This window comes from Streptomyces sp. NPDC058685 (assembly GCF_042714725.1).
Classification (GTDB): Bacteria; Actinomycetota; Actinomycetes; order Streptomycetales; family Streptomycetaceae; genus Streptomyces.
This window is the reverse complement of the sequence record NZ_JBHXSL010000050.1, coordinates 1-40,752: the sequence shown is the minus strand read 5'-3', so window position 1 is coordinate 40,752 and position 40,752 is coordinate 1. Positions and strand designations below refer to the sequence as shown.

37 protein-coding genes and 2 pseudogenes are annotated in these 40,752 nt (G+C 69.5%); 23 read left to right on the top strand and 16 right to left on the bottom strand.

Features of this window, described 5'->3' with window-relative positions:
* Positions 1–506: 506 nt before the first annotated feature.
* Positions 507–697: pseudogene (locus ACFWU3_RS29640) on the top strand (elongation factor Tu); the annotation flags it as partial.
* A gap of 139 nt (positions 698–836) precedes the next feature.
* Here the strand turns inward: ACFWU3_RS29640 and ACFWU3_RS29635 are convergent.
* On the bottom strand, positions 837–1,424 hold the full coding sequence (locus ACFWU3_RS29635) for a hypothetical protein (RefSeq protein WP_384443821.1): 588 nt from the start codon (positions 1,422–1,424) through the stop codon (positions 837–839).
* 97 nt (positions 1,425–1,521) lie between these two features.
* On the opposite strand from ACFWU3_RS29635, the gene ACFWU3_RS29630 reads away from it, so the two are divergent.
* Positions 1,522–1,965, top strand: a complete 444-nt coding sequence (locus ACFWU3_RS29630; protein WP_384443819.1) for a hypothetical protein — start codon at positions 1,522–1,524, stop codon at positions 1,963–1,965.
* 399 nt (positions 1,966–2,364) lie between these two features.
* Here the strand turns inward: ACFWU3_RS29630 and ACFWU3_RS29625 are convergent, their stop codons facing one another.
* The 3 genes from ACFWU3_RS29625 to ACFWU3_RS29615 all read right to left on the bottom strand — a co-directional run bounded on the left by ACFWU3_RS29625 (position 2,365) and on the right by ACFWU3_RS29615 (position 4,657).
* Positions 2,365–2,805, bottom strand: coding sequence for a hypothetical protein (locus tag ACFWU3_RS29625; protein WP_384443817.1), 441 nt, complete (start codon positions 2,803–2,805; stop codon positions 2,365–2,367).
* Positions 2,806–3,048: 243 nt separating this feature from the next.
* On the bottom strand, positions 3,049–3,450 hold the full coding sequence (locus ACFWU3_RS29620; protein ID WP_384443815.1) for an STAS domain-containing protein: 402 nt from the start codon (positions 3,448–3,450) through the stop codon (positions 3,049–3,051).
* A 322-nt stretch (positions 3,451–3,772) separates the two neighbouring features.
* Positions 3,773–4,657 (bottom strand): DUF4394 domain-containing protein, encoded by an 885-nt coding sequence (locus ACFWU3_RS29615; RefSeq protein WP_384443813.1) that lies wholly within the window; start codon positions 4,655–4,657, stop codon positions 3,773–3,775.
* A gap of 520 nt (positions 4,658–5,177) precedes the next feature.
* Here ACFWU3_RS29615 and ACFWU3_RS29610 point away from each other — a divergent pair.
* A complete protein-coding gene (locus tag ACFWU3_RS29610) occupies positions 5,178–5,315 on the top strand; it encodes a DUF6131 family protein (protein WP_384443858.1) in 138 nt (45 codons plus the stop codon).
* Between the two features lie 548 nt (positions 5,316–5,863).
* Here the strand turns inward: ACFWU3_RS29610 and ACFWU3_RS29605 are convergent.
* Positions 5,864–6,625 carry an isocitrate lyase/phosphoenolpyruvate mutase family protein gene (locus ACFWU3_RS29605; protein ID WP_384443810.1) on the bottom strand — a complete coding sequence of 254 codons (762 nt, stop codon included), beginning with the start codon at positions 6,623–6,625 and terminating at the stop codon, positions 5,864–5,866.
* 297 nt (positions 6,626–6,922) lie between these two features.
* On the opposite strand from ACFWU3_RS29605, the gene ACFWU3_RS29600 reads away from it, so the two are divergent.
* The 6 genes from ACFWU3_RS29600 to ACFWU3_RS29575 all read left to right on the top strand — a co-directional run bounded on the left by ACFWU3_RS29600 (position 6,923) and on the right by ACFWU3_RS29575 (position 13,085).
* Positions 6,923–8,185 (top strand): NAD(P)/FAD-dependent oxidoreductase, encoded by a 1,263-nt coding sequence (locus ACFWU3_RS29600; protein WP_384443808.1) that lies wholly within the window; start codon positions 6,923–6,925, stop codon positions 8,183–8,185.
* Positions 8,182–8,928 carry a DUF1365 domain-containing protein gene (locus tag ACFWU3_RS29595; protein WP_384443806.1) on the top strand — a complete coding sequence of 249 codons (747 nt, stop codon included), beginning with the start codon at positions 8,182–8,184 and terminating at the stop codon, positions 8,926–8,928. Before ACFWU3_RS29600 ends, ACFWU3_RS29595 begins: the two co-directional genes overlap by 4 nt.
* A gap of 71 nt (positions 8,929–8,999) precedes the next feature.
* Positions 9,000–10,247 (top strand): class I SAM-dependent methyltransferase, encoded by a 1,248-nt coding sequence (locus tag ACFWU3_RS29590; protein WP_384443804.1) that lies wholly within the window; start codon positions 9,000–9,002, stop codon positions 10,245–10,247.
* Complete coding sequence (locus ACFWU3_RS29585) at positions 10,244–11,530, top strand: class I SAM-dependent methyltransferase (protein ID WP_384443802.1); 1,287 nt, start codon at positions 10,244–10,246, stop codon at positions 11,528–11,530. The genes ACFWU3_RS29590 and ACFWU3_RS29585 overlap by 4 nt, the downstream gene beginning before the upstream one ends.
* On the top strand, positions 11,527–12,354 hold the full coding sequence (locus tag ACFWU3_RS29580; protein WP_384443800.1) for a DUF1295 domain-containing protein: 828 nt from the start codon (positions 11,527–11,529) through the stop codon (positions 12,352–12,354). Before ACFWU3_RS29585 ends, ACFWU3_RS29580 begins: the two co-directional genes overlap by 4 nt.
* Positions 12,351–13,085 (top strand): alpha/beta fold hydrolase, encoded by a 735-nt coding sequence (locus tag ACFWU3_RS29575; protein WP_384443798.1) that lies wholly within the window; start codon positions 12,351–12,353, stop codon positions 13,083–13,085. Before ACFWU3_RS29580 ends, ACFWU3_RS29575 begins: the two co-directional genes overlap by 4 nt.
* Positions 13,086–13,160: 75 nt before the next feature.
* Here ACFWU3_RS29575 and ACFWU3_RS29570 read toward each other — a convergent pair whose 3' ends face one another.
* The 4 genes from ACFWU3_RS29570 to ACFWU3_RS29555 all read right to left on the bottom strand — a co-directional run bounded on the left by ACFWU3_RS29570 (position 13,161) and on the right by ACFWU3_RS29555 (position 16,923).
* Positions 13,161–15,050: an ATP-binding cassette domain-containing protein gene (locus ACFWU3_RS29570; RefSeq protein ID WP_384443796.1), complete on the bottom strand. Its 1,890-nt coding sequence runs from the start codon at positions 15,048–15,050 to the stop codon at positions 13,161–13,163.
* A 67-nt stretch (positions 15,051–15,117) separates the two neighbouring features.
* The gene (locus ACFWU3_RS29565; protein WP_384443794.1) at positions 15,118–15,348 is read right to left on the bottom strand and encodes a hypothetical protein; all 231 of its coding nucleotides are present in this window, start codon (positions 15,346–15,348) and stop codon (positions 15,118–15,120) included.
* 87 nt (positions 15,349–15,435) lie between these two features.
* Positions 15,436–16,698, bottom strand: a complete 1,263-nt coding sequence (locus ACFWU3_RS29560) for a hypothetical protein (protein WP_384443792.1) — start codon at positions 16,696–16,698, stop codon at positions 15,436–15,438.
* A gap of 96 nt (positions 16,699–16,794) precedes the next feature.
* A complete protein-coding gene (locus ACFWU3_RS29555; RefSeq protein ID WP_328689944.1) occupies positions 16,795–16,923 on the bottom strand; it encodes a hypothetical protein in 129 nt (42 codons plus the stop codon).
* Between the two features lie 138 nt (positions 16,924–17,061).
* On the opposite strand from ACFWU3_RS29555, the gene ACFWU3_RS29550 reads away from it, so the two are divergent.
* Positions 17,062–18,438, top strand: coding sequence for a hypothetical protein (locus ACFWU3_RS29550; protein ID WP_384443789.1), 1,377 nt, complete (start codon positions 17,062–17,064; stop codon positions 18,436–18,438).
* An 18-nt stretch (positions 18,439–18,456) separates the two neighbouring features.
* Here ACFWU3_RS29550 and ACFWU3_RS29545 read toward each other — a convergent pair whose 3' ends face one another.
* The gene (locus tag ACFWU3_RS29545; RefSeq protein WP_384443787.1) at positions 18,457–18,627 is read right to left on the bottom strand and encodes a hypothetical protein; all 171 of its coding nucleotides are present in this window, start codon (positions 18,625–18,627) and stop codon (positions 18,457–18,459) included.
* Positions 18,628–18,948: 321 nt separating this feature from the next.
* Here ACFWU3_RS29545 and ACFWU3_RS29540 point away from each other — a divergent pair, with 321 nt between their 5' ends.
* The 9 genes from ACFWU3_RS29540 (at position 18,949) to ACFWU3_RS29500 (ending at position 28,849) form a co-directional block, all read left to right on the top strand.
* Positions 18,949–19,170 (top strand): hypothetical protein, encoded by a 222-nt coding sequence (locus ACFWU3_RS29540; protein WP_384443785.1) that lies wholly within the window; start codon positions 18,949–18,951, stop codon positions 19,168–19,170.
* A 459-nt stretch (positions 19,171–19,629) separates the two neighbouring features.
* Positions 19,630–19,866, top strand: coding sequence for a hypothetical protein (locus tag ACFWU3_RS29535; protein ID WP_384443783.1), 237 nt, complete (start codon positions 19,630–19,632; stop codon positions 19,864–19,866).
* Positions 19,867–20,786: 920 nt separating this feature from the next.
* On the top strand, positions 20,787–22,409 hold the full coding sequence (locus ACFWU3_RS29530) for a DUF4331 domain-containing protein (protein ID WP_384443856.1): 1,623 nt from the start codon (positions 20,787–20,789) through the stop codon (positions 22,407–22,409).
* Between the two features lie 89 nt (positions 22,410–22,498).
* On the top strand, positions 22,499–23,839 hold the full coding sequence (locus ACFWU3_RS29525) for a tetratricopeptide repeat protein (protein ID WP_384443781.1): 1,341 nt from the start codon (positions 22,499–22,501) through the stop codon (positions 23,837–23,839).
* Positions 23,836–25,455, top strand: coding sequence for a nickel transporter (locus ACFWU3_RS29520; protein WP_384443779.1), 1,620 nt, complete (start codon positions 23,836–23,838; stop codon positions 25,453–25,455). Before ACFWU3_RS29525 ends, ACFWU3_RS29520 begins: the two co-directional genes overlap by 4 nt.
* A gap of 275 nt (positions 25,456–25,730) precedes the next feature.
* Entirely contained in the window at positions 25,731–26,789 is a 1,059-nt protein-coding gene (locus ACFWU3_RS29515; protein ID WP_384443777.1) for an NAD-dependent epimerase/dehydratase family protein, read from the top strand.
* Positions 26,786–27,460 carry a glycosyltransferase family 2 protein gene (locus ACFWU3_RS29510; RefSeq protein WP_384443775.1) on the top strand — a complete coding sequence of 225 codons (675 nt, stop codon included), beginning with the start codon at positions 26,786–26,788 and terminating at the stop codon, positions 27,458–27,460. The genes ACFWU3_RS29515 and ACFWU3_RS29510 overlap by 4 nt, the downstream gene beginning before the upstream one ends.
* Complete coding sequence (locus ACFWU3_RS29505) at positions 27,457–28,077, top strand: DUF2064 domain-containing protein (protein WP_384443773.1); 621 nt, start codon at positions 27,457–27,459, stop codon at positions 28,075–28,077. The genes ACFWU3_RS29510 and ACFWU3_RS29505 overlap by 4 nt, the downstream gene beginning before the upstream one ends.
* 109 nt (positions 28,078–28,186) lie before the next feature.
* Positions 28,187–28,849, top strand: a complete 663-nt coding sequence (locus tag ACFWU3_RS29500) for a class I SAM-dependent methyltransferase (RefSeq protein WP_384443771.1) — start codon at positions 28,187–28,189, stop codon at positions 28,847–28,849.
* Positions 28,850–28,879: 30 nt separating this feature from the next.
* On the opposite strand, the gene ACFWU3_RS29495 is transcribed toward ACFWU3_RS29500, so the two are convergent.
* Positions 28,880–30,208, bottom strand: coding sequence for a hypothetical protein (locus tag ACFWU3_RS29495; RefSeq protein ID WP_384443769.1), 1,329 nt, complete (start codon positions 30,206–30,208; stop codon positions 28,880–28,882).
* Between the two features lie 752 nt (positions 30,209–30,960).
* Here ACFWU3_RS29495 and ACFWU3_RS29490 point away from each other — a divergent pair.
* Both ACFWU3_RS29490 and ACFWU3_RS29485 read left to right on the top strand, forming a co-directional pair.
* A complete protein-coding gene (locus tag ACFWU3_RS29490) occupies positions 30,961–32,262 on the top strand; it encodes a molybdopterin-dependent oxidoreductase (RefSeq protein WP_384443767.1) in 1,302 nt (433 codons plus the stop codon).
* Complete coding sequence (locus ACFWU3_RS29485; protein WP_384443765.1) at positions 32,259–32,729, top strand: hypothetical protein; 471 nt, start codon at positions 32,259–32,261, stop codon at positions 32,727–32,729. The genes ACFWU3_RS29490 and ACFWU3_RS29485 overlap by 4 nt, the downstream gene beginning before the upstream one ends.
* A 493-nt stretch (positions 32,730–33,222) precedes the next feature.
* Here ACFWU3_RS29485 and ACFWU3_RS29480 read toward each other — a convergent pair whose 3' ends face one another.
* The 3 genes from ACFWU3_RS29480 to ACFWU3_RS29470 form a co-directional block, all read right to left on the bottom strand.
* The gene (locus ACFWU3_RS29480; RefSeq protein ID WP_384443854.1) at positions 33,223–33,681 is read right to left on the bottom strand and encodes a pyridoxamine 5'-phosphate oxidase family protein; all 459 of its coding nucleotides are present in this window, start codon (positions 33,679–33,681) and stop codon (positions 33,223–33,225) included.
* A 188-nt stretch (positions 33,682–33,869) separates the two neighbouring features.
* Positions 33,870–35,738, bottom strand: coding sequence for a hypothetical protein (locus tag ACFWU3_RS29475; RefSeq protein WP_384443763.1), 1,869 nt, complete (start codon positions 35,736–35,738; stop codon positions 33,870–33,872).
* A gap of 129 nt (positions 35,739–35,867) precedes the next feature.
* The gene (locus tag ACFWU3_RS29470) at positions 35,868–36,488 is read right to left on the bottom strand and encodes a hypothetical protein (RefSeq protein WP_384443761.1); all 621 of its coding nucleotides are present in this window, start codon (positions 36,486–36,488) and stop codon (positions 35,868–35,870) included.
* 1,085 nt (positions 36,489–37,573) lie between these two features.
* On the opposite strand from ACFWU3_RS29470, the gene ACFWU3_RS29465 reads away from it, so the two are divergent.
* Positions 37,574–37,900 carry a TfoX/Sxy family protein gene (locus ACFWU3_RS29465; protein WP_384443759.1) on the top strand — a complete coding sequence of 109 codons (327 nt, stop codon included), beginning with the start codon at positions 37,574–37,576 and terminating at the stop codon, positions 37,898–37,900.
* Positions 37,901–38,772: 872 nt separating this feature from the next.
* Here the strand turns inward: ACFWU3_RS29465 and ACFWU3_RS29460 are convergent.
* Together ACFWU3_RS29460 and ACFWU3_RS29455 are read right to left on the bottom strand one after the other, a co-directional pair.
* Positions 38,773–38,988: a hypothetical protein gene (locus ACFWU3_RS29460; protein WP_384443757.1), complete on the bottom strand. Its 216-nt coding sequence runs from the start codon at positions 38,986–38,988 to the stop codon at positions 38,773–38,775.
* Positions 38,989–39,479: 491 nt separating this feature from the next.
* Positions 39,480–39,761 carry a hypothetical protein gene (locus tag ACFWU3_RS29455; RefSeq protein ID WP_384443755.1) on the bottom strand — a complete coding sequence of 94 codons (282 nt, stop codon included), beginning with the start codon at positions 39,759–39,761 and terminating at the stop codon, positions 39,480–39,482.
* Positions 39,762–40,261: 500 nt separating this feature from the next.
* On the opposite strand from ACFWU3_RS29455, the pseudogene ACFWU3_RS29450 reads away from it, so the two are divergent.
* Positions 40,262–40,752 (top strand): annotated as a pseudogene (locus ACFWU3_RS29450) (hypothetical protein); the annotation flags it as partial.

Genomic DNA, 40,752 nt, shown 5'->3' with positions numbered 1-40,752 from the left:
GCCATTTACCAGAACCCCCCGGAAATCCCCTAAACATGGGTCGGGGGGTGCTGTGATTGTTTTTACCTCGCGGGGGGCGCCCCCGGGGGCGCTTCCCCCACGCCTGTTGCGTGGGGAAGCCTCCTCGTCTCCGGCACGTTTGCCTCAGCGGGCCAGGCGGTTCGGGGTGCCGGGCGCGGCGCCGATCTCGTAGCAGGGCTCGGCGCGCTTCAGCCGGGGCAGGGTGTTCACCCACACCGCGGATGGCGACCTGAACGTCGGCGGTCAGCGCCTGGCGGCGGTTGTCGAGCAGGCGCTCCGCCTTGCCCGCCAGGACAACATGCAGCCGCGGGAAGCGCTCCGAGCGGGTGTAGCGGTGGCGCTGCCAGAACGGGAACGTGCGGCCGTTGGTGCCGCAGGTTCCCTCCCAGACGCGGTGCCCGGCGTAATGGGCCGTGATGCGCTTACCGACCGGTTCCCGTTCGATGATCAGTTCCTCGGTGATGGCCTGGACGATCTCCAGTCCGAAGCACGAGGGTGGCCGTCACACCCCCTTCTTCAACAATTGCCGCCCGCTGTTCCACTTCCTTACCACGGACGTGACCGCCGTTGTGACCCTCCCCGAGGGCGCACCGAGATGGTCATGCCGGGCAACAACACCGTCATGACGGTCAAGCTGATCCGGCCCGTCGCCATGGAGGAGGGCCTGAAGTTCGCAGGATGGCCATCGGGCGATCCAGCCGCCCGCGACGTCGGGCAGTGCATCGTGCTCGTCGTACCGGCCCATGAGTTCGGGGTGCAGTGCCCGGGCCTCGGTGGGCCAGTCCTCTCGCGGGTCGACCAGGCCGGTACCAACCTCAGAGCGTGGGCGAAGCTGCAGTTCGGTCACCACGATCCCCCCACGACACCTTTCGGGAGTACGACCGCTCCCAGACCTCGCCAAGCCGGGACCGGCACTCAAGCTCAAGGGTGATCAGTGCTGTCTCATTTGGAAAGAACAGCAGAACTCCGACCACTGCTTCGCCACCTGTGGCCATGGGACCGATGTCGAGCTCCTCTTCTTGGTCATATCCGGAACGAGTGGTGAGGTTGAGACCACCTCGCATCCCTTCAACCGCTCCGTCGGCACTGGATGCGCTAACAAGGACGGTGTCGAGCGCCGGCCCCGCCGTCTGCCGCAACGTCAGGGACACGTACGGCGGATCAGAGGCAGTGTGGACGGATACGTCCTCGATGGCGAACTGCGGCCCGCGAGCCTCGAAGCGCTCGCCCTCCTCGCCCTCGATCTGGCGGCGCATCAGGGCCACCTGCTCCTTGGCCGCCGTCGCCTGCTCCTCGGCCAAGCGGGCGGCACTCTTGGCGATGTGCGCCTGCCACGCTGCATAGCTCGTCCCGACGACACCGACGCCGACCGCCGCTATGGCGGCGATGAGTTCTCCGTCCACGCTTCCCCTCCTGCCGCGCCGTTGGCGCAGAGCGCGGGCAGCCTATCGGGCATTATCCTTCCGCCTGTTTACGCTTCGGCCGGTACGCTCAACCGACGTGACGACCACCCCGCGCCAGCGCTTCTCCGTCCGCGCCGGCCTGTCGGCCGCCATCGACGACGGCCCGTATGACGACGTCCCGAACCACCTTCGTGAACCCCTGCAGCAATGGGTGCGCGAGGAGCTGTACTCCGGCGGCTATGCGGAGGACGGGAAGGCGCGGCTCATCTGCCTGCGTCTGCGTTTCACTGCCACAGCCCGGGGTTCGTACGTCGACACCCTCAGCGCGAAGACAGGGGCTGATCTGCTCGATGTGGTAGACGCCCTGCTGGCCTATCGGTTCGAACAGAGGGCGGTCCACCCCACTCAGCTGACGGCTCTCAGCGAGATCTTGAACGAGGGCGGCTCGTCGTACCGGATCAACGAGAACCTGGACGGCTCCCGCTTCTGGCTCCGAATCCTCCACGGACACAGGACTGGTCGCGCCTGGGTCCGCCCGTGACGAAAGGGTGCCGGAAGCCCCGTCGGTACGGAACCGCCTTGTCTCCTCCACGGGAAGGGGAGACAAGGACAAGGACCGCAGGAAGCAGCCCCCTCCCCTCTGATCGCTTCCTGCGGTCCTCAATCGCCCGCCGACCAACCGCACACCGGGGCGTGCACGTTCGCGTGATCTGCAGGCACAACGCCAATCCACCCAGGCACCTGGGACGGATCATTCATGACGGCGACACGCTCACCACGTTGCTGTCGCTGCCTGCACGGTGGACCTGGGACGCGCTGCCGGTGCAGGAGCTGCCTGGCGCCGGCCCCGGAACAGCCGGCGCCAGGCAGTAGTGCCGAACCTGCCATGGTTGAGCACTTCTGGGTGGCAGGATCTGCCGCTGCCTGTCAGGGGCGAAGGTCACGCAGCCGAATCGCCGCCGGGCGGCCCCGTGTTCGTTGCACCAGGCTGTGGGCGGTGGCGCTGGACGTGCTCGTTCTGCCACAGCGCTCCGAGGTCGACCTGGCTCACGGTGAGGCCGGTCTCGTATGCCAGTTCCTCGACAGACAGGCAGGTGGGATGTGTCGCGATCACCCGAGCGATTTTCCCCGCCCACAGCTCGGCATTCTCGAACGGACGGCGCCCGTACCGGTCGACCAGCTCCTCCAGATGCTCCGGCGAACATGCCACCACTCTGTGTCTGCCGTCCAGCCACGGATCGTGAACATGGATCGCGGACGAATCACGCACCACGGCGCTGGGCACCGACTCCCCCGGCATCAGCACCCCGCACAGACCACAACGCTCAGGCAGAACCTCCCCACCGCCATCGCCACCGGCGTCCGCGTCACTGAACCTCACCCCTCCTGTCTAACTCTCGGAGCCCACAACCGCCTCCCGTGAGCCTCTAGGCGAAATGAAGCCCCCTGGGCTGCTAGCGGCTGCCCTGCGTGGCACCATCGCGCCCAGTTCAGCTGTACGGCCGCCGTGCACAGGCCGACAGGCTGGAGCACGGAGCCTTCGCGACTCCCGAGCCCGAGTCACGTCCGTGCCTCGTAGTGCTCCCGCAGGCACGCGGGGTAACGAAGCCGGGGCGCACGGGAGCTAGGTGACGCCCTCGTCCCCGTTGCACGACGGCCCGACCGGCTGCCGAGCGGGAGGTATCCAGGCCCTATCGGCCTCCTGCGCGGAGGTGCAGGTGAAAAAGACCTGCTCGAGCCCAGTGATGCGGAAAATCCGATCGACGCGTTCGGGTACCGCAGTGAGGACGAAGATGACGTCGGCCGCCAAGGCGCGGTTGCGGGCGGCGACGAGGACCGAGATGCCTCTGGAGTCGCAGAATGTGAGCTGGGCCAGATCGACGACGAGTTGCTGCCCAGGACGCAGAGCGAGGCCTGGCAGCAGGGTGAGAACGTCAGGCGCGGTGTCGTGGTCCAGGCGTCCCTTGAGTTCGATGACTGGTCCGGCGCGGGTCGTGCGGATGTTCACGTTCAGGCCGGTGATCACTTTTACTCCTCACAGGTGAGCCACGACAGTTGAGTGCGAGACGGTGGCTCCATCGCTCACACTCGTGCAGAAGGAAGACGAAACAGGTCCCGTTCGGCAATGTCGGCAACGCAGATCGTTCAGCTTCTCCACGTAAGTGATTCGGAGCCGATGACCTGTCGGATCGCTGTCGTGGCCGCTGAGTCGCCGAACGAAACACGGCGGAGCCCTGCCGACAGCGCGCGGTGAGGAACTGCGCCGGACGACCGTCTTGCGGCCCTTCTTCCGTCAGGGTGATGCGGACGGCGGCCTCCGCACCGGTGAGGCCGCCGTCCGTCTCGCGTCAGCCCTGGTTCAGCGGCAGCGCGAGGTCGACGACCTGGTGGCCAGCCGGGAAGGCGCCGTAGCCGCTGGCCCGGCCGCTCAGCACATTGACTGTGAACATGCGGTACGAGCCGGACGTCCACAGGGCAGCAAAGCCCTGATTGGTTCCGGTCCGGGGCGAGTAGTAGATGTCGAATCCGGCGGACGGCCCGGCGGTGACTCCAAGGTTGCCGGTGGGGGCGAGGGTGCCGGCATTGGCCGGGGACTGCAGGGAGACACGGTCGTTCACCGTGTCAATGTCGAACAGGCTGGTGGCGGTGGCGGCGTTGAGGTCGTTGTTGGTGTACGCGGCGCCGGTGACCCCCATCGCCGTCGACGGAGGCATGGTCGGGTTGGTCAGCATCCCGTCCACCGTCGTCGTCAACGGTGCGGCCGCGTCGTCGATGTTGTGCCGCAGGTTCTGTCCGGTGTCGCTAATGATCCGCAGGCGGTTCGCCGCAGGGTTGAAGTCCACCCCGAAACGCATCCCCGACAGGGCGACGGTCAGCTGCGAGACCTTCATGGCCTTCGCATTGCGCGTGTTCAGGGTGTAGACGCCGCCCCTGTTCCCGACGCCGTACAGCCGCTCGTTCTGGACACGGAAGTCGATACCGACCAGCTTGGTGTCGCCGGCCAGGCCGGTCACCCTGCCCAGCGACCACGCCCTCGAAGGAGCATGGACGGGGAACTCCACCAGATGCTGATCGGTCGTCAGGCCGATGGCCGACAGGTGACTGCCCGACGCGGCCACAGTGGACTGCCCCGCGCGTTGCGGTGAGATGTCAGCAGAAGCCAGCGCCGGAGCCATCAGCGTGGCAGCGACGGCAGCAGTCGCCACCGCGGCGACAAGACGAGGGGTAGACACAGGTGCCCTCCACAATCAGACGGCCCGCCTCCCATGAGACGAGTCCGCAACGTGGTTCGACACCACAAGAGGAAAGGATGGGTCACATCGCCACTTAACGCCCGAATAGCTCAATACTTCGGCGGTCGCCTTCCGTGGCCGCCGAACCCGCAGACACCAGCCAGGCGAAGGCTTCGGCTGGTCCGTTCAGGAACGCGCCACACTCCGGCCAGGACATCGCGTCCATTCGAGTGATCCGCGGACGGCGCGGCAAGCCATCGAGGCCCCCGAACCGAATCACTCATGGCGGCGGAGGATCCCCCCGGTCTTCTGCCCCCCTGTGCAGGGTAGAAGTGAGACGCTGCCTGCGCAGGCTGCCTGGCGCCGGCCTGGAACCCGGCGTCAGGCAACTCAGTCCCAGAACCCTCAATGGGGTGGTCGACGATCTCCAGAATGCCTGGCAGGCCGCTGCCAGCGGGCGTGCCTACACTGAAATTGAGGTACCCGCGAGGCTGGAGGTCGTCATGATTATTATCGGGTCATCCTGCTGATCATCGGCTTCGTGGCCAGCATCTCCATCTTGACGACCATCGGGATCGTCCTGGTCGTCATCGGACTCATTCTGTGGATCCTCGGGGCAGTCGGGCACGCGGTCGGCGGACGCCGCCACTACTGGTAGACAGTTCTCCACCGCCCTTCGCGCGCCGCACCAGCCCGCTGATCCAACCCACAAGAACGTCGCATGTCTTCCCGCCTGTGACGGCGCGAGGATCGCAGCCGTGCCGGGGTCCCGGGTGTTCCTACCGCCGCTACCACTCCCCTGCCGAACGCGAACGGAACGCTCCCGGCGCGGCCGTGAACGTCGCTGCCGTCACAGCTCCTACCGGGCGGCTGGGAGTGCGTCGCGGGCGAGTTGGGCGATCAGGAGCGCGCCGAAGGCGCGAACGTTGCGCCATACATCACCGCGTGCCGGCTATCCATCGCAATGGAAGGTTTCCGACGCCGCTGCACAGCGACAGCGAGACGCGCATGCTGGAAAGGAAGGGCTTGCCCCCTGGCGCATGTGGGCTTGCCCCGCCGGGTGTGGGCCAATACCTCCGCTGGCACTGCCGACCAGTCCTGCACAGCCATCCGCCTGGGGCCGCAGAGCCCCCGGACAGCCATACCACCGTGCGCTGGCAGGCGACGTGCAGGACGGGGCGGCCCCGCCAATACGGCACGCGTTCGTCAGGGTGCCCAAGGCCCGAGCGTGCCCTTCATCGCATCCGCCATCGCGAACTGCAGCAGCGGGCCGTAGGTGATCCGTCCGACGCCGAGACGGCGAAAGCGCTCAAGATCGTGCTTGGCGGGATGGGCTGTGGAGTTCACGGGAATGGCGACGGCGCCGGTCACCGCCATGAGCAGGTCGTCGTCGTCCTGGATGTTCACCGGGTAGACGCTGTCCGCGCCCGCCTGCTCCAGGGCCCGCAACCGCGTGATCGCCTCGTCGAGGACGCTGGAGGCGTCTTTCGCGTGGAGGAAGAGGTCGGTGCGCCCGTTGACCCAGACCGGGACCCCCGCGTCGTCGGACGCCGCGCGCAGGCCGGCGATGTAGCTCGCGTGCTCCTGTGTGCTGCGCACGCGCCCGTCTTCCGAGTGGACGGTGTCCTCGACGTTGAGACCGGCGCCGCCGATTTCGATGAGTCCGGCGATGAGATCCGCGGGATCCTGCCCGTACCCGGCTTCTAGGTCCACGGACACGGGGACATCGACCGCCGCGATGATCGGCCTAACGGCGGCGAGCACCTCCTCGAAGGTCTGCCCCTCGTGGTCGTCGGCTCCCCGGGAATCGGCGAGCGGATGGCTGCCGATGGTCAGCGCGGGGAATCCGGCGTCGGCTACTGTCCGCGCGGACCAGACGTCCCAGACGGTCGGCAGCACCAGCGGCTTGTGCTCGGCGTGCAGTTGCTTGAGGCGCTCGGCGCGCTCAACGGTCGTACGAAGGTCCATGTCGTGGACGCTACCCCCCGGATCGCCACAAACAACGTGCCGGCGGGGCCTGTCACGGAGTCGCCTATGCGGGCCGTTGTTGCCCAGGGCAACCGGTCCTGCTCGTCGACTAGCTCAACCAGTTCACCGCGCACCAAGCGCAGAGCTGATCACGGTCCGGTAAGTGCAGGACTCAGTCAGAACGAGTGCCTGCTTCTTGATCTCGGTCCACGTCATCGCCAATCCGCCCGGCCTTTGGCTGCGAAGTACAGGTGAAAGAGCCGCATACCTGCGGCGTGTCGAGTGGCGGGAGCGGTTGTGGTGGAGCAGCGAAAGGTGGCGGTCATCGGCGCCGGTGTAGCGGGCCTGACGGCCGCCCACATCCTGGCGTCCTCGTGCGAGGTGACCTTGTACGAGGCCGACGGGCGCCTCGGCGGCCACGCCCACACCCGTGAACTCCCCAGAGCCGACGGGCAGACGGTGGCGGTGGACTCGGGGTTCATCGTCCACAACGAACGCACCTACCCCACCCTGCTGCGCCTGTTCCACGAGCTCGGGGTCACTACGCAGAACGCTGAGATGAGCATGTCGGTGCGCTGCGACGGCTGCGGGCTGGAATACGCGGGCGCGCGCGGCCCGGCGGCACTGTTCACCGGGCGGGCTGCGCTGCGCGGCCGCTACCTCCGGCTGCTGGCCGAGATTCCTGCGTTCCACCGCGCGGCCCGCCGCCTCCTGGCCGGACACCCGTCCTCACATGTCACGCTGGGGGATTTTCTGCGTCAGGGCCGTTTCTCGCCCTACTTCGTCAGCCATTTCGCTCTCCCCCTGGTGTCGGCGGTGTGGTCCTGCCCGGCACGAACCGCCCTGTCGTACCCGGCTGCCTACCTGTTCACCTTTCTGCAGCACCACGGCCTGCTGTCGATCACCCGGTCCCCGCAGTGGAAGACCGTCACCGGCGGCTCGGCAGCATACGTGACGGCGGCCGCCAAACAGGTGCAACGGGTCTACACCGACAGTCCGGTCCACGCCGTCCAGCGCACCGGACGAGGCGCCCAGGTCACCACCCGCGACGGTGCCACCGACGCCTACGACGCCCTTGTCATCGCCACCCATCCCGACCAGGCACTACACATGCTCGCCGACCCCACCACCGAAGAGAAGCGGCTCCTGGGCGCCTTCACCTATTCCCACAACCCCACGCTCCTGCACACCGACACCAGCATCCTGCCTCGCTCACACCGGGCGCGGGCCTGCTGGAACTACCACCTCACCGACTGCGATCCGTCAACGAAGCCGGCCCGGGTCAGCTACGACATGCGGCGCTTGCAGCAACTGCCCCCGGGAGCCGACTACGTCGTGTCCCTCGGCGGCGAGGACCGCATTGCACCCGACCAGGTCGTGGAACGAATGGTCTACGAACACCCGGTGTACACGCCCACCTCGGTCGCCGCCCAGACGGAACTGCCCCGCCTGAACAACGGAGTGACCGCGTACGCCGGCGCATGGCAGGGCTGGGGCTTCCACGAGGACGGCTGCCGCTCCGGTGTCGTCGCCGCCTCCTCCCTGGGGGCGCGCTGGTGAACAGCACCGGGCAGGCGCCCGCGACGCTGTACGAGTGCGTGGTCGCCCACGTCCGTACCGCGCCGCTGCGCCACGCGTTCCGCCACCGCACCTACCTGTGGTGCGTCGACCTCGACCAACTGCCCGTTCTGCCCCTGCTCGTGCGCCCGTTCGCCCGGTTCGATCCGCGCGACCACTTCAACGGCCGCGCCGTGTCCATCCGCGCCGGACTGGATGAGTTCCTGGCCGCCCAGGGCATCGACCTCGGTGGCGGCCGCGTGGTGATGCTCGCGCACGCCCGGGTGCTCGGCTTGGTCTTCAATCCGCTCACCGCGTACTGGTGCCACGACGCCTCCGGCGCCCTGGTGTGCGTGGTCGCGGAAGTCCACAACACCTACGGACAGCGGCACTGCTATCTGCTCCACACGGACGAGACCGGAGAGGCCACGGTCGAGAAGGCGTTCTACGTCTCGCCGTTCTTCCCGGTCGACGGCCACTACCGGATGCGGATGCCGCTGCCCGGCGCGCGCCTTGCGCTCAGCGTCCATCTCCACACCGACGAGGGCAGGCCGTTCACCGCGACGCTCCGGGGACGCCGTCGCCCCGCCACCACCGGCGCCCTCCTGGCCGCGGCCGTGCGCCGTCCGTGGTCAACCGCCGCCGTCTGGGCGGGTATCCGCAGACACGGCATCCACCTGTTCCTGCGCGGCCTGCCCGTACATCCCCGCCCGCGGTACTCCCCGCAGAAAGACGTCTCACCGTGACAAGCTCCTCCACCGCACCTCACGATCACGCGCGCAGGTCGGCACCAGCCCGCGTTCCGCAACAAGCCCGTGTGTCCTCTGCGCTGCCGCATCGCAGCGCGGTCGACAGCGCGCGCTGGCCGGACGTGGCCCGGCTCCCCTCACCGCGGCCTGGCCAGACCGCCATCGCCCGGCACCTGATCGGCCGGACGCTGAGGAAGCTGGCCCTGGCTACGGATGCGAGGAAGGGTCCCGGACCCGCGTACGCCCATCCCGCCATCACGGTTCACGCCCCGGATGCCTTCTTCCGCCGCATCGGCCGCGACGGCCTCATCGGTTTCGGCGAGTCCTACATGGCTGGCGAATGGGACAGCAACGACTTGTCCGGCCTGCTGACCGTCCTCGCCACGCACGTAGATGACCTGGTACCCGCTCCGCTGCGGCGGCTCCGACCACTGTGGGTGTCCGCCCGCCCCGGCAGCGACCGCAACACACGGCAAGGCGCGCGGCAGAACATTCACCGGCACTACGACCTGTCGAACGACCTGTTCGCCTCTTTCCTCGATCCCACCCTCAGCTACTCTTCCGCCATCTTCACGGCGTTCCCCGCCCGCTTCGACAGCCTGGCCGGCGCCCAGCACCGCAAGATCGACCGACTCCTCGACCTCGCCCAGGTCGGTGAGGGAACACGGCTGCTGGAGATCGGCACCGGCTGGGGTGAGCTCGCCCTGCGGGCCGCCGCCCGCGGCGCCCGCGTCACCACGCTGACGCTCTCAGCCGAACAGGCCGAGCTCGCCCGGGCCCGGATCCAGGCAGCCGGATTCGCGGACCGCGTGGAGATCCAGCTCCGCGACTACCGGGACGTGGAAGGGCGCTACGACGCCGTCATCAGCGTGGAGATGATCGAGGCGGTCGGCGCAGAGTACTGGCCCGCCTACTTCACCGCGCTGGAAGGCGCGCTCGCCTCCGGCGCCAGGATTGCCCTGCAGGCCATCACCATGGGCCACCAGCACATGCTCAACACCGCCGCCACCAACACCTGGATCAGCAAGTACATCTTCCCCGGCGGCCTCATCCCCTCCCGCCGCGCCCTCGCCGAACACGCCGCGGCGGCCGGCTTGCGTACGGTCGCGGACAACGGCTACGGCGAGCACTACGCGGAAACGCTGCGCCTGTGGCGGGGACAGTTCGCGGCCAACGGGCAGACCGTCACCGGCCTCGGGTTCGACCCCGTCTTCCAGCGCATGTGGGACTTCTACCTCGCCTACTCGGAAGCCGGATTCCGCTCCCGCTACCTCGACGTCCGCCAGATCCTCCTCACCCAAGGGACCCGCCGATGAAGCCCGCGGCCGAACGTCTCACCGACCTGATGAGCCTCTTCCTCCCCGGGCCCCTCCCCGTACGGCTGCGAGCCTGGGACGGCAGCGAAGCCGGACCCGCCGAGGCCCCGCTGGTCGTACTGCGTTCCCCCGACGCACTGCGCCGCCTGCTGTGGCAGCCGGGCGAACTGGGGCTCGCCGAGGCCTTCATCAGCGGTGACCTGGACATCGACGGCGACCTCGCCACCGCCCTCTCCCGGGCCGGCCAGACGGTCCGTGAACGGGGAATCACGCGACCGCGACCGCTCCAACTGGCGGCGGCCGCAACCGTCGCCGCCAGGCTCGGCGCGGCCTCACTGCCTCCTCGCCGGCCGGACGGGCGGGCGCGGCTCACCGGCCGTCTCCACAGCTCCTCCCGGGACCGTGCCGCGATCAGCCACCACTACGACCTGTCCAACGACTTCTACGCGCTGCTCCTCGACGAGTCGATGGCCTACTCGTGCGCCTACTGGACCCGTCCCGCCGAACCCGGCTACGGCCTTGCCGAAGCGCAGTGGGACAAGCTGGAGCTGATCTGCCGCAAACTCGGCCTGCGGGCCGGCGACCGGCTCGTCGATGTCGGGTGTGGCTGGGGCTCGCTCGCCGTGCACGCCGCCCGCGAGCACAAGGTCAACGTCACAGCGGTCACCCTGTCGCGGGAACAGCGGGACTTCGTCGCCGAGCGGGCCGTGCGCGAGGGCGTGGCCGACCTGGTGGAGGTCCAGCTGAGGCACTGGCGCCACATCGACGGCGGTGGATACGACGCGGCCACGGCCATCGAGATGGGGGAACATGTCGGCGACGCCGAATACCCCGACTTCGCCACCAAGCTGCACGATGTCCTGCGACCCGAAGGCCGGCTGCTGATCCAGCAGATGTCCCGCGGGGCCAACGCGCCGGGCGGAGGGCCCTTCATCGAAACCTACATCGCCCCCGACATGCACATGCGGCCGGTCGGCCGCACCACCGACCTGCTGGAGAGCGCCGGCCTGGAGGTCCGCTTCGTCGAATCGCTGCGCGAGCACTATGCGGCAACCATCGACGCCTGGCGCAGCCGACTCGAAGACCACGCAGCCCAGTTCGCGGATCTTGTCGGCGAGACCACTCGCAGGGTGTGGCGCCTGTATCTGGCCGGAGCCTCGCTCGCCTTCTCCGAGCGACGTATGGGTGTGGACCAGCTCCTCGCGGTCCGCCCCACCCGCGACGGTGGAGCAGCCATGCCGCCCACCCCCTCCACCTGGTACACGCCGACAGGGCAGAGGTGACCGGCATGGCCTGGGGCGCGCTGGCGACCAACTTTGCCGCCACCGCGGCCGCAGCGGCCGCGGTGCTGCTCGCCACCTTTGTGATCGCCGTCCGCCGCCGGCTGCACCGGATCGTCGACATCGCCTGGGGCATCGCCTTCAGCGCGGTCGCCACGGTCACCTACCTGCTCTCCGCAGGGGAAGGCAACGAGGCCCGGCGGCTCCTCGTCGCCGCGGCGACCATCGTCTGGGGTCTGCGCCTGTCCGCGCACATCGCCCGCCGCTCCCGCGGCCACGGCGAAGACCCGCGCTACACCGCGCTCCTCGACAAGGCGCAAGGAAACCGAACCTGGTACGCGCTACGAACCGTCTACCTTCTCCAGGCCGCTCTGGTGTGGGTGGTCTCCCTTCCCGTCCAGATGGCCTCCTACAGCGCGGAACCCCTGGGCTACCTCGACGCCTTCGGAATCGTGCTGTGGGCGGCAGGACTCGGATTCGAGGCCGTCGGCGACCACCAACTGGCGCGCTTCCGAGCGGATCCCGCGAACAGGGGCCGCATCATGGACCGAGGACTGTGGGGCTGGACCCGCCACCCGAACTACTTCGGCGACAGCCTCGTCTGGTGGGGCCTGTTCATCCTCGCCTGCGGAAGCGCACAGAGCGCGGCCCTCAGCGTGATCTCCCCCGTCGTGATGACGCTGCTGCTCACCGCAGGTAGCGGCAAGCGCCTCCTCGAAAAGCACATGGCCGGCCGGCCCGGCTACGCCGAATACGCCGCCCGCACCAGTGGATTCTTCCCCCTGCCGCCCCACAGCCACCGCTCGAAGCCGGGAGATGACACTTGAACCACCCCCACAACACCTCAAGCGAGGACGGCCCCACGTCCCTAGTCCCGGTCATCGCGCACCCCGAGCCACCGAGGGCGGCGGCAGCGGTACTGCTGCTCCACGGCGGCCGCGCGGACGCGCTGGGACCGCCACCGACACCGAACCTTCCCGGGCTGCGCATGCGGCCCTTCGCCTCGGCAATATCGCGGAACACGGCTCTCGACGACGTACTCGTCGCCCATGTCCGCTACCGCCATCGCGGCTGGAACGGCCACTATGCCCACCCTGTGGCCGACGCTCAACAAGCCCTGGAAGAACTCCGCGCCCTGACCGGCGCGGTTCCGGTCGTCCTCGTAGGGCACTCCATGGGCGCCCGGGCGGCCCTGCGCGCAGCGGCGGACCCCCAGGTCAGGGGCGTGATCGCACTCGCTCCCTGGTGCCCACATGACGAACCCGTCGCCCACCTCGCCAGCCGTTCGATTGTGGCCCTCCACGACGAGGCAGACCGTGTCACCCACGCGACGGACACGTGGTCCCACCTCACCCGCGCCCAGAACGCAGACGCCCAGGTCATGGGCATCCGGATGCCCCGTGGTGGACACGCGATGATCCGCCATGCCCACCTGTGGCACCGCGTCACCGCCGCGGCGACCGCGGCGCTCCTCGGACTCACGCCGCTCCCAGCCGATCTGGCGAGACCATCCACGTGGACTGGTGAGCCCCGCCCACTGCAGGACGTCACCTGTTAGTTCGTCCCGAGAGGAGATGGCCAACCGCCGGATGGCAGCCCAGCTACTGGGACGTCAGGGCGGCCGCGAGCTTCTTCACCGGTCCTGGGAGAGTTTGTACAGCTCAGCGAAGATTCCGCCCGCGTCCAGGAGCGCCTCGAACGTATCGGACTCGGCGATGCGCCCCTGGTCGAGGACGATGATGCGGTCCGCGATCCGGGCGTTCTCCAGGTTGTGCGTCACGAACACGGCGGCCTTGCCCGCGGCGAGCTCCTTGAACCGGCGGATCACCAGGTGCTCGGCACGCGGGTCCATCGCGGACGTCGGCTCGTCCAGCATCAGCATGGCCGCGTCCCTGTAGAACGCCCTGGCGACCGCGATTCTCTGCCACTGCCCGCCGGACAGGTCAGTGCCGCCCCAGTTGGAGCTCGCGACCAGGGTGTCCAGCCCGTACGGGACCTTGTCGACGACGCTGTCCGCGCCGGCCGCCTTCGCCGCGTCCAGCAGCAGGGCGTCGTCTTCGGTGCGGGGCTGGCCGAGGTGGATGTTGGCGCGCAGGTCCATCGGCCAGCGGGTGTAGTCCTGCGGCACCAGGCCGACCTTCGACCACACGCTGTGCGGGTCCGCCTCGGCGAGGTCGGTGCCGTCCCAGGTCACCGTGCCGCCGCCGTTCGCGACCCGCAGCCCCGTGAGCAGAGCGGTCAGCGTGGTCTTGCCGCTGCCGTTCTCCCCGACCAGCGCGATCAGTTCGCCGCGTCGCAGCGTCAGGCTGACGCCGTCGACCGCCGAAGTCTCGGCACCGGGGTAGGTATAGCTGACGTTCTCCGCGCGGATCTCGGCGGGGGCGCCGGCCCGGATCGCTGTGGTGCCGCGTACGGCGCGCAGGGCCTTCGCACGGCGCAGGAACACCTGCCAGTCGTCCAGGTACAGCGAGGTGCGGAAGAGGCGGGCGGCGGCCATGACCAGGGAGGTCAGGGCGCCGGTCGAGGTGCGCACCGCGATGACGGCGGTCGCGGCGATGGCCAGGTCCATCCGCCCGGTGGCCGCCAGCCAGCCGAGCGCGACCCAGGTCGCGCCGAGCATCAGCCCGCTGACGGCCGAGCCGAGCAGCGTGACCCGCAGGACGCGCGGCGCCGCGGCCCGGTGGGTGGCCTTGATCCGGTCGGTGATCTGGCGGTACCAGGTGGTCAGGAAGCCCGCCATGGTGGTGGCGCGGACCTCGGCGGCCGTGCGGCGGTCGGTGGAGTAGTACCGCAGCAGGTAGCGCAGGTGGTTGTCCGAGATGTTCTGGTAGTCCGCCCGGTGCTGGATACGGGCCGTCGTGATCGCCGCCGCCCCCTTGGGCACCACGGCCAGCACCAGAAGAGGCAGAAGCAGAGGGTGAAGAACCGTCAAAACCGAGGCCGCGGCGACGAGCTGCGCGAGCGCGGAGAGCAGGGCCTGGGCGTCACCGATCAGGTTCTCCGTCGCCTCGGCGCCTTTGCCCGCGGCCTGGAGGCGATCGGTGAAGCCGTGCCGGTCGTACGCCTCCAGCTCCACCTCCGGGGCGGCGGCCAGGATCTGGAGGTCCGCCTCGGTGGCGACCTCCGGTGACAGCCGGGCGGAGGCGTACACGGCGAGGGCATCGGCCCCCGCCCGCACGCCGGTGGCGACGGCGACCACGATCAGCGCGGGGGTGGCCGCGCTGACCCGGTCGGCGACCTGGCCGCCGGCGAAGAGGTGGTTCATCGCGCCGGGCAGCGCGCCGAGCGCGGCGGCGGAGGAGACCGCGACGACCAGCTGGCACAGGCCGAGCCACAGCATCGCCGCTCTGTCGGCGGCCCAGCCGAGGCGGGCGGCGGCGGCGAGGGTGCGCGGGAGGCGGGCGGCCATCCGCCACCAGGAAGCGTTCGCGATGTCCTCGAAGTGAGGGTCGCTCTGGTAGCCGACCTGCTGCGGGGAGCCGGAGGTTTTCGGGGCGGGTGAGGACGCGGTCACCCGCCCCATCCTGGTGCGTACGCCGGGACCTCCGGAGGTTTTTGAGCCGAAGTCGCCCGCGTGGTGGACCAGGTGGCTACAGCGCCCGCAGGGCCAGTTCGACGGCCGTGATCAGGAACAGTCCGGTGCGGTAGGGCGCCGCCTCATCGGGGCCGAGGGCCGCCCGCTCGACGGTCTCCGTGAGCACGGCCGCGTCGAGGAACCCCTGCTCGACCAGGTTCAGATCCTTGCCCCAGCTCCGGAGCAACCCGCTGCTGTACTCGTGCACCGCGCGGTTCATCAGGTGCCCGAAGTTCTCCCGGAGCACCGGGTGCACCACCTCGTCCGGCAGGCCGCGGGCGGCGAACCGCTCGGTCAGCAGCTTCTTGTCCCGCTTCCACTCCAGCGGGAGGCGCTAGCCGAAGCGCACCAGTTCGGGATCGGTGAACGGGGCCAGGGTCCACAGGCCCCGGCGCGCGAGGAGCGGGGTGGCGACCTCAAGGGCGACCAGCGCGGTCTCCGGCGCCACCGTGGCCGGGGAGATCCCGGTGTTCACCTCCCCAAGCAGGTCCCGCACCCGCTCGCCGCACCAAGCCGGCGCCTCCGGAGTACGGACCGGTCCGCCGTCCGGCCTTCGTACGCGGGCGACTTCGTCGCCGCCGAACCCGGCGACCACCGCGGTGATGCCGCGCGCCATCAGCGCCTGGGCGAGCGCGTCGGCGGCCTCCAGGTGCGGCTCGTCCAGCGGGCTGATCGCCTCGGGGTGGGCCCGGCGCAGTCGGCCTGGGGCGAGCGGCGGGTGCTCGGCGGCCGGCACGGTGACGTCGGGGGCGAAGCCGGTGTGGTCGATGATCATGCGGCGCCGCGCCTCCTGCTGAGGTCCGGACTCGCCGCCGATCAGCAGCGCCCACGGCGTGATCAGGCCCGGGTGGGCGAGGGCGAGGGAGATGGCGAGGTTGGTGGAGTCCTTCCCGCCCGAGAGCTGCGTGGCGATCCGGGCGGGGGTGAGGGGGCGGCGGGCGTAGATGTGGTCGACGAGCGCCTCGAACGCGTCCACCAGGGCCGGGCCGTCGGTACCTTCGGACAGTTCGGAGGGCTGGGCGTGCTCGGCTGGGGCCGGGTAGACCATGCGCAGGCCCTCGGCGTCCGCGTACGCGGTGGAGCGTTCCGAGAGCCGCTTGATGCTGGTGAACAGGGTGTCGTGGCCGTAGCGGGGGTGCCCGGTCAGCAGCCGCATGACCTCCTTCTCGTCGAGCTTGTCGGGCGCCTGGTGGGCACGGAGGTCCATCAACTGCCACGACCCGTTCAACGTCCCCTTGGCGTGCGCGAGGTAGAGCGGGCACACCCCGCCGAGCCCGGTCCGCAGCCGCACACCGTCCGGGCCCGACTCGATCCATACGGACTGGAGCGGCCACTCCTCGCACTCGGCGACGGCGCGGGCGTACACCGCGGCGTCCACCCTCACCGGCGCCGTCGAGCGCAGCAGCGACGCCCGGCCGACGGCCCGCTCGCGCACCACCATCAGCACGGTGGTGCCGTCCGTGACCGCCCGCGCCTCCTGGGCGGGGTTCGCCAGCGGGCGGATGCGGTCCTCCCCGCGCGCCCAGCAGCCTTCGCCCTGCTCACACCACTGCCACGGCCCCGAGGCCGTCCGCAGATCGACCGTGCACGTCAGCATCCCCTGACTCCCTTCGTTCCTCCGGTGGGCAAGCGACGGGGCCCGCGCGGCTCTCGGCCGGACGCGGGCCCCGGTAGTGCTGGTGGTGCCGGTGGATCAGTCCTCGAACCGGCCCTGGTCCGAGCTCTCCTGCGGCTTCTCCTCGAAGCGCGCGGTGTCACTGGGCACGGCGGTGATCTCCGGCCCGGCGAACACGGACTCCCACGGGCGCGTCTGGTCCTTCATCGCGGTCCCCTTCCACTCGACCCATCCCGTTGACACAACGTCATCGGGCTTCGTCAATCAGTGAACTGGGCAAGGGAGTTGGCGGGTAGCGTACGGAGCGCGCCAAGCCGTATATCCCGTATACGAGGGCGGTCGGCCATGACCCAGCGCACGGCGAACCACCAGCTCAAGAAGCTGATCGACGATTCCGGGCTGGCGTACGACGGCATCGCCCGCGCTGTGAAGGCCGTGGCGTTGGAGAGCGGCCAGCGCCTGGGCACCAACCGGTCGGCCGTCCACCACTGGATCGGGGGCGCCGAACCCTCCGGGCTCACGCCCGGCTATCTGGCCGAAGCGCTCTCCCGCCGGCTGGGCCGCCGGATCACCCGTGAAGACCTCGGACTTGGTTCCCCGGCGGACGGTGAAGATGAAAGCATCGGGCTGACGCTGGACTTCGATCCCATCGAGACGCTTACCGCCATCGGGGAGGCCGACGTGAACCGCCGCCGTTTTCTGGCTGCCTCCGCCTTCTCCCTGGCGGCGGCGACGCTCCCGCTGGAGACCGTCCAGGAAGCCGCCGCCCGCACCCGTATCGTCAGCGGCGGCGCGCTGGCCGGGCACGCTGATGTCGCCGCGGTGCGCGACATGGTGAAGCTCTTCATGGATATGGACGAGAAACACGGCGGCCAGCACGGCCGGGCCGCGTTCGTGCAGTACCTGATCACCGACGTCCGTGACCTGTGCCGGGCCCGTTTCAGCAGCGAAGAGGTCCGCGCAGAGGCGCTGTCCGTCGCCTCCGCCGCAGCTCACTTGTGCGGGTGGAAGGCGTACGACAGCGGTGAGCAGGGCCTCGCTCAGCGGTACTACATGCAGTCGCTGGGGCTCGCTCGGGAGTCCGGAATCCCAGGTCAGGACGGGTTCGTGATGCGGACCATGTCGCAGCAGGGCATGAAGCTGCACCGGCCCGAGCACTGCCTGGCCCTGGCCGAGACTGGATGGGACCGGGCCAAGGGCCGGGTCGACCAGCAGGTCGAGGCACTGTTCGCCGTCACCCACGCGCACGCGCTCGCCAAGACCGGCCAGCGACAAGCCGCACTCGCCGACGTCGACCGCGCCCACGCCGCGCTCGCGGCGGGCGTCGACGACGAGGTGCCGTTGTGGGCTCTGGTGTGGGGACCGCCCGCGGCCACCGTTCATAGCCGGACGGCGAAGGTCTTCGAGACGCTGGGCGACCGCGGCAACTCCGCCCGCAGCTACGCGACCGCCACCGCGAGCCGGCCGGGGGCGACGTACGCGCGGATCATCGCGCTCGACCTCGTCGCCCAGGCCGAGCAGCAGGCCAAGCAGGGCGGCATCGAGCAGGCGTGCGCCACCTGGGGCCGGGCCATCGACACCATGGCCGGGGTGAAGTCCACCCGGACCCTCAAGGCGGTCCGCTCGCTGCGCGGGGACCTGAGCCCGTACCGGGCGCGCGGGGTGCTGGTAGCGGCCGAGCTCGACGAGCGCGCCCGCCTCTTCCTCGCCCACCACCGCTGACGGCGGAGCGGCCGTACGTCAGCTGCTGAACTGATCTCCGGGGCGGGAGGACAGATCCGTGACGGTCCCGCCCCGGTCTGCCTCCTCCGGCGCCGGGTCCCATTCGTAGGTACCGAAGGGGCCCGGCTCGCCGGGTGTGACGCCGAGCTGGGCGGCGCCGCCCTTCGTCCGGTGATAGCTGGGGATCACGCGATGGTCTCCTCGCTCATGTCCTTCATGATGCCGCCGCCCACTGACAAGGCGTCATGAGGCCTGGCGCTGGCCGGGGATGAGCCCCCACGGCCCCGCGTACTCGTCGCCGCACGTCGCGCAGTGGGCGTGCTCCAGGGTGAGCAGCCCCGTGCGGACGGCATCTGACCACAGCGCCCCGGCACACGCCAACTGCACGACCGCTCAACCGAATGCGGCCGCCCGAGCCTGCCCGTGCGCACGATTGAGAACTGGGCCCCGGCGTATGAGGAAAGTGGGCGCAGGGCAACGGTCCCATGTCATCGTCAGCAAGGAAGCACGGTGCCATCGTCCAATCGCCGACTCGATGCCGCAGAGGCATCGAAACAGCCCGACCTGGATCAGCTGATGATCCTGACGGCGCAAGGGGATCAGGAAGCGTTCGCCCAGGTCTACGACCAGGTCAACGGCCGCGTGCTGGGTCTGGCGCTCCGCGTGGTTCGCAACGCTGCCCTGTTTGGCGACGTTGACCTTCTAACCCGTGTAGTGCAGGAAGTTGGCTGAGGTGTGTCAGGTGTACGCCCAGGGATCAGGTGGTGGGGAGTGATACAGGGTCGCGGGACTGTCGGGGACGGGGGCGTAGGGCAGGTCGCTGCGGCGGTGGCGGCCCGACTGACTGTGAGCGTCAAGCGCGTTCGGGGGTAGGAGTCGCCCTTCGGCTGCGAGGTTCTGGGCCCGGAGCAGGAGTGCACTGGCGTCGACGCCGAGTTCCTCTGCCACAGCCTGCAGGTCGAGGCCTGACTGCATGCTCCAGCGAAGGACGGAGTCCATCCCGGCTGTCCAATTGAGCGTCTCTTGTTCGTGGCGGGGGCTGGGAACGGGGGCGCTGATTGTGGGTTCCGGTGTCGGGGTGGGGAATCCGGCCGGTTGGGCAGGTGGTTGAGGCCCTGCGTTCCGGTGCTGTTCCGGCGGCGGATGTGTCGACGGTTCGTGGCCGTCTGGCGTGGCAGGTGTCGTCAGAAGGTGTTCCGCGATGCCGCGGGCGTCGTCTTTGCCGACTGTGCGGCGGGCGACGCGAACTTCCCGCTCTGCCAGGCCCATCAGGTCGGCGACGGCTCCGTCGCTGCCGATGGTGACGGCGAACGCGGCGAGTGTGCGGGTTCGGTGGGCTTGTGCCTCATCGAGGACGGCCTGGGCTTGGCGGACCCGGTCGTCGCTGGTGCAGAACGCCTCTGCCAGGAGGTTGTTGCGTTCCCATAGTTCACGTGGCTCCACGCCGCATCAACGTTTCTGCGCCCAATGGGATACCACAACTGGATGGATTCACACGAAAGGCTTGTTTTCGCGTGAAAGACCAATCCGAGTCGCACCGGTCACAATTTACACAAGTGGGCATCGACGGAATTCCGCATGGCGGCGGTTCACCGCCAGGGACGCCGAGCTGGCGAGTCGGTGTTGGTTTCCTGCTTGCCGTCGCGCGCAGTCGGAGGGTGCGCCTATTCGGGTGATCTGCAGACGTCGCGGCAAGCCCGAAGGGTGGCCCGCGCCGAATAGCTTGGTGGCGGAGGATCCCCCCGGTCTTCTGCCGCCTCCTGTGCACGGTGGACGTGAGACGCTGCCAGCACAGAGCCTGCCTGGCGCCGGTTTGGGACCCGGCGTCAGGCAGGTCAGATGGCCGGCGGCCTCTGCCGCGCTGCCCTGGATTCGCCTCTGCAGCCTTTCTCGCTGCGACTTCGGCTCTCGGCATGCCCGAGCGTTCTTCGCTCGCGCAATACATTTCACTTGCTCAGGCCTTGAGTAGAAAGTCTGGTTTCCACTGACTGCATCATTTGAGATGCGGCACGTCGACGCGCACATTCTCTTATTGCGCATGCATTGCAATAAGCCCTGTCCACTCATTCGGGCTAAACAGGGCGGTGCGTGTCGTAGTTTTCGATTGGCTATCTTTTTCTGCGGTGTAAGGCCCCCGGCCAGGGGTTTTGGCCCACGAGCATGGGGCTGCCGTGCTCACCCGTCTTGCAATCTGTCTCTGGGGCGGAGCCGTGACGTGCTTTCCTTCGGTCGGCGCGCACCGAGCGTGACGACGGTGCGCATGGTCAGCAGGTGATGGCGCTGTCGCTGGTGCCTGAAGGATCTGCTCTCTGACCTTGCGGCCACCCCACCTGACGTCCCCGTTCGGCATGCTCCGCCGGAGCGCGGCCGGGCAGGGTTCGCAGTCGAGAGGATCAGCCTTGAAGTCCACTTCCGCACGGCCTCGTTCGCGGCGTGTGCTCGATCAGTCCCTCCTCGTTCTGGGCGCGGGCGCCCTGGCGACCGGCCTCGCTGCCATGACTCTGGCTCCCGGGGTCAGTGCTGCATCCAGCCATCGTGAGGCGCCGCTCATCGCGGGCGACCCACGGGCGGACAACACGGACGTGTACGCGTTCACCAGCCCTGACAAGTCCGACACGGTTACGTTGCTGGCGAACTGGCTTCCGTTCGAGGAGCCCAACGGCGGCCCGAACTTCTACCCGTTCGCGGACGACGCCCGCTACAACATCAAGATCGACAACAACGGTGACGGAAACGCTGACGTCACGTACACCTGGCGCTTCCGCAGCAGCTACCGCGATAGCGCGAACCAGTTCCTGTACAACACCGGACAGGTCACGTCGCTCAACGACCCGGACCTGAACTTCCGGCAGGTCTACGACTTGGTCCTGACGGCCGGCGGCAGGTCCACTGTGCTCCTGTCCGGCGTACCGGCGGCACCCTCCCGTGTGGGTCCGGCGTCGATGCCCAACTACACGGCCCTGCGCAACCAGGCCATCGTCAACCTACCGGGCGGCGGAAAGACGTACGCCGGTCAGGCGGAGGACCCGTTCTTCGCCGATCTGCGGGTCTTCGACCTGCTGTACGGAGGCAACCTGTCCGAGCGTGGCCAGGACACCCTGGCCGGGTACAACGTCAACTCCGTCGCAATTCAGGTTCCGAAGAGGCTGCTTGCGCTGAAGGGGAACTCCTCGCGCAACCCGGTGATCGGCGTGTGGTCGACGACCGACCGGCAGGGTGTGCAGGTCTCCGATTCCCGCACGCAGCACGGTGGCAAGTGGAAGCAGGTCTCGCGGCTGGGTAACCCGCTGGTCAACGAGGTCGTTGTCCCCCTGAAGTTCAAGGACGCCTTCAACACCCTGAACCCGAGCCAGGACCGCACGGTCCAGCCGGTGGTGGACAAGGTCCTCGACCCGATCCTGCCCAAGCTGATCCAGAAGGTCTACGGCGTCCCGGCCCCGGCCACTCCGCGCAAGGACCTGTTCGAGATCTACCTGACGGGCATCTGCAAGGCGTGCGGTCCCATCAAGGCCGACCTCAACGCCCACCGCCTGAACCGCGACGCCAACCTGCGCACGATCGTGCCGGCGGAGGAACTGCGCCTGAACATGGCGGTGCCGCCCACCGCCAACCCCAACCGCTACGGCGTCCTCGCCGGTGACCTGGCCGGCTTCCCCAACGGCCGCCGCCTCACCGACGACGCCATCGACATCTCCCTCCAGGCCGTCGAGGGCGCCGCCCAGACCGGGCAGCTCGTCCCGGCCCTGGCCGACGGCGACAAGGTCAACACCAACGAGGTGCCGTTCGGCGTGTCCTTCCCCTACCTGGCGCTCCCGCACACCAAGTCCGTCAACAGCGGCCCGAACGCACCCGAGATGTCCACCACCAAGAACGCCGCCGCCCTCGGCGGCCTGGGCGCGGTCCTCCTCGGCTTCGGCGGCTTCCGCCTGTACCGCAGCCGCAGTCGCAGTCGCAGTCGCAAGACCAGCTGATTCGACTCGCCCCGGGTGGGAGATGGAACTGTTCTTCACGCCTCCCGCCCGGGGCATCCGCACCCATTCCACCGCCCGGGGAGGATCCTGTGTACCGGCCCGAAGACGAACCCGCCCCGACCGGGCAGCGCAGACACCTGCGCAACACCGTGATCACCATCGCCCTCGGACTGGTGATGTTCACCGTCGGCGCCGTCGGCCTCTCTCCCTCGACGACAGGCTCGCGTGATGCCACCGCCGCAGCTGCGGCTTCCGCCGACCCGGCCCGGGGCATCGAAGCGCTGCGTGAGCGAGTGAAGCGGCTGCCGAAGGACCACGTCAGCTGGGCGGACCTCGGCATGGCCCTGGTCCAGCAGGCCCGCACGACCGCCGACCAAACCGCCTACGCCCAGGCGGAGACGGCCCTGCGCCGTTCACTGGCCCTCGAGCGAAGCGACAACCTGCATGCCGAGATCGGCATGGGCGCGCTGGCCGCCGCCCGCCACGAATTCCGCGATGCCCTGGCCTGGGCGCGCAAAGCTGTCGCGACCAGCCCTTCGACGCCGGCCGCCTACGGCGTACTCGCTGACGCCTACACCCAGCTCGGCCGATACAAGGAGGCGGAGGCGGCGGTCCAGAAAATGGCCGACCTGCGCCCGGACAGCCCCGCCCTGGCCCGCGCCTCCTACGTCTTCGAACTGCGAGGCGACACCGTTCAGGCCACGGCGCTGATGGAACGCGCGCTGCGGGCGGCCGGAACACCCGGGGAGCGCGCCTTCGCCCACACGCACTTGTCCTCCCTCGCCCTCGACACCGGCGATGCGGCCACCGCCCTGCGCCAGGCGCAGGAGGGGCTGGTCCTCGCACCACACGATCCGGGCCTGCTGGAGGCCCGGGCCAAGGGCCACGCGGCCACACGTCACACGGCCCAGGCTGTCTCCGACTACACCGCAGCGGTCGCAGCAGCCCCGCTTGCGCCGTATGTCCTGGGGCTCGGTGAACTCCAGCAGTCCCTCGGCCACTCCGCAGAGGCAGACGCCCAGTACGCGGTCCTGCGCGCCCAGGAGATGATCCGCAGAGCCGGCCGCACCCCAGCAGATGTCGACGCGATCTACTTCGAAGCCGACCACGGCGACCCCCACGACGCCGTGACCATGGCGGAAGCCGCCGTGCGGGAGCGTCCGTTCATCGCCGTCCACGACGCCTACGCCTGGGCCCTGCACCGCGCCGGACGCGACGAAAAGGCCCTCGAACAGGCCGATATGGCTCTCGCGCTGGGCACCCGCAGCGCGCTCTTCCTGTACCACCGCGGCATCATCCATCAGGCCCTCGGTGACACCACGTCAGCCCGGCGCGACCTTGACCAGGCCCTGGCCACCGACCCGCACTTCCACCCCCTGCACGCCGCACAGGCGCGCAACACCCTCCGGCGAATCGACAACGCCTCGTGAACACTCCAAGCCGCCGACGCCTGGCGATCGCACCGCTCGTAGCCACCCTGCTCATCGCACCCCAAATCGCGGCAGCTCCGTCGGCCGCCGCGCACCCTCTGGGGAATTTCACCGTCAACTACTCCACCGCGCTGACGCTGCGCCCCACGAGGGTCGAGGCGGTGGTCGTGGTCGACCACGCCGAGATCGCAGCAGCCCAGCAGCGCCCGCTCATCGACCAGGACCACGACGGGACCGTCACCGCTCCCGAGCAAGCTGAGTACGCGCGCACAGCGTGCTCTACGCTCGGCCCGCAGCTGAGCGTTGACATCGACGGTGAGAAAGCCGACTGGAAGCAGGGCACCAGCAGCCTGAGTTTCCATCCCGGCGAAGCCGGCCTGAAGACCAGCAGGCTCACCTGCAGCTTGGTCAGTGCAGCGAGCCTGGCCGCGCCCTCCGACATCCGGGCCGTCACCCACTACGACCGCCGGCGTATCGGCTGGCACGAGATCACCGCCACCAGCATCGGTGTCACCCTCGCCCACTCCACCGTCCCCGCCGTCTCATCCACCGGCCAGCTACGCCACTACCCGCAAGATCCTCTCGTTGCCCCCCTCGACCAGCGAACGGCCGAACTGACAGCAATGCCCGGCGGAGGAACGGCCGCCCGGATCGTGCCCCCGGGCCTGCCGGGCGCCGGGCCCGTGACCACCGTGCTGAACAAGGACACGCTGGTCGGCAGCCGCGAACTGACCCTTCCCGTGGGCCTCCTCGCACTGCTCCTCGCGGTGATCCTCGGCGCCTCCCACGCGGCACTGCCCGGCCACGGAAAGACGATCATGGCCGCCTACCTGGCCGGCCGCCGCGGAACACCACGCGACGCCGTCACCGTCGGCGCCACCGTCACCGTCACCCACACCACGGGCGTTCTCATCCTGGGCCTCGCCCTCCCCGTCGCCACCCACCTCGCCGGGGAGACCGTCCTCGCCTGGCTTGGCCTGGCAAGCGGTCTCCTCGTCACCGCCATCGGCACCCGGCTCCTCTACTGCACCCTCCGCGGCCAAGCCCCGCACGTTCACAGCCACAGCCACGATCGTCATCACGACGACGGGCACGAGCACGATCACCACGACGGGCACGGGCACTCCCACAGCCATGAGCCGCTGCCCGGGCTACCCCGGTCACGCCGCGCACCGGAGGAAGCCACACCGGACGGCGGCACCACAGTCATGACCAAACCGCCGGCAGCACGCCCCCACCACCACCACCGCGCCGGCGAAACCGCTGCTCATACGCACACGACCGGCCGACACGGACGGTGGGCCCTGATCGGCATGGGTATCGCCGGCGGCCTCGTCCCCAGCCCGTCCGCACTGATCGTCCTCCTCGGCGCCGTCGCCCTCGGCCGGACCGCCTTCGGAATCCTCCTCGTCCTCGGCTACGGACTCGGCATGGCAGCCACCCTCACCCTCGCGGGTCTCCTCCTCGTGCGCGTCCAGGACCGCATCACCGCCCGCACCGCCCACCGCGCCTCAGCAAGACTCAAGACACTCGCGCGCATCGGCCCCGCCGCCACCGCAGCACTCGTCCTCCTCGTCGGCATCGGCCTTGCCGCACGCGCCGTCACCAGCCTGTGAACAGGCCGCAGCGCACCCACGGCACGACCCGCGCGAGCAGATGGCGTCCCCTGATCGACAGTACCGGGCTCAAGTCGGCTGACCGGTCGGGCACATGGGGCTCTCCGCTCGTCCCGTCCCGGTGGAGCCCCCCGCACCACCGGGCCAGCTGTCGCGTGTCCGGTGCCGCCTCCTGCGTCGTCCCGCGGCGAGGATGTAGCAGACTGCGGCCGAGAGGGCCCGCGGCCCGGCGCGGGGCGGCGGCAAATCATGATCCGAGCCGTAGCGTTGGCGACATGCGAGTACTCGTTACCGGAGGCGCGGGCTTCATCGGCACGCACATCGCCGCTTCCCTCACCGCGCGGGGCCACGATCCGGTCATCCTCGACGCCCTTCTCCCCTCGGCCCATGGCGTAGCCCCGCCGATGACTGCCGACGCCGAGTCGATCCGGGCTGATGTCCGGGATCGCGAAGACGTGACACGGGCACTGCGCGGCATCGACGCGGTCTGCCACCAGGCGGCGATGGTCGGCCTGGGCAAGGACTTCGCCGACGCACCCGAGTACATCTCCTGCAATGACCTGGGCACGGCGGTGCTGCTCGCGGCGATGGCGGAGGCCGGGGCCCGTGAGCTGGTGCTGGCCTCATCGATGGTCGTGTACGGGGAGGGCCGCTACGACTGCCCGATGCACGGCCAAGTCCGACCCGGCCCACGGCCAGTAACAGCGCTGGAGGCCTGCCGGTTCGAGCCCGAATGCCCCCTCTGCGGCCGGGAGCTGACACCCGGTCTGGTGGGCGAGGACTCCCCCGCCGATCCGCGCAACGTCTACGCGACGACCAAACTCGCTCAGGAGCATCTGTCGGCTGCGTGGGCGCGCGCGACGGGCGGCAGGGCTGTCGCACTGCGCTACCACAACGTGTACGGACCGGGGATGCCGCGCGACACCCCGTACGCAGGGGTGGCCTCCTTCTTCCGTTCGGCGTTGGAGCGCGGCGAGGCGCCCCGCGTCTTCGAGGACGGGCGCCAGCGGCGGGACTTCGTGCACGTACGCGATGTCGCGGACGCCAATGTGCTGGCGCTGGAGGCGGTGGGCAACCGGGAGCCGGGCGTGCTCACCGCGTACAACACGGGCAGCGGAACACCGCACACGGTGGGCGAGATGGCGGGTGCCTTGGCTGCCGCGTACGGGGGGCCGTCCCCGGTGGTGACCGGGGAGTTCCGGCTCGGCGACGTACGCCACATCACTGCCGACTCGTCCCGTCTGAAGGCCGAGCTGGGCTGGAAGCCAGTGGTCGGTTTCGCCGAGGGCATGGCGGAGTTCTCGACGGCCGGGCTGCGGGGTGCGCCCGCGTGAATGCCTCCGTGGATGTGGTCCTGCCGTGCCTGAACGAGGCACAGGCCCTTCCCTGGGTCCTGGCACGGATTCCGGCCGGGTGGCGGGCGATCGTGGTCGACAATGGCTCCTCGGACGGTTCCGCGGAGCTGGCGCGGTCGCTGGGCGCGACCGTGGTCGAGGAGCGGCGCCGTGGATTCGGCGCCGCCTGCCATGCCGGACTGCTGGCCGCCGGCGCGGAGTACGTCTGCTTCTGCGACTGCGACGCATCACTGGCCCCCGACCTCCTGCCCGAGTTCGTGCAGCGAGTCGCCGACGGGGAATCGGACCTGGTCCTGGGCCGGCGACGGCCCCAGGCGCACGGTGCCTGGCCCCTGCACGCCCGCGCCGGGAATCTAGCACTGGTGCGCATGCTGCGCCGCCGCACCGGACTGTCGCTCCGGGACCTCGGCCCGATGCGGGCAGCGCGCCGCAAGGACCTCCTGGGCCTCAACCTCACCGACCGGCGTAGCGGATACCCGCTGCAGATGGTCGTCCGCGCGGCCGACGCGGGCTGGCGGGTGACGGAGCTGGACGTGCCGTATCTGCCCCGGACGGGGAAGTCGAAGGTCACCGGGACCTGGCGGGGAACGTGGCAGGCGGTGCGCGACATGCGGGCGGTCCTTTCGGAACCGGCCGGGGAGAGGGCATGACCACGCTGCTCGTCATCGCGAAGGAGCCCGTGCCGGGGCGGGTCAAGACCCGGCTCACCCCCTGGTGGACAGCCGAGGAGGCCGCCCGCCTGGCCGAGGCGGCGCTATCCGACACCCTGGACGCGGTACGGGCCACTCCGGCAGCGCGGCGTGTCCTCGTCCTCGACGGAGCGCCCGGTGCCTGGTTGCCGACCGGTATCGACGTCGTGCCGCAGATCGGGGGCGGGTTGGACGAGCGGCTGGCCGCCGCCTTCGCGGCTTGTTCGGGACCGGCGCTGCTGATCGGTATGGACACCCCACAAGCGACTCCCGCGCTCCTGGCCCAAGGGCTGGAACTCGCCAGGGGCGGCGCCGTGATCGGGCCTGCCGAGGACGGTGGATTCTGGGCGCTCGGCCTGGCGGATCCCGATCCGGGCCTGCTGTTGGGCGTGCCGATGTCGGTGCCGGAGACCGGCGCCGTGCAGCGGCGGCTGGTCGATGCGGGGCTGACGGTGCGCGACCTTCCCCGGCTGCGGGACGTCGACACGGCCGGCGACGCGCGGGCGGTGGCGGCCGAAACGCCGGGCAGCCGCTTCGCCGCGGCAGTGGCGCGGCTTGCCGGTACAACAGCTCGATGACCACGACAGTCCCCACCAGAACGCCGCCCGTCACCGCGTGGCCGGCGGATCTGCCCTCCGGTGTTCTGTCCCGTACTGTGCCCCGGGATGGGGCCGCGCGGTGACGTCCATGCCGTCGCCTGCGGCCGGTGCCATTTCGCTTCCGTGGTGCGAGGATCCCTACGCCGTCGCGTTGCGCTCCGGATCCGGGCCGCTCTACCTGCGGCGGCCCGACGGGTCCCGGCTGCCGCTCGACATCGAACGCTGGTGCGCCCGGGCGGACGCCGCCGACCGGACCGTGCTGCGCCGCTGTATCGGCCCGGTGCTGGACATCGGCTGCGGACCCGGCCGGATAGTGGCCGAACTGGCCCGTGCAGGAAGTGCGGTGCTCGGCATCGACCCCTCCCCTGCCGCCGTCGTACGGACCCGCAGTCTGGGCGGTGCGGCGCTGCTGCGGTCGGTGTTCGATCCGCTCCCGGGCGAGGGGCTGTGGCGCAGCGCCCTGCTGATGGACGGCAACATCGGGCTGGGCGGCGACCCGGTCATGCTGCTCGCCCGTGTCCAGGAGCTGCTCGCGCCGGGCGGTGTGCTGGTCGCGGAGGCCGCATGCGCGGAGGTGGAGGAAGAGGTCGAGGTCTGTCTGGAGAACGGTGCCGGCGGGCGGAGCTCCCCGTTCCCCTGGGCCCGGCTCGGCCCGGCCGCGATGCGGCGCCGCGCCGAGCGTGCGGGCTGGACGGTGACCGGACAGTGGAAGGCCTCGGGCCGTCCGTTCCTGACCCTCACCTCACGCTGACATCCAAGCCCCCCCGCAGGTAATTGGCCGTCACCAGCCCGTGAACAGCAGGTGGTTGATCGCGAGGGCCACGAAGGCCTGCACGGCAAGCCACCAGCGATGACTGCGCCGGGCCAGCAACGCGGCCGTGGGCAGCAGCCACAGGGTGAACGGGAGCCAGATGCGTTCGGTCTCCGCCTTGCTCATGCCTGACAGGTCGGCGAGGAGGATCGCACACCCGGCACCTGCCACCAGCAGCACCAGTGCGGCCGTCCCGTGCGCCGGTGTCCTCCGCAGCCCGCGGGCGGCAGCCGGCAGGGCGACAGCGACTCTGCGCAGTCCCGCGGCCGTCGCCAGTCCAACCGTCAGCACGTTCGCGGCGAGGTTGCCCCAGACGAAGTAGCCGTACGGGCGGATCCCCGCCGCGCCCTGGTAGTAGCGCTCGACGAGCGTGACGTAGCCGTCGGGCCACCAGAATCCGGCCGTCGTGAAACCGGTGAACCACGGCAGCACGCCCAGCAGCACCCACGGCAGCGGACGCAACGTCCGGGTCGCCAGCAGCACCGCGGCCCCGATCAGCCCGACCAGCACCAGCCCGTAGGACAGGTAACAGAGCAGGCCGAACAGCAGGCCGGAACATACGGCCACTGGTCGTGGGTGCCGTGCCGTGCGGGTGGCGGCGAGGGCGAGCAGCGCGAGCGCCCAGGCCGCGACGGCGGTGAAGTAGCCGTCCGCGGAAACCGCGAGCCAGACCGCAGCGGGCGACAGGACGGCGAACGGAGCGACGCGGCGGGCCATCTTCTCGCCGCACAGCGCGCGCACGGTCACCAGCACCGCGACGGCGGCGGACGAGGCGGCCGTGATGGTGAAGGCGGCGGCCCAGGCACCGCCGGACAGGCCGACCCAGTCGAGCAGCACGTAGGTCAGCAGCGCGCCCGGCGGATGGCCCGCCACGTCAGGAACCCAGTTGTCGGGAGATCCCAGCAGGATGTGGTCGGTGAAGGTGGCGAGGAAGTGACCGACGTCGTCAACCCTGGGGACTTCCTGCAGGTACTCGTAACCGGTGGTCAGCCGGCGGGCCACACCCTCGTTCCAGCCGTCGACCAGGGCCAGGGACCAGCACCACGCCATCGACCCGCCCCACGCCGCCCACAGCAGTAGCCGCCACCGGGCCCGGAGAGCCGCGGTGGGCCCGTAGGCGACGACGAGCACCGCCACGGCCAGCGCAGCCGGTGTACCAGGGCCGGTGTGCGGACGCCACGTCGCGTACAGCGGCGGCCAGCCCAGGTGCAGGACGTCGTACGCGAATTGCAGATGGCGGCCGATCACCACGGACAGCGTGAAAAGCAGCACGGCGACCGCGACGGCAACAAGATCCATGAACAGACCATCCCCGGCGTGCTGGACGGCCGAAGGCTGGGACGCAGGGCGCGTTTCCCACGACTGCTGGGGCGGGTCACTCACCGGGCCACCGTAGCGACGAGCCCCCGGCCGCCCCGGCGCAGCGAGCGGATGTCACCAGGCCGTCAGATCTGCCGGCGAAAGCACCTCACCCAAACGGCCGCTCAGACGTCACAGACGTCACAGACGTCACAGACGTCACCGACTCGGCAGCGTCCTGCCGACCGATCACGGGGCGGCTGACATAGCGTCGGAGCCGGCCCCGTTGGTGGGCACCAGCCCCCAGGGTGAAAGGGAACCGCCACGCCATGCACGACAACGCCGCCGGGGGCGAAGAGGAAGAACCGAAGCCGCCGCACGAGCGGAACGGCGACAAGCCGGAACCTACCCCGGCGCCTCCCGGCACTGCGCGAAAGGGGGATCCGGCGGCACCCGCCACGCCACGAGCCGGCGACGACGCCGCGCCAGCGGAGGACGAGCACCACGCGCCGGACACCGGGCCGTCGGCCACACAGCCCGCACCCGCGGAGCCGCAGCCCTCGCAGCACCCGGACAATCCGCCACCGGACAGCGGGCCGAAGCCGGAACCCGCAACGAGACTACCAGCGCAGCAGACACAGATCCCGGGGCCGGGGCAGGAGCCGGGGTCCACGCGCGCACCCCGGACACGACCCGCGGCAGGAGCGACGGCACATACGCAGCGGCGCCGACGCCCCTCCCCCGCCGCGGCCTTGCGCGCCGCCCTGGCAGGACGGCCGCCGCCCGGACCGTCGCGCCCGGAGTTCTGGCGCAGCCCGCTGCGCGGACCGTGGCTGACCTCCGTCCTCGGGGTCGTCCTGCTCGTCGGACTCACCGTGGTGACCGGGACCGGGATGCTGTCGTACGCCGCCTACAACCCGGGGCTCGGTCCGCCGAACGATATGACCCCCGACAAGGGCCTGCTGGGCTTCTACCTGTTCCCCTGGCCCACTAGCCCGTACTGGCTCTACCGCCTCACGCAGGGCATGCATGTGACGGTCGGTCTGGTCCTGATCCCGGTGCTGCTCGCCAAGCTGTGGTCGGTGATTCCGCGGCTCTTCGCCTGGCCGCCCATCCGGTCCCTCGGCCACGCTCTCGAGCGGATCTCCCTGATCCTCCTGGTCGGTGGCGCACTGTTCGAGTTCGTCACCGGAGTGCTGAACATCCAGCTCGAGTACATCTTCCCCGGGTCCTTCTACCCGCTGCACTTCTACGGCGCCTGGATCTTCCTCGCCGCCCTTGTGGTGCACGTCGCTCTGCGGATGGGCAAGGTGCGAGCGGCCCTGCGCGGCCGGAGCCTGCGCGAGGAACTGCGCACGCCCACCCGGCGTACCAAACCGGAGTCGCCGGACGAAGATGGACTCGTCTCGCCGGCGCCCGCCGCGCCCACGATCTCCCGGCGCGGCGCACTGGGCATGGTGGGGCTGGGCTCCCTGGTGATGCTGGCGGTCACCGCCGGGCAGAGCATCGGAGGAGCCCTGCGCACAACGGCCCTGCTCGCACCACGCGGCCAGAACCCGGGCACGGGCCCGAACGGCTTCCAGATCAACAAGACCGCCGAGGCCCGCGGCATCCGGGAGAGCGATGTCGGGCCGCGCTGGCGACTGACCGTGCGGGGTGCCGGCCGGGAGATCGTCCTCGGCCGCGACCGGCTGCTCACCATGCCGCAGCACACAGCCCACCTGCCGATCGCCTGCGTCGAGGGATGGTCGACAACAGACCAGGAGTGGAGCGGGGTACGGCTGGCCGACCTGGCCGCACTCGCCGGGTACGACACCCAACCGCCCGGCGTCCTGGTGGAGTCGTTGCAGCGGAGCGGTTCGTTCAGGTCCGCCGCACTGCGCGACAACCAGGTCCGCGACCCGGACTCCCTGCTGGCCCTGCGCGTCAACGGCGCCGACCTGTCACTGGACCACGGCTACCCCGCGCGGGTGATCGTCCCGGCCAACCCCGGGGTGCACAACACCAAATGGGTCACGACCCTCACCTTCGGCAATCCCGCGGACACCACGTGAGGGGCCGCGCCGCAGCGGAACCGCTGCGTACCCTGCTGATGCTCGCGTCCTTCGCCGTCACCGCATACGCGGGCCTGCGTCTCCTGGACAATGGGCAGGTCCTCGAACTCGTCCTGTGGTTCGTAGGGGCGGCCCTGCTGCACGACCTGGTCCTGCTGCCGCTCTACAGCCTCGCCGACCGAGCCCTGACCGGCGCACTCCATCGCCGCGGAGCCTCGCCCACACCGGCGGTGAACTACGTACGCGTCCCGGTCTTCCTCTCCGGCATGCTCCTGCTGGTGTGGTTCCCACTGATCCTGCGCACCTCACAACGGTACGAGCCCTACACCACACTGCAGATCGAAGTGTTCCTCTGGCACTGGCTGCTGCTGACCGCCGCGTTCCTCACCGCCTCGGCCCTCACACTCGTGCTACGGACGCTCCCCGCCCACCGCACCAGGCGACGAACAGACCCACCCGGACTCTGAGGAGCCGCGTCAGATCTCACCATTCTTCTGCCGCCTCCTGCATTCCCCGGAGGACTGGACGTCTTCGGCGGTCCGACGCCGCAGAAGAGCCGCCGCTTCCCGCAACACGACGCTCGCCCTGCCTCCATGGTCCTTCGGCCCTACCACCGCCGCCCGCGCCCGTAGGAGTCGAGCGCGCCTGCTCGCCACCTCCGCTGAGACCGAACAGCAATACACGAGTCCGGCCCGCAGAGCGGGGAGCGCTTGCGGGCCGGACCGTGAGCATCCTGCCACACGTAGTAATGTTCCATCCGATAGGCCGCGACTTGACCGCGACATTCTCCCCGCGCCCCGCAACGCGGAATGCCCCATGAACCGGCTCCACCCACAGTGACAGGGCCTGCTGGACAGCAGGGTTTGCGCAGGACCTCGGGCCCGCCCACCAGGCCTGGGCCGGCTTCGGAGCGGCCCAAACTCTCACCGAGTCCGGTGACCAGCATGGACCCGCTTTGCCCTAGCCCAGGATGTCAAGCGTCGTTTGGTACAGCCGGTCCACCTTCAACCGGATGACCACCCGGCGCTCGGCAACCATCTGCTTCAGGAAGGCAGTAGCGTCCTCGGGCCTCGCGGCCTTCGAGACGATACCGAGCATCTCCCGCCCCGCTGCGTCACCAGGCACCGTCGTGATCTCGGAGGCCTCTGCCTCGCCTTCGGCGACCACGAACGAGCACACATCGCCGCCTTGCACGTGCAGCGCCGCACGCGGGTTGCGCCCCAGGGACAGAATCTTGATCCGGTCGGCTTTCGTCGAGAACCGCACCAAGCAGGCTTCGGCGTCCCACGTGTACAGCACGGTGGTCAGGTGGGGATGGCCATTGCGCTTGACGGTGGCGAACGTGCCGAACTGCTGATCGCCAAGCAGGCTGGATAGGGCGCTGTCGGACAGTGGGGGAATGACCGGTCCTTGAGTCATTGCGTGATCAACATCTTCCGCTGCCAGCACTTGATAGACGTCATCAGCCCAACGCCCGAAAAGGGCCCCGGGCGCAGTTCGGGCCGACGCGTCCTCGCGCGCCGTGGTTGAAAGGGGTTCGGGGCTGCACCCGCCGAAGCGGGTGTAGCCCTGAAGAATCAACTGGTTGCCGCATGCAGGCGGTCAGATCAGTCGACGTGGGCCATGCTGTGCGCCATGCCCTTACCGTGCGCAGCGCCGGAGTCGCCGCCGCGGGCTCCGTGACCACCATCGGTCAGCGACGTGTTCCAAGCGTCACCCGTGTCGCCGGTGCTGCCGGTCATGCCCGAGTCACCGGAGCCGGCCCAGGCGCTGTTCTTCTTGTTGTCGTGGTGCTTCCAGCCGTGGTGGCCGCCCCAGCCATTGCTGCCGAGGATGGCGATGGTGCCGGCCTGGTTACGACCGGTCGAACCGGAGTCACCGGAGTCGCCGCTGTTGCCGGACTGGGCCTGGTTGTCGCTGGTGGCGCTGCCGCCGTCACCGCCACGGCCGGTGTCACCCGAGACCGCACCGGTGCGGTTGTCGGCCTGCGACGACGCGTCACTGTTGCCGCTGTTGTGGTGGCGAGTCCAGCCCCAGTGATACGACTCCTTCTGGTGCTGCTTGGCATCGGCCTTGCTGTGCGCCGCGCCGGTGGCATGCGCCGGGCCGGAGTCACCGCCGCGGGCACCGTTGCCGCCGGTGGTCCAGGACTTGTTCCACGCGTCACCCGTCGTACCGGTGTCGCCGGAGTTCCCGGAGTCGCCGGAGGTGGCGGACGCCTTCGACCCGCCGCTCATCCAGCGGTGGCCCCAGTCCGAGGCACCCCAGCCGTGACCGCCGCCACGGTGGTCACGGCGCTGCTCGTTGTCACCGAGGATGATGATGTTCCCTGCCTGGTTACCGCCGGTCGAACCCGAGTCACTGCTGTTGCCGCTGTTCCCCGACTGGGCAGTGTTCGAGCTGCTCGCGTTGCCGCCGTCACCGCCGCGGCCGGTGTCACCCGAGATCGCGCCGGTACGGTTGTCGGCCTGCGTAGAAGCGTCACTGCCGCGGCTGCTGCCGTGGCCCCATGCGCTGCTGCAGGCGGGCAGGATCCGGTACTGACCGTGCTGGCCCCAGCTGCGCTGCTCCGACCACGCGGCAGCGTTGGCCATGCCGATGGCGTGGGCCGGGCCGGAGTCACCGCCGCGGGCGGCGTTGCCGCCGGACGTCCAGGATTCGTTCGTGGCGTTGCCAGAGTTGCCGGTGTCGCCGGTGTCCCACGAGTCGCCGGATGTGGCCGTGGCCTCGCAGCGGGCCAGGATGCAGATGTTCCCGGCCTGGTTGCCGCCGGTCGAACCCGAGTTGCCGGAGTTGCCGGTGTCCCCCGACTGCGCCTGGTTGCTGCTGTTCGCGTTGCCGCCGTCACCCCCGCGACCGGTGTCACCCGAGGCGGAACCGGTCTGGTTGGAGGAGGAAGAGCTGCTGTCAGCGCTGCCCTTGCCGCTGCTGTGGTGGCCCGAGCTGCTCTGCTTGGCGTTCGAGGTGGCGTGGCTGGAGCCGTGCGCCTTCGCCGGACCCGAGTCCCCGCCGCGGCCGGCGTCGCCACCGTACGTGTGCGACGAGTTGGATGCGTTCCCGGAGTCGCCCGTCTTCCCGGTGTTCCCGGAGTCTGCGGAGGAGGCGTGGGCGGTGCAGTCCGCGAGGATGCAGATGTTCCCTGCTTTGTTCCCGCCGGTCGACCCGGAGTTGCCGGAGTAGCCGGTGTTCCCCGACTGCGCCTTGTTCGAGCTGGAGGCGTTGCCGCCGTCATCGCCGCGGCCGGTGTCACCGGAGGCGGCGCCGGTCTTGTTCGACGAGCTGGCGTCGGCCGCCGGACCAAACGGGCTCTTGCTCTGCTGCTGCCCGCCGCCCAGGAGACCGTCGACGACACTGGTGACGCCGCCGCGCTCGTGCTGCGCCGGCTGCTCCGACGCCTGAGCCGCGACCTGGCCCAGGAGGAATATGCCGCCGGATGTCGCTGCGACCACCAGGCCGCGCTTGAGGTTCACGTTCATGAGAATGTGCGTCCCTTTCGAGAAGCCCAGCCATCCCATCGGCTGCCGAGATCCCTCGGCAGGAGCAGGGTGCTGGACCGGATGTGGCACACGCTGTGTGTGCCGTGGTCCGTCGCTACTCGAAGAACGTCATCCAGGAATCCGCGGACCGCGGGCGTCGAACAACAGCCCGGACGCGGTCATATCCCATGCGGTCGATGCCAGCCAGCTCCGACCGCACGACTGATGCACACCAGGCTCAGCGGTCCACAGCAGCGGACCGGAGAAGCTTCCGCTGCTGGACGGAACGCTGCTACCGGCAGTTCCGGCGGGGGTGTTCACCCCGCCCGGCAGACCTTGCGGCATCGTCCACCAGTCGGCATCCGACTTCAGACCCTGGCCGTCGGCCGAACCCGAAGCGTGCCCGGCCGGGTTGCCATGCCACGTCGGCTCAGAATCCCAGCCGTGTGCCACGGCGGCCGCGGTCGGGACGGTGATGGCGTCTGCTGTGTCTGCACCCCTCGAGGGAGAAGGTACAGGTACAGCAGGCGGCACCACCGGCGACGACGACGGCGGTATCGGGAACACGTCGGCGGGGCCCGGGGACGGGGAGATGCCGACCGGAGCGGTCACATCATCCAGGCCCGTACTGCCGGTCACCGGCTCCAGCACCGGGTCGAGCGGCTCGGTGACCGGACGCAGCACCGGCCCGGTGATCGGGGCCGGCGTGCCAGTGACGGGAGCGATCAGATCGGCGACCGGCTCGGTCACCGGAGCCAGCGTCCGTGTCACGGGCGCCAAGGTCTGTGTGACCGGAGCCAGCACACGACCCGCCGGCGCCAGCACGGGAGACGTCAGCTCCCCCACCGAACGCCCAATCCCACCCAGGACACCCGACGTGGGGCGGCGGGCAGGCTTGTGCGCAGCCGTCTCACCCTCCGCACCGAGAAGGGATGGGAGCCCGGCACTACCAGACTTCTCGGGCTTCTTCGCGCCGGCAGGTGACTGTTCGGCCGACACCGTAGGTGTCATCTTGCTGCCGGCTGAATCGCCTGCCGCCACACGCAGAGCGGACGACGCAGGGGCGCCGTCTCGTCCCTGGCTGCTCAACAGGTTCTTGTTCTTCGGCGGCTTGTCCGCGTGCACAGGCGATCCGACGCTCCACGTAACACCGGAGATAAGGCCGTCGGACTGCCGCTCACTGCCATGAGCGGAATCAGCGGCGCTCACCGATGATGCAGCGGCAGGAGCGTGATGGTCGTCGGCCGAGACGGTGGAAGCGGCGATCAGACCGGCGCCGAAGAAGGCCCCGGCGGTACCCGTGACAGTCAGGGCCCGGCGCAGCAGACGTGCACGGGGCGAGACGTCGCGCGTCTCGTCACTCGTGCGTCCCGCTATCCGTCCCCGCACCCTCAAGCCTCCCGAACCACATCACAGTTGTCGCCCCGTCACCTGTGGTTCGCCGCGGGCCCCCGGTACGGATTGGTCAGATCAACAGATTGATGGAGAAGCAGCCGACCTCCGGTCGAACAGCGCAGGTCGGGGACTTTCTCACCCCACCCGAACAGGTCCCCGACCCGAACCGCAGAGCCGCTCCTGCCATCAACACGGCTCGCAGTACCCGGCTTCGGGGCCCACGCGCACGATCCACAGAAACAGGAAGAGCCAGGGGGATACGCCCACCGCGTAGTGGCCGGAGCCGGACATACCGTCCGCTCCCTCGACATTGGTGAACTTCGGGGTCCACCAGGTCAATCAGGAGCCGCAACAGGGAGCCAGGGAGGCATTCGACGCGGTAGCGGAGGGGCGTGGCTGGAGGACAGCATCACTTGCGGTTCAGGCGTAGTCTGCTGCTCGTGGCCTACGACGACGTGCTGGCAGAACGGGTGCGCGAGCAGCTGGGGGACGAGACGGCCGTCACCGAGAAGCCGATGTTTGGCGGGCTGTCGTTCCTCGATCACGGGAATCTCGTGATCGCAGTGAGCGGCGACGACCTGCTGGTACGCGTCGGCCCCGATGGCATGCGGGAAGCGTTCGCGCGTCCGGGAGCGCACAGCGCGGTCATGGGCACGCGGACAATGCGCGGTTGGGTACGGGCCGCCGGGGACACTCTTACGGACGCAGCACTGGAGCACTGGGTCAGCACAGCCCTGATGTTCACGCGCACCCTGCCCGCCAAGTGAGGAGCAGACGGCCAGCTACCTCATCTATGACGCGCTGGTTGCCTGATCGGCTATCTGACGTGGGCGACGCGTGGTGTTCACGTCATAGCGACGTTCGATTGGTGTCAGCTCAACTGCCATCAGCGTCAGCGCGGCCCGGGGCTGCCGCCACTCGCCCACCGGGCGGAATCTTCGAGCCGGCTCTCAGCGGATCCCGGCGCGGCCGCACCGACCCTGAGCGTCTCTCGGTAGGCCTGCTCACACCGCCCTCCCGGTACGGGCCGGTTGCCGCCACACCCGCCCGCGCCGGTATCGGTGGGTTCATCGCATAAAAGGTACGCCCACTGCGGCGGCTTCGCCGCAATCGTGCCGTGTCCGGCCCTCACCTCGAACAGGCTGCGGCAGTCGCATCATGGAGGGTGGGAAATACACGGAACACCGCAGCCGTTCCCGTCGTCTCCAGATGCGACCAGGTCTCACGGCTCAAGGGGCCGGCGGAAGAAGGCCCGATAGTCAGCCACCTTTGCGCCACCACCACGGCCGACTCGGAATGGTTGTCGACCTCAACGAAGTGCACCAGCAGCCCGTCCTCCGGCGCGGTCAGTACCGCATCAGGGCCGCAGCGGGCCCTTCGCCGCAGTGGTGAACGTGCCGCGGACCGGCAAGGCCACCGCGGTGGTCGACACCGCCGGAAGCGCGGAAACCGGCGCTGACCTGCATAGCAGCCCGGCGCTCCCCGATGATCACAGTAGGGGAGACTGTAGGTGAATGTGTAGGCCGATCTGTAGGAGCCGGCACAAGGAACAGAAGGCCAGCATGGCGCTCTGCCCAAGCCGGGTGGACAACCTCCGCAACGTGCGCGTCCTCGTACCGCCGCAGACACTCCGTGTCGCTCAAGCCACGCCCCACCGGCGGCCGCCGCGCCACTCCACCCAAGCCGGATCATCGATGATCCGCTCCGCATCCAGCCACCCAGCGGCGTCGAGGAACACCATCAGGTCGTCATCGCAGTACGCAACGCCGAGGACCTCGTCACGGCCATGCCTGCGCACAGTCACCCGCCGCCCCCCGCCGACCGAAGGCCGGTGAACCACAACCAGCACGTCCATCCATCCAGTGTGCTGCAGCCGGTCACAGCACGCCGAGAACGGTGCCGGGGTGGCACAGCGAGCAGGGTTCGACACCGAGGGCGGCGCGCTGCTCTTCGGTAACCGTCCAGCGTTCTGCGGGAGCCGCGGCTCCTGGACGCGCAGCCCGAAGCGGATCCGGTATCGCGACTCCGTGGACACCATCGTCGGTGCGGTCGCCTGCCAGATGAGAGAAGGCCCCGCACACGCTGCCCGCCCGACGAAACGAGGGGACCTCGGGCCAGGCGGCGCTGCAGGGCCTCCCCTTCGACGCGGCGGTGCTGCGGAACACCACGCGTCACGTGGACAACGACCAACAGGCGGACAGGTCACCGCGCACGCGACAGCGCCAGACCCGCGCCAGCTCACCCGGCCGCCCGATCTGCCACCCTCGCCGCAAGCGGATCGGGCGGTGAACATGCGGGTGGCGGACACCTGCGCTCTGTGGTGCCCGCCACCGTGATGCCGCTGTGTCAGCAGTAGATACTCAGGAAGATCCCCAGGCCGTCATAGCCGCCGTCGTAGCCCTTGCCGCCGAAGTAGTAGTACTTCTCGCCGTAGCAGTCGCCGTACTCGTCGTACGTGTCGCCGTACTCGTCCTCACGATCGTCGTACTTGCCATCGTCGTCGACGTGACGCTCAGAAGCGACGGCGCTCGAAGCCGAGATGGGAGCTGCGGACGCCGTGGTCACCGTAGTGACCATCGCAGCAGCGGTGAGAGTGACCGCGGCAAGGACGCGGGCTATGCCAGTCATGGTGAAACCCTTTCATGGGTGGAGTTGACGAACGCCTGCGACGCTAGGCAACCGCCCCGCCCCATGCACCCCCGTCGGAGCCGTCAGTGTGACGACACCCCGTAACGAAACCCGAGGCGAGAGTGCAGCCAGCGGAGTGACGCGAAAGGTGGGGCGGGGTCCGAGCCATCGTCGGTGGGCAGGGCTCAGACCCCGTGACGCCCGCCATGCGTAGCCGATCCAGAAGGGGCACCGACGTCCTAACGACCGGCCACGGCCACGGCCACGGACACTTCCCCGAGACGGTGCACGCCCGCTCCCAGAGACATCCGCACGCCCTCGAAGCGGAAGACCCTGAACGGCCGATCGCATCGGCACTCCAATGCTCCACCCTGTCCACGCACGTACCAACCCCAGTGGCGAAGAATCGGAAACGTGCTGACGGTTAGTCACGTTGCTGCTGCGGACCAACAAGCCGACGACGTGTCAGCTGACGCAGCCGCAGCGGAAGGACACTCTCCATGCGCTCTGTTCGCCTTCTCCTTGCCTCCGCGACTGCCGTCGCCGCTCTCGCGATCACGCCCGCCGCCTACGCCGTCGCGACCGGCGACTGGGACAAGGACGACTCCAGCTCCTCCTCCAGCCAGCACGACGAGTCCGGAAAGCACGACGAGAACAAGAAGGACGACGAGTACAAGCACGAGGAGAAGAAGGACGAAGACAAGAAGGACGACTGGAGCAAGGACGAGGACAAGGGCGACAAGGACTACGGCAAGCACGACGAGCACGACAAGCCCAAGGGCGGCATGCACACCGGCGGCGGCGCCCTCGCCAGCGTCATCGCCGATGACGAGTACAAGGACAAGGACCAGAACAAGGACGACGAAGGCAAGAAGGACGACGAGTACAAGCACGACGAGAAGAAGGACGAAGACAAGAAGGACGACTGGAGCAAGGACGAGGACAAGGGCGACAAGGACTACGGCAAGCACGACGAGCACGACAAGCCCAA

Excerpts from the sequence above, each read along its gene's own strand:
- ACFWU3_RS29585 (WP_384443802.1), top strand. The coding sequence starts at position 10,244 with ATGAAGCCCGCGGCCGAACGTCTCACCGACCTGATGAGCCTCTTCCTC.
- ACFWU3_RS29560 (WP_384443792.1), bottom strand. The coding sequence starts at position 16,698 with ATGCTGACGTGCACGGTCGATCTGCGGACGGCCTCGGGGCCGTGGCAG.
- ACFWU3_RS29495 (WP_384443769.1), bottom strand. The coding sequence starts at position 30,208 with ATGGATCTTGTTGCCGTCGCGGTCGCCGTGCTGCTTTTCACGCTGTCC.
- ACFWU3_RS29555 (WP_328689944.1), bottom strand. The coding sequence starts at position 16,923 with ATGAAGGACCAGACGCGCCCGTGGGAGTCCGTGTTCGCCGGGCCGGAG.
- ACFWU3_RS29570 (WP_384443796.1), bottom strand. The coding sequence starts at position 15,050 with ATGGGGCGGGTGACCGCGTCCTCACCCGCCCCGAAAACCTCCGGCTCC.
- ACFWU3_RS29530 (WP_384443856.1), top strand. The coding sequence starts at position 20,787 with ATGCTCCGCCGGAGCGCGGCCGGGCAGGGTTCGCAGTCGAGAGGATCA.
- ACFWU3_RS29480 (WP_384443854.1), bottom strand. The coding sequence starts at position 33,681 with ATGACTCAAGGACCGGTCATTCCCCCACTGTCCGACAGCGCCCTATCC.
- ACFWU3_RS29505 (WP_384443773.1), top strand. The coding sequence starts at position 27,457 with ATGACCACGCTGCTCGTCATCGCGAAGGAGCCCGTGCCGGGGCGGGTC.
- ACFWU3_RS29550 (WP_384443789.1), top strand. The coding sequence starts at position 17,062 with ATGACCCAGCGCACGGCGAACCACCAGCTCAAGAAGCTGATCGACGAT.
- ACFWU3_RS29500 (WP_384443771.1), top strand. The coding sequence starts at position 28,187 with ATGCCGTCGCCTGCGGCCGGTGCCATTTCGCTTCCGTGGTGCGAGGAT.
- ACFWU3_RS29475 (WP_384443763.1), bottom strand. The coding sequence starts at position 35,738 with ATGAACGTGAACCTCAAGCGCGGCCTGGTGGTCGCAGCGACATCCGGC.
- ACFWU3_RS29455 (WP_384443755.1), bottom strand. The coding sequence starts at position 39,761 with ATGACTGGCATAGCCCGCGTCCTTGCCGCGGTCACTCTCACCGCTGCT.
- ACFWU3_RS29515 (WP_384443777.1), top strand. The coding sequence starts at position 25,731 with ATGCGAGTACTCGTTACCGGAGGCGCGGGCTTCATCGGCACGCACATC.
- ACFWU3_RS29605 (WP_384443810.1), bottom strand. The coding sequence starts at position 6,625 with ATGGACCTTCGTACGACCGTTGAGCGCGCCGAGCGCCTCAAGCAACTG.
- ACFWU3_RS29460 (WP_384443757.1), bottom strand. The coding sequence starts at position 38,988 with ATGGACGTGCTGGTTGTGGTTCACCGGCCTTCGGTCGGCGGGGGGCGG.